This window comes from Parabacteroides sp. D25 (assembly GCF_000307475.1).
Lineage (GTDB): Bacteria > Bacteroidota > Bacteroidia > Bacteroidales > Tannerellaceae > Parabacteroides > Parabacteroides distasonis.
The window spans coordinates 81,058-138,728 of sequence record NZ_JH976504.1 but is presented as its reverse complement, the minus strand read 5'-3'; the positions used below and the strand labels follow the sequence as shown (position 1 = coordinate 138,728).

Below are 57,671 nucleotides of genomic sequence, written 5' to 3'. Positions count from 1 at the left end.
GCAAAACTCATTGGTTGTCGTAGATCCGCAAACCAAGAGCTATCGATATACTCCGGAATACTACGTGATGAAACATGTCAGCCATTATGTCCAGCCCGGTGCATATAAATTAGAAACGGAAGGAGCCTATACGAATCTGCTGGCATTCCGTAACCCGGATAACAGTATCGCCTTGATTATCGCCAATGAGACCAGTGATGATCGTTCCCTTTCCATCCGCATAGGCGATCGAGTCTATACTCCGATCGTAAAAGCATATTCCATGAATACGCTGCTGGTCGATTGATAATCCTTTTGAGAGATGCAAAAAGACAAGTTGTCAGTTATCTCTTCGGATATTTGTCTATTTCGTCCGAAATATTGTCAGTCGAACTCGGGTGAATACGTTTGGCACACTATTCGCATAGACTTAGGCGTGAACACAAAGTTCATAAACTAAAAACGTAATATTATTAACATTTAAAATACCAAGAAAATGAACATTAGACCATTAGCAGACCGCGTGCTGATTAAGCCGGCCGTTGCGGAAGAGAAAACATTAGGTGGAATTATTATTCCTGACTCAGCAAAGGAAAAGCCTTTAAAGGGTGAGATTGTAGCCGTAGGTAACGGAACGAAAGACGAGGAGATGGTTGTAAAGGTTGGTGATAACGTATTGTATGGTAAGTATGCAGGTACGGAAATCGAACTAGACGGTGAGAAATACTTGATCATGCGCCAAGCAGACGTTTTAGCTATTATCTAATTCATTTTTATAAACAACAATATTAAAAAGAGATACAATCATGGCAAAAGAGATTAAATACGATATGGATGCCCGCGACCTTTTGAAGAAAGGTGTGGATGAGTTGGCTAATGCTGTTAAGGTAACATTAGGCCCGAAAGGTCGTAACGTAATTATCGAGAAGAAATTCGGAGCTCCTCACATCACGAAAGATGGTGTAACGGTTGCTAAAGAAGTTGAGTTGACTTGCCCGTTCGAGAACATGGGTGCTCAATTAGTTAAGGAAGTGGCTTCCAAGACAAACGATAACGCCGGTGACGGTACGACTACAGCTACGGTTTTGGCTCAGTCTATCATTGGTGTCGGTTTAAAGAACGTTACTGCCGGAGCGAACCCGATGGATTTGAAACGTGGTATCGACAAGGCTGTCGCTAAGGTTGTAGAGAGCATCGCTAACCAAGCTGAGGCTGTAGGTGATAAGTTCGAGAAGATCGAGCATGTAGCGAAGATCTCCGCAAATGGTGACGAGGCTATCGGTAAGTTGATCGCGGAGGCTATGCAACGTGTGAAGACTGAAGGTGTTATCACGGTTGAGGAAGCTAAAGGTACTGAAACTACAGTTGACGTAGTTGAGGGTATGCAGTTCGACCGCGGTTATATCTCTCCGTACTTCGTAACGGATACAGAGAAGATGGAGTGCCAGATGGAGAATCCGTATATCTTGATTTATGACAAGAAGATCTCCGTATTAAAAGACCTTCTTCCTATCCTTGAGCCGACCGTACAGAGCGGACGTCCTCTTTTGATCATCGCTGAGGATATCGACAGCGAGGCTTTGGCTACATTGGTAGTGAATCGTCTGCGTGGTTCCTTGAAGATCTGCGCTGTTAAGGCTCCGGGCTTCGGCGACCGTCGTAAGGCTATGTTGGAAGATATCGCTGTATTGACAGGCGGTACGGTTATCTCTGAGGAGAAAGGTTTGAAATTGGAAGGTGCTACAATGGATATGCTAGGTACCGCTGAGAAGATCACGGTAGACAAAGATACCACTACCATTGTAAATGGTGCTGGTGACAAGGAGGCTATCCAAGCTCGTATCGGCCAGATCAAGATCCAGATGGAGAATACGACATCTGATTATGATAAAGAGAAATTGCAAGAGCGTTTGGCTAAGATGGCCGGCGGTGTAGCTGTTCTTTACGTAGGTGCTCCTTCTGAGGTTGAGATGAAAGAGAAGAAAGACCGTGTGGATGACGCATTACACGCAACTCGTGCCGCTATCGAAGAAGGTACGGTGCCCGGTGGTGGTGTTGCCTATATCCGTGCTATCGATGCATTGGAAGGTATGAAGGGCGACAACGAGGACGAGACTACAGGTATCGAGATCGTTAAGCGCGCTATCGAGGAGCCGCTTCGCCAGATCGTAGCTAACGCTGGTAAGGAAGGTGCCGTTATCGTTCAGAAAGTGAAGGAAGGCAAGGGCGACTTCGGTTACAACGCTCGTAAGGACTGTTTCGAGAATTTGTGCGAGGCTGGTGTAATCGACCCAGCTAAGGTAACTCGCGTAGCATTGGAGAACGCTGCTTCTATCGCAGGTATGTTCTTGACTACTGAGTGCGTGATCGCTGAGAAAAAAGAAGAGACTCCTGCTATGCCTCCGATGAATCCGGGTATGGGCGGCGGAATGGGTGGTATGATGTAATCGACTCCCGTGATTAATGATATGGGCGGCCGTTCCGGAAGGGACGGTCGCTTTTTTTATTTTCATTTGCTTGCTAATTGGAAAAAACGATTACCTTTGTATGCGCAATACCGATAGGTTGCGCTTCAGAATGATTAAAAAAAGCCCAGGTGGCGGAATTGGTAGACGCGCTCGTTTCAGGTGCGAGTGGTTTTGCGATCGTGCAGGTTCGAGTCCTGTTCTGGGCACTTCCCAAAATAGAAAAAATGCAATCCTATACAGAAGACGAAATTGTAGTACAGCTCCGGGACCCGGCCCGACAACGTGAGGCCTTTGCCAAGGTCGTAAGCTTGTATGGCGAGAAGTTGTATTGGCATATACGAAAGATGGTACTGGATCATGAGGATGCGAACGACTTACTCCAAAATACATTTTTGAAAGCTTGGACGAACATCGAGCTTTTTCGCGGTGAGGCCAAATTATCTACATGGCTTTATAAGATCGCGATCAACGAGTGCATTACTTTCCTAAATAAACAGCGAAATATGAATAACGTATCTATCGACGATGCGGATACCTTTTTGCTGGAACGTTTGAAAGGGGATGAATACTTCGATGGTGACGAGATACAGGTAAGATTGCAAAACGCTATTCTTACCTTGCCGGAGAAACAACGCTTGGTTTTCAATATGAAGTATAACGAGGAGATGAAGTACGAGGAGATGTCCGAGATACTAGGTACCTCTGTCGGGGCTTTGAAGGCCTCGTATCATCATGCGGTGAAAAAAATCGAGGAGTTTTTAACAAAAGAGGTTTAAACCTTTTGCCCGAATCGCTGTCAAAGCAATATAAAAAGAGAAAAAGTATGAAAAAAGAAGAAAACAACCTAGATCGCTTGAAAGGAACTAATCCTTTCACTGTACCGGAAGGGTATATGGAAGGGCTTACGGAGCGGATCATGAGTCAGCTCCCCGAGAAGCAGGAGGAGAGGGCGAAACGGATTTCCTTGATGGATCGTGTTCGTCCGTGGTTGTACATGGCTGCGGTATTCGCTGGTCTTGGTTTGTTTTTCAAGGCTATCGTGGGAATAAACGGTTCCGATGGTAGTACTGCGTCTGATTCTTTACTGGTCCGGACGGAAGTCCCGACAACGGCTTTAGACGCTATTGAAGCGGAAGAAGATGAGGAGTATTTGGAGTATTTGGAAGCTCAGTACGCCAATTATCTCTTAGATGAGGAACTTTCCTATTCTGAATAAAGTTTAAAATAGTAATTTTATCGAAGATTTTTGTAATAATACTTGTATGAATAAAATATTTTTCATTACATTTGTAGCGATTTCGGTTCTACTCTCTTTCAATGCTACGGCACAAGAGAAGAAAGAGCAAAGACATTTTGATAGAGAGGCATTCGAAGCAAGGCGGAATGCTTTTATTACGGCTGAAGTTGGCCTTACACCTGAGGAAGCTGCACAATTTATTCCTTTATGCAATGAGTTGCGACAGAAAAAATTTGAGGTAGGTCGTGAATGTCGTAAGTTATCAAAAGAAATTCGACATAAGGAGAATCCGACAGATGCTGATTATAACAAAGTGATAGACGAATGTCTGGATGTTGAGATAAAAGAGGCACAGTTGGAAAAAGAGTATTTTGAGAGATTCAAGAAGATACTTTCTCCCGAAAAGGTCTATAAGTACCGAAATGCGGAATATAAGTTTGTCCGGAATTTCATGAAGAGTGGTCGGGACAATAAAAAGGAAGAAAAACAGAAAAAGTAAAATATTATCATTATTTGTTTTTTTTGTTTAGATTTAGTTTTGGCGTTTAAGTTAAGGGAGGGGTGGCGACGTGATGTCGGTTCCCCTTTTGTTTTGCCCTTATCCTTGCTTTATAAGCCTTTGGCCTTGGCTTCATTCCACAGTTGATCCATTTCCTCCAATGTCATATCTTTCAAGGAACGACCTTCTTGGATCGTGTGCTCCTCTAGATAATTAAAACGGCGGATAAACTTCTGGTTCGTGCGTTCCAATGCGTTGTCCGGATTTATTTTGTATAGGCGGGCAGCGTTGATCAAGCTAAAGAAGAGATCTCCGAACTCAGCTTCCATCTTATCTGCGTCCATCCTGTCTATCTCGGTTTTCAACTCATTAAATTCCTCCTGTACCTTATCCCATACTTGATCACGTTGTTCCCAGTCGAAACCTACGTTACGGGCCTTATCTTGGATACGATGCGCTTTTACTACGGATGGGAGGGAAGCGGGAACACCCTCCAGTACGGTTTTGTTACCCCCCTTTTCTTTCAACTTAAGCTGCTCCCAGCTTTGCTCTACCTTTTGAGCGGTATCGGCGGAGGTATCTCCGAATACGTGTGGATGGCGGTAAATCAGTTTCTGGCAAAGGCTGTCGCAGACATCCTTGATATCGAAAGCTTCTTTTTCCTCGCCGATCTTGGAGTAAAAGACGATGTGCAATAACAGGTCTCCTAATTCTTTTTTTATGTTTGTGTTATCCTCACGCATCAAGGCCTCGCATAGTTCATAGGTTTCCTCGATCGTATTCGTGCGGAGGCTCTCGTTTGTCTGTTTACGATCCCAAGGGCATTTTACCCGTAATTCATCCAGAATGTCGAGTAATTGCCCGAAGGCTTCCATCTTCTCTTCTCTAGTTGCCATATTATTTACTTATTCTATAATGATTGTAAAAGAAAGAGGGCAGGGTAGAACCCGGCCCTCTGTTTGTTTTATTGTTGTTCTTTCTTGAATTCTTTCAATCCGTTTTGAAGGAACTGGATGTATTTGGAAACATCCTCATTGAATGCGTATGAAGGTCCGAGCGGCTGTCCCTCGTCATTCAATAAGATGTAGAATGGCTGGGCATTAGAACCGAACTTGCTTCGTTGCAAATAACTCCATTTATCACCGATCGTCTTCAGCTTACGAGTCTTTCCGTTCTCTTGGATCTCGATGGGTTGCGGGAGTTTCGTCTTATCGTCTACCATGAGAGTGATTAGCACGTAATCATTTTCTAGCATTTGCTTCACCTTAGGATCCGTCCAAACGGAAGCCTCCATCTTACGGCAGTTTACGCAACCGAAACCGGAGAAGTCGATCATGACGGGTTTATTTACCTTCTTGGCATAAGCCATACCGGATTCATAATCGTCGAACGCGGCGTGTACCTCGTTTTTGTATAGATTGAAATCTTGTGTATACAACGGAGGAGCGAACGCGCTGATCGCCTTTAACGGAGCGCCCCAAAGTCCCGGAACCATGTAAATGGCGAAAGCGAAAGAGATAATCGCCATGAACAGACGAGGAACAGATACATATTTTACTTCGCTATCGTGGCTAAACTTGATCTTGCCTAATAGATAAACACCCAATAAGCTGAAGATCACGATCCAAAGCACGATAAAAGCCTCACGGTCTAGTAAACGCCAGCCATACGCTAAATCCGCTACGGAAAGGAACTTCAAAGCCAATGCCAACTCCAAGAAGCCCAATACGACCTTCACGGAATTCAACCATCCGCCGGATTTCGGCATACTTTGCAGCATATTCGGGAAGATGGCGAAGACACTGAACGGGATGGATAACGCCAAGGCGAAACCAAACATACCGATAGCCGGTCCTACCGCCGTACCCATAGAAGCAGCCTGTACCAACAAGGTTCCGATAATCGGGCCCGTACAAGAGAAAGATACCAATACCAACGTAAACGACATAAAGAAAATACTCAATACGCCGGTCGTCGAATCGGCCTTGCTATCCAATTTGCTAGTCCATGACGCAGGTAATACCAGCTCGAAGGCTCCGAAGAAGGAGACTGCGAATACTACCAACAGCAAGAAGAACAGGATATTAAAGATCGCGTTCGTTGATAAATCATTCAATGCGCTCGCTCCGAAGATACCGGTGATCAACAAGCCCATCACCAAATAGATTACGATAATAGATAACCCATAGGTGATAGCGTCGCGAATCGCTTTCTTACGATCTTTCGTACGTTTCAGGAAGAAGCTAACCGTCATAGGGATCATCGGCCAAACGCAAGGAGTCAATAAGGCGATCAAACCTCCCAAGAAACCCGCGAAGAAGATGAATAACCAAGAGGTATCCGCCGCCGATACCGTAGCGTCGCCGAACGATTTCAATTGGTCGATCACCGGAGACCAAAGATTCGGGCTATCGGTTAAGCTGTCGGACGCTTTAGGAGATGTCGTAGCCGGTGTCTTTTTAGCGGCAGGGTCCGGAGTGTTCAACTCGCTGGCCTCTTCCGCTACGACTTGCGTATCCGGCTGTATGGCCGTGGCGTCCTCTTTATCCACCTCTGTAGTCGAGCTATTAGCTGCCAGAGCTGGATCTACATGGATACTTTTCTTATCGAAAGAGAAAGGTATTTGATCTGGGGGAAGGCAAGTCTCGTCATTACAAGCCATAAATTCCACCTCGCCCTCTACCTTGAATTTAGCGGGATCGGTAACTTTTAGTTTTTGGATGAACGATACCGTACCCGGATACCAACGAAGATTCATGGCAAATTGCTCGTCGTAAACCGTGGTCGGCTTTACAGAAGGAACCGGTTGACCAATCAGTTCAGCTCCATTCAATGTCTCGAATGTGAAAGATGTAGAAACAGGACCTCCTTCCGGCAGGTTCATGTCATACAGGTGCCAACCTTTGTCCGCCGTGGCGGTAAAGACGATCTCTTTCTCGGGTGCGCCGCCCTTGTCGTCTAGTTTAATTTTCCACTTGACAGGCGTAAGTATTTGTGCCTGCGCTACCAGCGCTATTAGCGCCAGCATGATCGAACTGATGAGCTTCTTCATTTTTTGTCCTTTATTGATAGATTACTTTGCTGTCGATGTGAATTTCTCCGGGATCCGTGTCTCGAAGCGCATCTCCTCGCCTGTTACCGGGTGGATGAAACAGAGCCTGCGGGCATGGAGCATCAAGCGTCCGGCGGGATTTGTCTCCGCCCCGTATTTAGAGTCTCCGGCTATCGGATGGCCGATGGATTGCATCTGCGCACGGATTTGGTTCTTGCGTCCCGTCTCCAGATCGAGTTCCACGAGCGAATAACGATTGTTCGTTTGCAGGAGTCGGTAGCGTGTGATCGCTTCCTTCCCGTCACCATCTTGTGTCACGTACACTTGCATATGCTTGTTCTCCACGAGGTTGGATACGATCAAATCCGTGTCTTTCTCCGGCCGTCCCTCTATCACGGCCACGTAGGTCCGTTGCGTGATAGCCTCGCTCCAGTTGGACTGTAGTTGCTCTTTTACCTTCTGGTTCTTGGCGAACATCATGATACCCGATGTGTCTCGGTCCAGACGGTGCAAGACGAATATCTTGTTGCGAGGGTCGCATTCTTTCAAGTAATCGCTCAGGATACGGTAGGCCGTACGCTCTTTGATACGATCGGTAGATACGGATAGCAAACCTTCCCGCTTGTTGATCACGATGAGGTCATCATCTTCCCAAACAATTCTAAGTAACGGATTGTTGAATTCCACCTTCCCTCTTCCATAGTTGATCCCGACCGTATCGTTAGGGTTCAGCGGGGCATCGAACTGCCGGGTGACTTTCCCGTTTACCGAGATCTGTCCCCTGCTCAATAATCCTTTCACGGATGAACGGCTTTGCTCTTTTAATAACTCGAACAGGAAAGGTAGCAAAGTGTTACTTTCACCCACCGTTACCTGTCGTTCTTTAGAGGGTTTACGTCGATTATCCCCTCCTTTATACTCAGATCGCTTTCTCATATCTATTTTTTATAGTACGCGAAGATACAGGCATTTACGCGAAACTGCAATAGCGTGGAATAGAAAAACCGTTATAAATAGTTTGCTTGTTATAGGAATAAACCTTCAAATCCCCGGATGTAAAAGTAATTGCCATTCACTCTATTTTCAAAATAGCGGCGTGGTCTTTATAAATCACGTCGTGATCTGTATAAACCACGACTTGGTCTGTACAAACCATGTCGTGGTTTATAGAATAGTGGCGTATCCGAGAGAGAATGCCTATTGTCTCGGCCGACTATATTTCCCGATGCTCAGCGTTTTTTGTCTATATTTTTTGTACTTTCGCGGATCGAGAAATGTGTAAAGACTAATTAGTTATAAAAATATGGAAATCGCTAGTAAGTACAATCCCGCTGAAGTAGAGGGGAAGTGGTATCAGTATTGGTTGGATAACGGCTTCTTTAAGTCAAAGCCAGACGGTCGTGAGCCGTATACGATTGTAATCCCGCCCCCTAACGTCACCGGCGTATTGCACATGGGACATATGCTTAACAATACGATCCAAGATATCTTGGTTCGCCGTGCCCGTATGATGGGTAAGAACGCTTGTTGGGTACCGGGTACGGACCATGCTTCGATCGCTACGGAGGCGAAAGTGGTGAATCGTTTGGCCGGGCAAGGAATCAAGAAGACCGATCTGACTCGCGACGAGTTCTTGCGTCACGCTTGGGAATGGAAAGAAGAGCATGGCGGCATTATCTTGAAGCAACTTCGTAAATTGGGGGCTTCCTGCGATTGGGATCGTACGGCGTTCACGATGGACGAGAAACGTTCGGAAAGCGTCATCAAGGTTTTTGTCGATCTATATAAGAAGGGCTTGATCTACCGGGGCGTGCGTATGGTGAATTGGGACCCTAAGGCGTTGACGGCCCTGTCCGATGAGGAGGTTATCTATAAGGAAGAGCATAGTAAGTTGTACTATCTTCGCTATAAGATCGTAGGCGAGGAGGGATACGCCATTGTCGCCACTACCCGTCCGGAGACGATTATGGGAGATACGGCGATGTGTATCAACCCGAACGACCCGAAGAACCAACATCTGAGAGGAAAGAAAGTGATCGTTCCGCTGGTAGGCCGTGAGATTCCGGTGATCGAGGATGATTACGTGGATATAGAGTTCGGTACGGGCTGTTTGAAAGTGACCCCCGCGCACGATGTAAACGACTATATGTTGGGCGAGAAATATAATTTGCCTTCTATCGATATATTTAACGATAACGGTACGTTGAGCGAGGCTGCCGGCCTGTATGTGGGCATGGATCGTTTCGATGTCCGCAAGCAGATCGAGGAAGACTTGCGTAACGCCGGTCTTTTGGAGAAGGTAGAGGCTTACGAGAACAAGGTGGGTTTCTCGGAGCGTACGAACGTGCCTATCGAACCGAAATTGTCTATGCAATGGTTCTTGAAGATGGAACATCTAGCCCAGATCGCCTTGGAGCCGGTCATGAAGGACGATATCAAGTTCTATCCGCCGAAGTTCAAGAACACCTACCGCCATTGGATGGAGAATATCAAGGACTGGTGTATCAGCCGTCAGCTTTGGTGGGGACACCGTATCCCGGCTTACTTCTTGCCGGAAGGTGGTTACGTGGTAGCCGAGACGGAAGAGAAAGCTTTGGAACTGGCGAAAGAGAAATGTGGTAACCCGAATCTGACCATGTCTGATTTGCGTCAGGACGAGGACGTATTGGATACTTGGTTCTCCTCTTGGTTGTGGCCGATCTCCCTGTTCGACGGTATCAATAACCCGGATAACGAGGAAATCAATTATTACTATCCGACCAGTGATTTGGTAACCGGACCGGATATCATCTTCTTCTGGGTAGCCCGTATGATTATGGCCGGCTATGAGTACAGAGGGAAAATGCCGTTCAAGAGCGTCTACTTTACGGGTATCGTTCGCGATAAGCTGGGACGTAAGATGTCCAAATCTTTAGGAAACTCTCCCGATCCGTTGCAATTGATCGAGCAATACGGTGCGGACGGCGTGCGTATGGGCTTGATGCTCGCGGCTCCTGCCGGAAATGATATTCCTTTCGATGATGCTTTGTGTGAGCAAGGACGTAACTTCAATAATAAGATATGGAATGCTTTCCGCTTGGTGAAGGGCTGGACGGTAGACGATACGATCGCTCAGCCGGAGGCTTCCGCTATCGCCGTGAAATGGTTCAAGATGCAGCTGGATAAGACGATTGCCGAGGTAGACGACTCTTTCAGTAAATATCGTCTGAGCGAAGCGATGATGGCTGTCTATAAATTGTTCTGGGATGAGTTCTCCTCATGGTATCTGGAGATGGTAAAACCGGGGTATCAGCAGCCGATCGACAAGGCTACTTATGAGGCTACGTTAGGTTTCTTCGATGCCTTGCTTCGTTTGCTTCATCCTTTCATGCCGTTTATTACCGAGGAATTATGGCAAGCCCTTGAGCCTCGTAAGGAAGGTGAGAGCTTGATGGTTGCCCAAATGCCGGAAGTAGCTGTTGCGGATAGCGCTTATTTGGATGCTTTCGAGATCGTGAAAGAGATCGTTGGTGGTGTCCGTACCATTCGTTTGCAAAAGAATATACCGAATAAGGATGCGCTGGAATTGCAGATCGTGGGTGAGCACAATGAGGCGTTCAACGCCGTAATCGCTAAGATGTGCAATCTCTCTTCCATCTCCAAGGTAGAGGAGAAAGCGGCCGGTGCTGTATCGTTCTTGGTCCGTACGACTGAATATGCCGTACCTTTAGGCAATCTGATCAATGTGGAGGAAGAGTTGGCTAAGCTTCAAGAAGAATTGAAATACCAAAAAGGTTTCTTGGCTTCTGTCATGAAGAAATTAGGCAATGAGAACTTCGTGAGCAAAGCCCCGGCGAAAGTAATCGAGATGGAGAAGAAAAAGCAAGCCGATGCCGAATCGAAGATTAAGTCTATCGAGGAAAGTATCGCTGCCTTGACAAAATAAATAGAACGGCCGTTTCTTTGAAATAAGAGCCTATATCAATCTTTTTTTGGTTGATATAGGCTTTTTGTTGTATAAGTTGAAAATGTGATATTAAACTTGTTTATGTTGATGTCTTGGCATTTAAATTTTTATTAACTTGCCGGGCATTGAATAATGGATAGTCGTGCTAACTTTTCAAGGTATATATGAAGAGATTGTTTTTTATTGGTTGTTGGACGTTGATTCTAACTTTGCTTATTCCGGATAGGGCGAAAGGTGACACGTTTGTCGATAGCTTACGAAGAGAAATCAAGGTTTTGCCGGATAGTAGTAAACTAATACGCTTGAACGAATTACTTTATGCCAATACGCATAACAAAGTATATAAAGTATATGCGGATTTGCTATTAGAAGAGGCACAGAGGCAACGTAACGATTATTACAAAGGAAATGCCTTACTATTCTTGATGCGTTATTACTATATGCAAGATCCGGATAGCTTGCGAATATATTTGAAAATAGCGGAACCCCTTTTCATCGCGACAAACCGGATCGAGGAATTATGTAGGGCGAAAGGATGGAATATCTATTCTTTAGCGAATGAGGGGATGCAGGGATTGGTAATCCGGGAGGTGGATAGCTTGAGGAATCTTGCGACCTGTTTTAATTATCCGGATGGGGTGGATATGGCAAACCAAGCTTTAGCGAATTTCTATTTTAATATAGGATTGGATGAGGAGGGTATTCAATTAAGCCGGGAGATCTTATCTCGCATGGAAGAACGTAATGCCTCTAGGATGCGTTGGTATTACGTGTTACGGCTGTTGCTTACGAAGGATTTGCGATTGGAGTATTTGAATAAATTGGATTCTTGCATACAAGAGTGCGAGAAAGAGGGCATTACTCAATTGGATGCGGAACATACTGTCGCTTTTTTAAAAGATCGCTATCATTATTACTCGGCCCAGTATTACGTGGCGGAAAAAGAGCCTTCCTTGGTTTATCAGCACTTGAGGATGATGGAGGATATCGAAAAGAAGAATAATATGAATGCCGAGCAAATCCTGCCTCAATTCCTTTGGATGAATTATTACGCTTTAGCGGGGAAATATGAGAAGGCCATTGATTTGGCGAACAAATTGGAACTAATGCTCTTGGATAAGAAACGCTTTAGTGATTGGGTCTCAGTGGAGGATTTTAAGGCGGATCTCTATTATAAGCTTGGAAGAGGGATGGAAGCGGCTAGGGCTTACAGAGATTCTAAAGAAGTGCACGACTCGATTATGCGGGTAAAATATTACGAGGATTTAGCGAAGTTGAAAACCCAACGAGAGGTGGAAAAACTAGAGATACAAAGTAAGAAACTGGAGCTAGAGGCGGAAAAGTCGCGTGTCCGTATCTTGATGCTTCGAGGAGGATTTGTCTTGGTGTTGTTACTATGTGCGGGCTTGGGTATAGTCGCCTATGCCCGTCATCGTGCGGGGATACGATTAAAGATCGCAAAAGAGAAAGCGGAGGAGGCGGATCACCTGAAATCTGCGTTCTTGGCAAACATGAATCATGAGATCAGGACGCCATTGAACGCCATCGTCGGATTCTCGCAGGTGATCGCCGATGAGGAAGATGCGGAAACTCGTCATGAACTCTCCAATATTATACAAAGTAATAATGAATTGTTGCAACGCTTGATAGAAGACGTATTGGATATATCGAAAATCGAGTCGAATACGTTGACTTTCGTTTTGGCGAATCATGAAATGAAGGCTTTAATGAAAGATATCTATAGTATCATTTTATTACGTATGCCCGAAAATGTAGAACTTCGATTGGATGATTGCCAACCTTTTACGCTTTATACCGATCGGAGTAGATTAACGCAAGTCCTCACTAATTTATTGACGAATGCTATCAAGCACACGAAAAAAGGTTATATTTGCTTCGGGTATGACGTGACGGAGCAGGAAATCCGCTTTTATGTGACGGATACAGGCGAGGGAATCCCGGACGACCAATTGGAACGGGTTTTCGATCGTTTTGTCAAGTTGACGCAATGGACCAATGGAGTCGGCTTGGGATTGGCTATCTCCAAGGCTTTGGTCACAAAGCTCGGCGGTCGTATAGAAGTGACTTCCCAGCAAGGGGTAGGCTCTACCTTTAGCGTTATTTTCCCAAGATAAACAGTATACATTATATATAATATTGTAATAGACCATGAAACACTCAAGACGTACATTTTTTAAACAAGGATTGGCGGGTGCCCTTTTATTAGGTACCTCCACGATCGCCCGGGCCGCTTTGCCGGACCCTGTAAAGCCAAAAGCCCCGAAGGCCGTAAACCCGTTCCATCTGGGAATGGCGGGATATACTTTCGTTAATTTTGATTTAGATACGACGTTGAAGACGTTGGAACGATTAGATATCCATTATCTTTGCATCAAGGATTTCCATTTGCCGTTGAATAGTACGGATGAGCAGATTAGGGCTTTTCATGATAAATGCGCTGCCCATAAAGTGACGGGATATGCCGTAGGTCCTATTTATATGAAGAGTGAGGAAGAGATAGATCGTGCGTTTGATTATGCGAAGCGGGTAGGAGTGAAGTTAATCGTCGGTGTCCCGAATTACGAGCTTTTACCCTATGTGGATAAAAAAGTGAAGGAGTATGATTTTCATTACGCTATCCACTTGCACGGTCCTGATATTAAGACGTATCCCGATGCTACGGACGTTTGGGAGCATACGAAGGATTTAGACCCCCGTATCGGTATGTGTCTGGATGTCGGGCATGACTTGCGAAACGGCTGTGATCCTGTCGCCGACTTGAAGAAATACCATACCCGGGTATTCGATATGCACATCAAGGACGTGACGGATTCTTCGAAGGCGGGAGTCGGGATCGAGATCGGTCGTGGAAAGATCGACTTCCCTGCGCTGATCCGTATGATGCGGGAAGTTAATTACACGGGAATGTGTAGCTTGGAATACGAGAAAGACATGAAAGACCCCTTCTTGGGGATCGCGGAGTCTATCGGCTATTTCAAGGCTGTGAGTGATTTGACATAATGTGGGGGCGTAAATCGCCCCCTTTTAAATAGATGAAGATGAGAAGCATTCTTTTTATAGGCATAGCGGGTTTGTTGTCCGCTTGTAGCACGATTAATTATGTAGGTATCGAGACGTATAATCCTGCGGAGGTGACGTTTCCTGAGAATGTCGCCAAGGTACTTATCGTAAACAATGCCGTCCCCCAACCGGAGGATGCGGGTTACGAATACACCTTGCAGGGAGAAAAGCAGGATACTTGCAAAGCGAAAGCGGATAGTGCGCTGTTTGACGCTTGCCGTACTTTAGGGGAGGCTATCGTGGAGGCTTCTTATTTTAACGACGTATTGCTTTACCATGATGGGGTTCGAAAGGATAATCAGGCGTTTCTGGATACGAAACTTACCCAAGGGCAAGTAGCGTCGCTATGCGATGAGACCGGTGCCGATGCGGTTATCTCCATCGACCGCTTGCTGTTCGATATGAAGAAAAGCGTAGGTACCTTGGGCGAAGGGTATGTAATGGGAATGATCGACGTGCAGATGGCTGGCGTGATACGCAGTTACGTTCCCGATCGTGAGGCTCCACTGGCGACGGTACATATGAAAGATAGTATTTATTGGGCGGAAAGTGCGGATTATATGCCGATCTTGGATAAGGTATTGCCCTCTCCGGAGAATGCTTTGCGTGGGGCCGGTAAATATTTCGGGGCGAAGGTCTACGCTAATTTTGTTCCTCATTGGGAGAAGGAGACTCGTTGGTACTTTACCGGAATGGGTTCACGTTGGAAAGAGGCTTCCGCTTATGCGGCTAATGAGAAATGGGATATGGCGGAAGATCGTTGGTCCGGGCTTTACCGGGGTACGGAAAACTGGAAAAGCCGGGCGAAGGCGGCCTCTAATCTGGCCCTATGCCATGAGATGAGAGGAGCTTTAAAAGAAGCCTATGAGTGGGCTCATAAATCATACGATTTATTCAAGCGTAATAATGGTGATAATGATAAGAGTACCAAATTATTGGAACTCTATGTACAGGCGTTGGCCGAACGAATTCGTTCCGATAAGAAACTAAATGTGCAATTTGGTGAGGATTAACGGCGTTATTCGGTGAATTATTATTACTTTTGACGCATATTCGAATAAAGGAGAATTAATATATGAACGCAAATATGGCAAAGGTTCAATCCCTCATCGAGAACGCTTTTACGTCGGCTGTTGAAAAGCTGGCCAAGGATGAGTCCGGTAATTTTATAAGCGACTTATATGTGCAGGCTGATGCGGAAAGCGGGGAACTGCAAATTTATGATGATGAGGAGCATTTGATCGAAAAGATCGTTATCTTCGATTGGGTGAACTCGAACGAGGAGGAGAACGCATTCAATAAGCGGGTTGCCGCTTCGGTGAAGGCGGTTCTTACGATCTTGTCTACCAAGAATATTTTTGACGTCCCCCGATTCATGAAGCCTCTTTCTGTTAGCTTGACCGATGAGGATTTTGTTGTAATAGAGGAACTTCTCTTCATCGATGATGATATGCTTCGTCTGGACGATCCTCTATTAAAAGATTTAGATGCAGATTTAGATGATTTTTTAGCGAATCTTCTTGCAGATGTCAAATAAACCCTGTATCTTTGCGCCCGAAATAAAGAAACAAATGTTGCCGAAATAGCTCAGCTGGTAGAGCAACGCATTCGTAATGCGTAGGTCGCCGGTTCAAGTCCGGCTTTCGGCTCACAAAATTAGGCAGTTATCTTTTTAGGTAACTGCCTAATTTTGTTTGATAAGGCTGCGGTTCTAGCGAGGTTTGGGAGGTAAGGTTAAACTGGGTGTTAAACCGGAAATGCAATGAACGCAACAGCGTTATTATTTGCGTCAAATTTGCGTCACCAAATGCAACAAAACGCCAAAACAAAACGATTTTTATCAATAAAAAAAGCGGCTACTTGTTTTGTAACCGCTTAATTTATTATTGGTGGAGCATATCGGACTCGAACCGATCACCTACAGACTGCCAGTCTGTCGCTCTAGCCAGATGAGCTAATGCCCCGTCTTGTTAATTCATGTGCAAATATAAGGCTTTTCTTGATATATGCGCTATCTTTGTATAAGAAATTTCAAGAGAAAGGAAAGAAGATGATAATTTATAATACGACTTTTCATATCCATAAGGATATCGTGGATGAATGTCTGGAATATTTGAAGAATAGTTATATACCGAAAGCCTCCGAGAGCGGTATCCTTTATAGTCCTTATTTGAGACGGATCTTGGATTCGCGGAATGAGGAAGGTGAAAGTTTTTCCGTACAGTTTCATACGAGGGATATCGATTCGTTGAATGAGTGGGTGCGTAAGGAAGGCGGAGCCTTGCAGCAAGATTTGATAGGACGTTATAAAGAGAAAATCGCAGGATTCTCTACCCTGTTGGAAGATATAGAGCTACCTAAATGATCAAGGACCGTATTATATTAGGCATAGACCCCGGTACGATCGTGATGGGATACGGAATCTTGAAGATCGAGGGGAATAAACCGAAGCTGGAAGCTATGGGAATCCTGCAATTGAATAAATATGAGGATCATTATCTCCGTCTGCGTAAGATATTCGAACGGGTCTTGGCCTTGATCGATCAATACCATCCGGATGAGTTGGCTATCGAGGCGCCTTTCTTCGGGAAGAACGTACAGAGTATGTTGAAACTCGGAAGGGCGCAAGGGGTAGCGATGGCTGCGGCCTTGGAGCGGGATATCCCGATCTTCGAGTACGCCCCTCTAAAAATCAAGCTCTCGATCACGGGGAATGGAAATGCGGCGAAAGAACAAGTGGCCGGCATGCTACAACGCTATCTGAAGATACCGGATGAGTCCATGCTTCCGCAATTGGACGCTACGGATGGGTTGGCGGCGGCTGTTTGTCATTATTTCCAAACCAATAATCCGATCTCGGAAAAGAAGTATACGGGATGGAAGGATTTTATCGCTAAGAACCCCGGGAAAGTCCGCTGATATGAGCTTAAAAAACATAGTTATGAAATTCTCAAACCATAACTAAGGTTCAAAGAATTCATAACTATGTTTTTATTTAGCCTAAACTGACCTTATTCTTATACGATACCTTGTGCCATCATAGCTTTCGCTACTTTCATGAAGCCTGCGATATTCGCGCCTTTTACATAATTGATATATTCGCCATCTTTACCGTGAGCTACGCATTGTTCGTGGATTGCGCTCATGATCTGATGTAATTTAGCGTCTACCTCGGCGGCAGTCCATGAGATATGCATAGCGTTCTGAGTCATCTCTAATCCGGAAGTAGCTACACCTCCGGCGTTGACAGCCTTACCCGGAGCGAATAATTGCTTATGCTCGATGAACAAGTCTACAGCCTCAGCCGTACAACCCATGTTAGAAACCTCAGCTACGCACAAAGTCTTGTTCTCGATCAACTTACGAGCGTCAGCCTCGTTCAACTCATTTTGGGTAGCGCATGGCAACGCTATATCTACTTTTTGTTCCCAAGGTTTCTTGCCGGGATAGAAGGTAGAGCCCGGGAATTCGTCTGCGTAAGGAGCTACGATATCATTTCCGGAATTACGCAATTCCAACATATAGTCGATCTTCTCGCCGGAGATACCCGCCGGATCATAGATATATCCGTCAGGACCGGAGATAGTAACCACTTTAGCGCCCAACTCGGTTGCCTTTGTAGCGGCACCCCAAGCCACGTTGCCGAAACCAGAGATGGCGACCGTCTTGTCCTTGATATCGATTCCGTGAGTCTCCAACATCTGATGAACGAAGTAAAGAGCGCCGAAGCCGGTAGCTTCCGGACGAAGGATAGAACCTCCGAACTCCATGCCCTTACCCGTGAACGTACCTGTGTTCTCGCGAGCCAATTTCTTGTACATACCGTACATATAACCAACCTCACGGCCACCTACGCCTATATCGCCAGCCGGAACATCCCTGTCCGGACCAAGATTACGCCATAATTCAAGAATAAACGCTTGGCAGAAACGCATGATCTCGGCATCGCTCTTTCCTCTCGGAGCGAAATCGGAACCACCTTTGCCACCACCCATCGGAAGGGTTGTCAAAGCGTTTTTAAATGTTTGCTCGAATCCTAAGAATTTCAAGATAGACAAGTTAACGGACGGGTGGAAACGGATACCTCCCTTGTACGGGCCGATTGCGTTGTTGAACTGAACACGGTATCCCAAGTTAACTTGTATCTCACCTTTATCATCTACCCAAGGCACACGGAAAGTGAAAATACGTTCCGGCTCAACTAGGCGTTCAATGATTTTCGCTTTCTCAAATTCCGGATGTTGGTTGTACACTTCCTCAATTGATAAAAGCACTTCTTTTACTGCTTGCAAATACTCCTTTTCTCCCGGATGTTTTGCCTCTAGCGCTGATAAAATAACTTCAGTCTTCATAGCATTTATATTCTTTAAAAGGATAACATTCTGTTGGCAAATGTAGGTAATTCTTTGGAATGACCAAGAGTTTCGCTTACTTTTTATCAGTGAAAACCTAAAAATCTTCAGTTAGAGTCAGAATGCGTACTTTCATGTTTCAATAGTTATTATTTTTCCTTACATTTGACTCGAATAATTCTATCAGAATCTATTATGAGCGGTATACCGAACTTAAAAGACTTGGTGTTCAGAGACACCCCGTTTGCCAATCTAATGAATAAGCGTATATATAATGTATTGCTTATCGCTACGAAATATGATTCCTTCATGCTGGAAGATGACGGGCGTGTAGATGAGCAGATATTTAACGAATATACTTCCTTAAGCCTCCGTTACCCACCCCGGTTTACGCAGGTGACTACCGAGGAAGAGGCTTTGAATGAGTTGAAGAACCGGAACTTCGAATTGATCATTTGCATGCCGAATATGGATAACCGGGATATATTCGCTGCGGCGAGCGAGATAAAGGTGCATTATCCGAATATTCCGATCGTTGTATTGACTCCTTTCTCGAAAGAGGTGTCTAAGCGGATCGCCAACGAGGATCTGAGTGCTATCGATTATGTGTTCAGCTGGTTGGGTAACTCGGAGTTGTTACTGGCGATTATCAAGTTGATCGAGGATAAGATGAACGCTCCGGACGATACGGCCAGCGTGGGGGTACAGATCATCTTGTTGGTGGAGGATTCCATTCGTTTCTATTCGTCCGCTTTGCCTCATTTATATAAGTTTGTGCTGGAGCAGAGCCAGATGTTCGCGAAGGAGGCGTTGAACGATCACCAGCGTACGTTGCGTATGCGGGGCCGTCCGAAGATCAAATTGGCCCGGAATTACGAGGAGGCGGTACGTATCTTTGATCAGTATCGGGATAATATGTTGGGTATTATCTCGGACATGAGTTTTATGCACAATGGCGTGAAAGATCCGTATGCCGGTTATAAGTTCGGACAGTATGTACGGAAAACGGGTTTGATCATTCCTTTCGTGTTGGAGTCTTCGGAGGCCAGCAACCATATATATGCGAAGGAACTGAACGCCTCGTTTATCGATAAGAATTCCAAGAGTTATCCGCAGGATTTGAAAAAGAAGATCATGCAGCGTTTCGGTTTCGGCGATTTCGTGATCCTGAATCCGCATACGAAAGAGGAGATCATGCGCATCAAGGATTTGAAAGACCTTCAAAAGAAAGTCTTCCAGATTCCCGACGATTCGTTGGTTTACCATCTCTCCCGGAATCATTTCTCCCGTTTCTTTTATTCCCGTGCCATGTTTCCGCCCGCCGAGGTTTTGAAGCATGTGGACGTGAGTGACTATAAGGATATGGATGAGGCCCGGAAATTGATTTTCGACTTGATCGTGCAATATCGCCGGATGAAGAACACGGGTGTCGTGGCGGTTTATCAGAAGGATCGTTTTGATGAGTATAGTAATTTTGCCCGTATTGGTGACGGTTCGCTGGGAGGTAAGGGTAGAGGTCTTGCCTTTATCGGTGCGATGGTGAAGCGATACCCTAAGCTGGAGAGTGATAATTTTGCCGTGAATATCCCGAAGACGGTCGTGATCTGTACCGACATCTTCGACGAGTTCATGGAGACGAACGAGTTGTATCCGGTAGCGCTGGGCGATGCGGACGACGAGACGATCCTCCGGTATTTCTTGCGGGCCAGCTTGCCCTCCCGTTTAATCGAGGACTTGATGGCTTTCTTCGATGTGGTGAAAAGCCCGATCGCCGTGCGTTCCTCCAGCCTGCTGGAAGATTCGCATTATCAACCTTTCGCCGGGATCTATTCTACGTATATGGTACCTAAGATCGAGGAGAAATACGATATGCTCCGTACGGTGAGCGACGCTATCAAGGCGGTGTATGCCTCTGTCTTTTATAAGGACAGTAAGGCGTATATGACGGCTACCTCGAACTTGATCGATCAGGAGAAGATGGCTATCGTCTTGCAAGAAGTGGTGGGCTCCCGTTATAATGATCATTTCTATCCGACGATGTCGGGCGTGGCCCGTTCCTTGAATTTCTATCCGATCGGTAACGAGAAGGCGGAAGATGGGATCGCGAATATCGCCTTGGGATTGGGTAAGTATATCGTCGACGGCGGGCAAACCTTGCGTTTCTCTCCCCGACATCCCCATAGTATCTTGCAGATGAGTACGATGGATTTCGCTCTTAGGGAAACGCAGACTCGTTTCTATGCCTTGGATTTGAAGAATATGGCGGAGGCTTTCTCGGTGGATGATGCCTTTAACTTGGTGAAGCTGGGTTTGAAGGACGCTGACGCTGAAGGTTCCTTGAAATATATTGTCTCTACATACGATCCGTACGATCAGATTATCCGTGACGGTTATTATCCGGGCGGTCGTAAGATCCTTTCTTTCGTGAATATCCTACAGCATGACGTATTCCCGCTGGCGGATACGTTGGATCAGATCTTACGGATCGGGCAGCAGGAAATGGGTCGTCCGGTCGAGATTGAGTTCGCTGTCAACATGGACCCGTCGGATCATACAAGGGCGACTTTCTATCTGTTGCAAATCCGTCCGATCGTAGATAATAAAGAGATTATGGACGAGGATCTGAGCTTGGTGAAGAACGAGGAAACCATCCTTTCTTCTACCAGTGTTTTGGGGCATGGCATCGTTGGCGACGTACAGGATATTATCTATGTGAAGACGGGCGCTTTTAATTCATCCAATAATCAGTTGATCGCTTATGAGATCGAGAAGATGAACCGTTCGTTTACCGATCAGGAGAAAGGATACGTATTAGTCGGCCCCGGTCGATGGGGGAGCAGCGACTCTTGGTTGGGTATTCCGGTGAAATGGCCGCATATCAGTAACGCACGGGTGATTGTGGAATGCGGATTGGAGAACTATCGGGTAGACCCGAGTCAAGGTACCCATTTCTTCCAGAACCTGACTTCGTTCGGAGTGGGCTATTTTACGGTTAATCCATTTAAGGGAGATGGTTGGTTCGATGAGGCGTTCTTGAATGCGCAACCCGCCGTAGAGGAGACGGAATATCTTCGTCATGTACATTTTGATGCTCCGATTACGATTAAGATGGATGGGAAGAAAAGTCTTGGCGTGGTATTGAAACCATAAAAAGATAGCGTTTCAAGAGAAGATAGTTGTTTGTGGATTTGCGAGACGAGCCGGTAAGACGGGTCTCGCGAATCCATTTTTTATTTCAAGTGGAAAGTGGCAAGAACCGCTTTGTGGTCGGTAGGCCAGATTCCAAGGGGAGTCATGATCGGGTCGGAGGTCTCTTCCGTCTCTCTTTGCCCACGGAGGATGTCACCTTTCGGACCGATGATACATACATCTGTAAGCGTTAATCCCTCGAATGGAGCGTAATGGATGAAATCGATGCGATCTCTATCGTCCGCTTTCGGCGACCAAACCAATTTCTCTAAAGCGATATCCTTACAGTCCGCCGGGCAGGTAAGTCCCGGATGAGTTACAGGGTTCGGGAAGATCTCACGGTACGTATCTTTGAAGCCGTCTTTCTCCAGCATGACGGATACGTGCCAAGGAACAACCAATCCTTGGTGGTCTCTCATATCTTTGGTCGCCTCGGTCCAGTCCAGATGGGAAGGCTCGTTAAAGTCCCCTCCGAGGATAACGATCCGTCCGGCTTCCCGATCCTTTTTCGCCTCTTTTAGGAAGCAAGCGATAGCGTCGTCACGGACAGATTGCTCGTTCAACCATAGGAGTGTGTCCAGATTGGTGACAGGAGGTTCCTCGTCCCATGTATTTCCGTCGTATCCACGGGCATCGTAATAAGCGCAATTACGATAATCCAGATGGGCGGTGTAAAGAGCTACCTCGGCATCGCCGATGTGGGTAATGGCCTTGTACATACTACCCCTGTCATCGTTCAAGGGATAGACGGTCGTGCTATCCGTGATCGGGTAGCGGCTTAACAGACCGGAATCCTCGGTGTAGAAAGAATAGTACGTTTGTCCTCTTTGCTGCAACGCTTCCACGATCTGGTCGCAAAAACGGGTCTGATGATAATTACGTACCTCGCTTAACGTAACGAAATCGGCGTTACTTCTTACGATCTCGTCAGCGATAGCGTCAAAGCCTCCTTTTACGACAGCGCCTTCCTGCCAGATGTTGAATTGAAGAACCCTGAAAGTCTTCTCTTGCTGGCAAGAGCTGAGGCCCAGCGCGATCAACAAGAGTAAGTAGATAAAACTAGTTTTTTTCATGTGTGAAATATTTTGTTAGATGTTTTGTCGTAGCCATTCCTCGGCGGCGGCCAAGGTTTCCGGCTTGCCGATATCCAATAGTTTTAGGTTATCCGCCATATAAGCCCTGATATCGGTTTTGGCGCAAATAGCCAGATAGAAGTTAATGATAGAGAACTTTCCGGTCCATTCTTCCATCAGCTCCAATATCTTGGGCGAGAGTACGTGGATTCCGCTAAAGGCGTACTCGTTGTGTTGATCCGGGTCAAAATAGGGATAGTAAGATTTTACCTCGCCGGTCTCATGATTACGCCAACCACACAGTCTATTCTCCTTATTAAATAATAGATAACGTGAGGTATTGCGCTGGCTGACGAGTAAGGTAGCCAACGGGTTCGTTTGTACATGGGTATCGTATAGTTTCTTGAGATCCACGTTCGATAAGATATCGACATTATGTATCAAGAAAGGCTCGTTCCCGCATAAAAGAGAAGTGGCCTTCTTGATTCCTCCTCCCGTATCCAGCAGATAATCGCTCTCGTCCGAGATTTCGATCCGGACACCGAAGTTGTTGTTCGCCTCCAGAAAATCCACGATCTGGTTGCCTAAATGGTGGATATTGATCACGATCTGGTCGAAACCGGAGGATTTCAGTTTCAGTATGACGTGTTCTAGCATCGGTTTGCCCCCGATAGGTATAAGCGCTTTTGGCGTGTGATCGGTTAACGGCTTCAGTCTGGAACCAGTACCGGCCGCGAAAATCATAGCTTTCATAATGTAGGGTTAAAGAGTTGTTCTATATTTTGTTCTCTATGTACTAAATGTACTTTTACTCCGAACTTGGTGTTAAGATGTTCCGCCAGATGCTGTGCGGAATAGACCGAACGGTGCTGTCCTCCCGTACATCCGAAACAAATCATCAAATTGGTGAATCCACGATCCATATATCGTTTTACCGAGGCGTCTACGATATGGTAGACATGCTCGAGGAAGTTCGTGATCTCCCCGTCATCCTCCAAGAACTGGATCACTGGCTCATCCAAACCGGTGAAATGATTGTAACGCTCGTATTTACCGGGGTTGTTTATAGCACGGCAATCGAATACGAATCCACCTCCGTTCCCGCTAGGGTCGTTCGGGATTCCTTTTTTATAGGCGAAGCTCATGACCTTTACTTCCAGCATATGTTTCTGGATATCATCCGTGAATTGTTTCAACCCGGTAAGCTCACGAAGGACGGAGCATAAATAGGGATATTCCGGATAGTCATTCTTCAATAACTGCCGCAGGTTCTCGATCGCGAACGGGACGCTTTGGATGAAATGAGGCTTTTTCTCGAAATACCCCCGGAAACCATAAGCCCCCAATACCTGCAAGGTCCTAAACAGGACGAAATGGCGCAGCTGGCTATGGAAGTAAGCTTCGTCTACCGGGATATATTTACGTAGGGCCGTGATATAATCCGATAGTAATTCATTCCTCAGATCCTCCGGATATTTCGCTTTCGCCTGCCAAAGGAAGGAAGCCACGTCGTAATAAACCGGGCCTTTTCGTCCACCTTGAAAATCAATAAACCAAGGCTCTCCATCCTTTACCATAACATTGCGTGACTGGAAATCACGGTACAGGAACGTGGCGGAGGAACTGCGTAACAATACGTCGCTCATCTTCAAGAAATCATCTTCCAGACGATTTTCCTGAAACTCCATCCCGGTAGCCTTTAAGAAACAGTACTTGAAATAATTCAAGTCCCAAAGGATAGACCGTTGGTTGAACTCGGCTTGCGGATGGCAATACGAGAAATCGAAACCGTCGGACCCCAAGAACTGGATGTCGGGGAGTTTGGTGATCGTCTTGTGTAATAAACGGCGTTCCTCCTCGTCGAATACACTGCTTTTACGGCCTTTCTCGATGGCGTTGAAAAGAAGCGTATCTCCTAAATCTTCTTGGATATAAAATGAATGGTCGTCCGAGCTGGCATATACTTGCGGTACGGGTAAGCCCTTCTCCCGGAAATGTTTTGCCATATAGATAAAAGCCTCGTTCTCCTCAGTAGAAGTGCCACTAACTCCAATCAACGTCTCAGGACCTTTTATCCTGAAATACCGGCGGTTAGAGCCGGATGACGGTAACTCTGTTATTTCCTCTGCCGGTGATCCGGTATATGATTGGTATAGCTTCCTAAGTTCTTCTGTTATCATACTTATCGATTTACGGCACTAAGATACCGCTTTTTAATTGAAAATTAAGAATTGAAAATTGAAAATTGGGACTTCGTCGGAAATAAGAAAGGGGAATAGCCTCTCAAAGCCTATCCCCCTCGCTTATATGATCATCAATCTCTCCTCTCTAACTAATTTTCAATTCTCAATTTTCAATTACCTAGAGTATTCCTTGTGCCATCATAGCCTTAGCTACCTTCATGAAGCCGGCTACGTTGGCGCCTTTCACGTAGTTTACGTAACCATCCTCTTGCTTTCCGTATTTTACGCATTGCTCGTGGATGTTTTCCATGATGCTCTGAAGTTTCTGGTCTACTTCCTCGCTGCTCCAGCTTAACTTCTGTGCGTTCTGAGTCATCTCAAGACCGGAAACGGATACACCACCTGCGTTAGCGGCCTTACCCGGAGCGTAAAGGATCTTGGCCTCAAGGAATGCGTCGATAGCTTCTGGCGTAGAAGGCATGTTAGCGCCTTCGGATACGGCGAAGCAACCGTTGGCCAATAAAGTCTTGGCATCGTCGCCGTTCAACTCATTCTGGGTTGCGCTCGGCATAGCGATGTCGCATTTCTCTCCCCAAGGACGAGCGCCTTGTACATATTTGCATCCGTATTGCTCCGCGTATTCACGGATACGGCCACGATACAAGTTCTTCAACTCCATGATATAATCCAGTTTCTCACGGTCGATACCATCCGGATCATAGATATAACCGTCGGAATCAGACATCGTGACAACTTTCGCTCCAAGACTGATTAATTTCTCTACCGTATATTGAGCCACGTTTCCGGAACCTGATACACAAACTACCTTGTCCTTGATATCAATGTTGCGGGTTTTCAGCATCTGCAACAAGAAATATACGTTTCCGTAACCTGTAGCTTCCGGACGGATCAAGGAACCTCCGAACTCGATACCCTTACCCGTGAATGTACCCGTATTCTCACGAGCCAATTTCTTGTACATTCCATACATATAAGCGACCTCACGTCCGCCTACACCGATATCGCCGGCGGGAACATCCGTGTCCGGACCGATATGGCGCCATAACTCAAGGATGAAGGCTTGGCAGAAACGCATGATCTCAGCGTTTGACTTTCCTCTCGGGCTAAAGTCGGAACCTCCTTTACCACCACCCATCGGCAATGTAGTCAGTGAATTTTTAAACGTTTGCTCAAAAGCCAAGAACTTAAGGATCGATTGGTTTACGGAAGCGTGGAAACGGATACCGCCTTTGTACGGGCCGATAGCGTTGTTGTGCTGGATACGGTAACCCATGTTCGTCTGGATTTGTCCCTTATCGTCCATCCAAGTTACACGGAAAGAGAAAATGCGATCGGGGATACAAAGGCGCTCGATCAAGTTGCTTTTCTCAAATTCCGGATGCTCGTTGTAAGCTTCCTCGATAGTCCCTAAAACCTCTGATACTGCTTGATGATATTCCGGTTCGTTCGGAAATCTTCTTTTCAAGTTGTCTAAAACTTCACTTGCCTTCATGACTGAATTTTATATTTAGAATGTTATACCATTTTGTTATCCGTACGCCGTTTGTTTAACGACGTGGCAAAGGTAAGCTAATTTTTGACACTAGCAAATAATTGAAAGAGAAAATGCATAAAAAATATCATTTAGATATATTAAGTTTGAAAAAACGACGAAATGTTATTCGTCTCTATGCTTGAAATTCTTATAGATCGGAACGAACACAATGATAGCGGAGGCTACAAGGGCAAATATGACGTCGAAATTGATCGTTTCGCTGTATACAAGCAGCATGTAGCATAAGACACCCCATAGTAAGGTGATACATACGGCTTGACTATTTGTTATCTTTCTGCGTGCCATTGATTACATTTGTTTAGTTTGATGAAATAAGCGATCCGAAGTAAATCACCAAAGCCAAAAAGACAGCTATGATGACGAATAGGATCATGATTTGTTTCTCTAAGGGATATTTTCGTAGAAAAGGGATATGACGTGCGAATCCGGCGACTTGTTCTACCGGTTCCGCTTGCTCGTCTTCCCGGGGCAGGTCGTAACCGCCTTCCTCCATGATCTTCATGGCTCGGGGAACGTCGCTTTCCAGAATCTCCACCCGTGCGCCGCCTACGTCTACGTAACCGGCCATGATCTGGCTGCTTAACTCATTGCGGAGATAACATTCTATCCCTTCCGACCTCAACAGGGCCATCAGCGGTTGGGCATCCGCCGGATAGGTGAACCGGGCTATTTCTACGATCTTGTCCATAGTATTTGTTTTTCTGCAAATGTAAGTAGACAATCACGAATTAACCGTGTTTTTTATTGTAATTTACTTTTTTTATACGTGAAAATATGAAACAGTATGATTTAGCGGAGGGTATGCGGATGTATATAGCCCGATTGAGAGAGCAAGGACGTTATTCGTCCGCCAAGAGTTATCAAGATGCCTTGAATTCATTCCTGCGTTTTTGTGGGCAGGAGGTGATTCCTTATACCCGTATCGACCGGGAAATGCTTTTGAGGTATCAAGACTATTTGCGGGACCGGGAATGCTCGTGGAATACGGTGTCTACCTATATGCGTAGGATTCGCCGTGTGTATGGGTTGGCAATGGAGAATGGGGAGGCTCCTTTTTCCCGTTATTTGTTCAAGGGGATTTTCATGGGAGTGAAAAGCAAACAGAAGAAGGCGTTGCCTACGGAATCCTTGCGTTTGTTGATGACCGCTCCGTTGGATGATTCGGGGCTGCGGAAAACACAGCGGGCATTGTGTTTGATGTTCTTGTTTTGCGGTATGGCATTTGTCGATTTCGCTCATTTGAAAAAGAGTGATATCCGGAGTGGTGTCTTGAGGTATAACCGCCAGAAGACGGGTACGCCGATGTTGGTCGAGATACAGCCTGTGGCCAAGGAGTTGTTGGCTGCGTTAATGACCGACACGCTTCGGGACTCTCCTTATCTATTCACTTTCTTGAGTGGGACGAAAACGGGTGAAGAGGCCTTCCGGGAATATACCTCTGCCTTGGCTGATTTCAACAGTTCCTTGAAGGAACTGGCAAATGCCTGTGGTGTGACGGAAATGGTTACCTCGTACTCAATCCGTCACTCTTTCGCCACGACCTTGAAGGAACAGGGTGTACCGATCGAGATGATCAGCGAATTGCTGGGACACCAATCGATCAAGACCACGCAAATCTATTTGAAAAGCTTCTCGTTGGATAGGATGTCTGCGGTGAACAAGGCTTGCTTCGAGAGTATATATAATGAGGTATCAAAGGTGGGGTAGGCGATAGGCTACTTGGGAAGTAGCGTAATCTTCCACGCCGCAAATTTAATAAAAAACACCGAATAACAAACAATTTTTAGGCTTTGTGTAGGCTTTGTTTGTTTTCCGAATTTGTCTTTCCTCTATTTTTCGTTTCTATGCGTGGTGTACGGACACGACAATGGAGACGAAACGACCTCATATTCCCTACATCATCACGTCACCCAAAAATCGTACGAACTATCGTGTAGAGACGGGGCGTGCCCCGTCTCATCCCCTCAAATAGGTATTTTAAATTACTACCTGACGGTGGGAGACGGAGCACACTCCGTCTCTACAGCAGGGTAATAATGATTTTCTCACTTTTTACGCTACTTCCCAAGTAGCCACTCTTTCACGTCCCGATAGAAGAGATATTGACATGGTTTATATTGCTTTTAAATTTTCGGGAATAGAAAAGAATTTTTGATTTAAGTGTTAGATTATCAGTGTGTTAATATGATGCTCTGATATGGCATTGAATTACCTATGGGTCATGATCTTCCTCCTTTACCATTGCGTGATGTCCACGCCGTAAGATGGTATGTGTTATCTCTTCCCGCTTGTCATAAAGGCCCTGCTAAGGGTTTGAAGAAGGAGTTGGATCGCAGAGTGCGTTTGGGTGAGCCTACGTTCGATTTCTTCGCCCCCTCTTTCGTGGAGATGCGCCGCCGTGAAGGGCATTTGGTGGAGACTCACCGTCCGTTGCTCTACAATTATGTGTTTATCCGCTCTTCTGTATATGAGATCTTCCGTTTGAAACGAGATTTTCCCTTGTATAATTTCCTGCCTAGCGTGGATGGCCGTGGCTCATATCCTTTTGTTTCCGATCGTGAGATGGAAAACTTGCGTTGGGTGGCCCGTTCTTACTCGGATGAGCTTCCGGTGTATGTGCCGGAAGCGGGTTATTTGCGTAAAGGTGACCGGATACGCATCACGGATGGTCGTTTCAAAGGTGTTGAGGCAAGTGTAGTAATACAGCCCGGTGTTGGCGAGCGGGAGGTAATGGTATGCGTGGACAACTGGATGTGGGTTCCCCTGTTGCGTGTTCAGCCGGGCGAATATGAGGTGATCAGCTTGGCCGAGGAAGGCAAGCATGTATATACCCGTTTGGACAATTCCCGGATACAAAATGGTCTTCATGAGGCACTAGGGCGTCATTGGGGAAGTTGTGGCGTTACGGCTGCCGATCGTGAGCTGGCGGCCGAGACCTTGCGTACCTATGGGGAGTTGCAGTTGGATTCGGCCGTGATGCGTTGCAAGCTCTATTCCCTCTTGTTGCCTGCCTATACGATATTAGGGGACGAGGAGCGGCAAAAGTCGTTGATCGGAACGATCGTCTCGTTCTTATCCTTGATCCGTGCGGAGCAGTCGTTGGCATTATTACTACTTACGCTTTATGGCTGTACGGATAGCAGTATCTATTATTATCGTGCGCACGAGTTGATCGATCCGTGGAGCCGGGAATCCTCCCCGAAGAAGAGTAAATTATCTTTGATCCGTCGGTTGGCTGATTACGACCGGTGGCTGAAACATAATGAATAATTCAAAATTCATAATTTACAATTCATAATTCAAAAAGAAATGTCTTCCCTTCCCTCCGGTATTCGCTTGGTCGCATTGCTAAACGAACACCTGAACGAGATCATGGAGCGTGAGCGCATGAACCATACCTCGATCCACTTATATTGTACAGGACCTTATTGGGTGGCTTTCGAGCGTTCGGCCTACCAGCTGCATCGTGCGTTCCCGGATAGCGAGACCACACCGCTGCGCCTGTTCGCCTACCCGTTCCCAATCGTGATGGTCTCCGTTACGGATCGCTCGCTGCGTTCCTACGCCCGTAAACATATCTTGCGGTGGGACGAGACGGATTACGTGGTACTAACTGCTCCCGAATCCTCTTCGACCGACTACCGAAGATGGCATGCCGGTGAGGTGGAGGGCTTGCCCCAGCTGACATGAACCAAAAATTTTATTCATGATGAACCTTTTTTCTAAACTCTCAACGTGGTATTTCTCAAGGAAAGCGTTGCCGTATTGGAGCATTATCCTGTTGGATTGCTTGGTGATCCTGTTTTCAGGCTTGCTGGTATATGCCTTGAATAACGGGATCTTCGCCACGATGGGCATCTTTTGGCACCTGTCGCTCACGTGGGGTGTTTGCCTAGTGCCTTATCTGGTGGGCTTTAGGCTGTTCCGTACGTATTCGGGCATCATTCGTTACTCTTCCTTCGTGGATTTGCAACGGGTGGGCTTCGCCGTGCTGTTCGGTGTGGTTTGCGTGGTGACCTTCCAAGAGTTTACGGATTTTTCGCCTTACTTGGTGTATATCCGTAAACGAGACCTTGTGCTATCCTCCCTGCTGGCGATGAGCTTGATGTGGGCGATGCGTGTGTTCGTGAAGTATTTCTACGTGACGACCTTTCGCCAGTCGAAGGCTGAGCGTGCCTTTATCTTCGGCGTGAAGCAGGGCGGTATCAGTTTGGCGAAGAGCATCCAGAACCAAGATCCCGCACAGTACGTGCTGGCAGGCTTCGTCTCGGAGGCCGGGAACATGCAGAATCGTATATTGATGGGAGTGCGTGTGTACCCTTTCGATGAGGAGCTGATCGATGCGATGCGCCGGGAGCGGGCGACGATCCTTTTCGTCTCCCCCTTGAAGAGCGACTCCATCCGGGAACAGCCGGATATGGTGGCCCGTTTGGCGGAGGCGGGGATCAAGATCTACGTGACCCCGGCGGCGCAAGAATGGGATGGCAGGAGCGATTTGATGCATACACAACTCCGGAAGGTTGAGATCGAGGATCTGCTTCCCCGGGAAAAGATAGAGATAGACATGGAGGCGGTGGGCCGCTTGCTTCGTGGTCAACGCATCCTGATAACGGGAGCCGCCGGCAGCATTGGTGGCGAGATGGTGCGCCAGATCGCCTCATTCGCTCCGGATCGTTTGATCTTGGTAGATCAAGCGGAGACTCCCTTGCACGACATCCGCTTGATGATGGCGAGGGATTGGCGGGATATCAACGCCTATACCTTGGTGGCGGACATCGCTAACAAGTCTCGCATGGAGGAGATCTTCTCGGAGCATCGCCCCGCCTATGTATTCCATGCGGCGGCCTATAAGCACGTTCCGATGATGGAGGATAATCCTTGCGAGAGTGTGGGTAACAACGTGGACGGTACCCGTGTGATCGCCGACTTGGCCGTGAAGTATGGCACGAGGAAGTTCGTGATGATCTCCACGGACAAGGCGGTGAATCCTACGAATGTGATGGGTTGCTCGAAGCGCATCTGCGAGATTTACGTGCAGAGCCTCGACAAGGCGATCAAGGAGGGCCATGTGGAAGGCGTGACGCAGTTCGTTACGACCCGCTTCGGCAACGTGCTGGGTTCTAACGGCTCCGTGATCCCGTTGTTCCGTGAACAGATTGCCAAGGGCGGTCCCGTGACAGTGACGCATCCGGATATCATCCGTTTCTTCATGCTGATCCCGGAGGCCTGCCGGTTGGTATTGGAGGCGGGTACGATGGGTAATGGTGGGGAGATCTTCGTCTTCGACATGGGCAAGCCCGTGCGTATCATCGACTTGGCGAAACGTATGATTCAGCTTTCGGGCGCCAAGAACGTAGAGGTCCGGTTTACGGGTCTTCGTGCCGGCGAGAAGCTGTACGAGGAGGTACTGAACGACGAGGAGATCACGCTGCCTACCTTCCATCCGAAGATCAAGATCGCCAAGGTACGGGAGTACGATTATGATACGGTTTGCCAAGATATAGATGAACTCGTCGGCCTAGGCCGCTCGAGGGACGATATGGCCATCGTGGGCAAGATGAAGGCGATCGTCCCCGAGTTCAAAAGCCGGCACTCCAAGTACGAGGCGTTGGATAAATAGGGAACCGGATATTGATGTGTGGGATAGAAAATAACTAAGTTGTCAAAAATACTGACTTTTAAAAGGAGATATACTGACTAGCTCTGAGAAGATATACTGACTTGCCTTGAGGAGATATACTGATTAGGACAAGTCAGTATATCTTCTTCGAAAAGCGAACTTTTGTGTTGCTTTGAGTATTATGGTGCGATAAGCCAAAATAGAGGACTGAAAATTGATCATTTAGGGAAATAGCGTTATATTTGTCTTGACGAACCAATAAACAGAGACGAAGATGGAAGGGCGACGATTATATCCGATAGGAATACAGACATTCTCTAAATTGAGAGAGGGGAATTATGTGTATGTAGATAAGACGGAATTGGTCTATCGAATGACACATGGTGCGTCTGGTTATATATTCTTGAGCCGTCCCCGTCGTTTCGGAAAGTCGTTGCTTACTTCTACGCTCCATAGTTATTTCGAGGGGCGAAAGGATTTGTTTGAGGGTTTGGCTATCAAGTGTCTGGAGAAGGAGTGGACAAGCTATCCGGTGCTTCATTTCGACATGAGCACGGCAAAGCATATGGACAAGGAGCGGCTTCTGAGTGAGCTGGAGAGGAAATTGTATGGTTACGAGCAGATATACGGACGTGATGAGAGCGCTATTTATACGAACCAACGTCTGGAAAGTCTCATCAAACGTGCCTACGCCCAGACCGGTCAAAAGGTGGTTGTTTTGATTGACGAGTACGACGCTCCCTTACTGGACGTGGTGCATGAGGAGAAGGAGCTGCCGAAGCTTTGCGACGTGATGCGTAACTTCTATAGTCCGCTGAAAGCCTGCGATCCTTATTTGCGTTTCGTATTCTTGACAGGTATCACGAAGTTCTCTCAATTGAGCATCTTCAGCGAGTTGAACAATATCAAGAATATCAGCATGCTCCCGGAGTACGCCTCGCTCTGTGGCATCACGGAGGAGGAAATGCGTGAGCAGATGGGCGAGGATATCGGTCGTTTGGCCGACAACCTCGGCGTTTCTCCGGAGGGTGCCTTGGGTGCCTTGAAATCGAATTATGACGGTTACCATTTCACGTGGCCCTCGCCCGATATATACAACCCGTTCAGCTTGTTGAACGCCTTGGCCGACAGTAAACTAAATTCCTATTGGTTCGGTAGCGGTACGCCCACCTATTTGATCGAGATGCTGAACAAGTATCACGTGAAACCCCAGCAAATAGGCGCACGCAAGGTTTTGGCAGAGTCGTTTGACGCACCCACGGAACGGATGGTCGATATTACGCCATTGCTCTATCAGAGCGGTTACATCACGATAAAGGATTATTCCTCGCTCACGAATTTGTACACGCTCGACATCCCAAACAAGGAGGTACGTATGGGATTGATGAAGAGTTTATTGCCCAATTATTTGCATCAATACACAGCGGATGGACTTACTACAGTAGCCCTTCTTTTCGAGGCGATCGCTGGAGAGCGGATGGACGATGCCCTGCGTCTGTTGCAGACCTTCCTGTCCACCATCCCCCAATGTGACAATACGGATTACGAGGGCCATTACCAGTCCTTGCTTTACACGATCTTCAGCCTGCTAGGAATGTATGTGGACGTGGAAGTCCGTACCCCGAAAGGCCGTGTGGATATGGTGATGCGCACACCGACAACACTCTATGTCGTGGAATTGAAGTTAAACAAGACCGCGGATATAGCCCTTGAGCAAATCAATTTGCGCAATTACCCGGAGCGCTTCGCTCTTTGTGGGTTGCCGATCGTAAAGGTTGGGATTAATTTTGATAGTGAGCGGCATACGTTGGGGGATTGGGTTATCGAGGGTTCTATGTCTTGTTGAGAGTTACAGGTTACTCTAGTCTGATAAAGATGTTTTATCTTCGTGCGGAAGATGTATCATCTTGTTAATGTAAGGTGTATCATCTTATCGTTGTAAGATGTATTATCTTTCAGAGGTATCAGGCTTACGGAAACGAAGAGACTCCTAATCGAATTGCGTACCTTGTTGGACAGTGGACAGTCAAAGAATTCAGAATTTAGAAGTCAGTATTATACAGAAGCCCTTAATTATCTGAATTGATTTAGGAAAGAGATATTTACTTTCTTGGATGATGGGGAACTACCGATAGATAGCAACCTTGTTGTGCGAACCATTCGGAAGCTTACTACTCAACGAAACAATTCACTTCATTACGGTAGTGATGCCGGTGCTGAAATGGCTGCTACTTATCACAGTGTGATTGGAAAGGTTAAATTACATGGCAGCTCAGCTAGGGATTTCATTGGATTGAGGATGTGTCAAAACTAAAATGACCTCTCCGAAAAATTACAGATTGTCCTTACAAGACCTAAAAGAGGCGTATCAAGCTCTGTTTTGAGTAATGGTACGACTCTTCTTTTTGTCTTTAAGGATGTTCAAGTTTCAAATCAAAAGCTCATCTGGGCTAAAATTGAGTTTTGACATATCCTCTAAAATTTTAATACAACCCGGTTTAGGGCACAGTAAAATGCCCTTAGAAAAGAGATAGAGAAAAATAGAATTTTTATCTTGTGAAAAGAAAGAATAATCTCTGCTTTGAGGTAAGTAGAGGAATCTATTTTGTTATTGCAAGAGTGGGAAAAAGATTTCAGAACGTTTTACACAACATGCTGAATAGTTACGACACAAGAACTGTTGTGTTTAAAAACAAATAATTTATAAATTAATCCGATATTTCGGTACCTTCTCAAACTCCAGTGAACACTGGGGCTAAGGGGTATGGCTATAGGGGGTAGATGCTTGCGCTAAATCGCTATTACCAGTACTAGTAAAGGCGGTTTACCTGATAAGGGAACAGAGACTTCCCCGGTAAGGGAACAGTAGATTCCCAACCGGAAGGAGTTATCTGTTCCATGCCTTGGGACAGTGCTCTCCCACTGCTTGGGACAAAAGATACGCTTGTCGAAGATATGGCAAAGACAGATTCGCGAACATCCAAGAGCATAAAAAACAGTTCGGTAGCGTTGGTGTTTTATTTCATCAACTTGATCCTCCAGTTCTTTTCCCGAAAGCTCTTCTTGGATTACTTGGGGGCGGAGGTGCTGGGGCTGAATACCACGGCTACTAATTTGCTGCAATTCTTGAACCTCGCAGAGCTGGGGGTGGGATCGGCTATCTCTTGTACCCTTTATAAACCGCTTGCCGAGAAAGATGCGAACGCAATTAATGAGATCGTATCCTTGCAAGGATGGCTCTATCGGCGTATCGCATGGATCGTAATAGCCGGGAGTGTAGTCCTGATGGCCTTTTTCCCTTGGATCTTCGCCAAGATGCCATTGCCGTTATGGTATGCGTATGCCTCTTTCGGGGCGTTGTTGGTTAGCGCACTATTGAGCTATTTTGTTAATTATAAGCAGATTGTGCTATCTGCGGATCAGCAGGAGTATAAGATACAGTATAGTTACAAAGCCTCAATGTTGGCGAAACTGCTTTGCCAAATATTGGCGATCCGGTATTTATCTAATGGGTATGTTTGGTGGCTGGTATTGGAAGTGGTGTTCGCTGTGGTGGCTTCGGTGGCTTTGAATCGGGTGATCGCCCGGACTTATCCTTGTTTAAAGACTGATTTGTATGTAGGTAAAGAGTTGGCTAGGAAATATCCGGATGTGCTCACGAAGGTCAAGCAGTTGTTTTTTCATAAGATTGCGGGATTTGCGTTGACGCAGAGTAGTCCCATTATTATATATGCCTATACGACATTAACGATAGTTGCTTTGTACGGCAATTATATGTTGATTGTAATGGGTGTTCAAACTTTGATGACGGCTCTGTTTAACAGTGTGAATGCCGGGGTTGGAAATTTGATAGCTGAAGGGGATAAGCGAAAGATCATGAGTGTATTTGCGGAACTGTTTTCTATAAGATTCTTGTTCTCGTGTATCATGTGCTTCGGGGTTCTTTTGGTTACTCCATCATTTGTCTCCTTTTGGATAGGCAAGGAATATGTTATGGATTCCTTGAGCTTGTTGTTGATGACGGCTATTCTGTTTATAAATTTAAGCCGAACAACGGTCGATACTTATATTAATGCTTATGGCTTATTTAGCGATATTTGGGCTCCGGTGATAGAAGCGTCTGTTAATGTTGGTCTATCTATCATCTTGGGGTATTCCTTTGGATTGCATGGTGTGTTATCCGGGGTTCTGATCAGCTTATTTCTAGTCGTTTTTTGTTGGAAACCTTACTATTTATTTCGCAAGGGCTTGGATGAGCCATTGAGAATATACGTGTTTATGTATGCGAAGCATTTGGTGGTAACATTGCTTTGTGGAGTGATTGTTTTCCTTGGAATGAGATATTCAATGGAGAAAGAAAATACGACATTTTTTGCTGGATTATTAACCACTCTTGTATTCTCTGTTTTAGATACTTTAGCCTTGCTTTTTGTTGCTCAGGGAATGAGAAACCTGATGATGCGATTTGTCCGGATGTGTCATTTAACAATTATAGATGGTTGATATAATCCTCATTGTTAGATGAAAGTTCTACGTGAGGTGCTGAATATTGTATTATGGATGTATTTAAAGGAAGATGAAATATATTCTACTTGTTTTTATTAGAATTTGAATATATGAAAAAAATAAAGGGGTTAATTGTTTTGTTTTTTATCTTAATATTTCTTCAGTTTATTCTGTGGGTACAATCTCCAAGTGAGGTGATAGTGTCTTTTTTGAAATATTATTCATGCTCTATATATCTTTTTTGTATAGTCTTGTTGCTTGTCGTTAAGGATGTTGATTCTCTTTTATATACGTTTTATGTTTTAGCGTTTGGCGTTTTTATTATGTCTCGTGTATTTTTAGATGCGCTAGGATTTGAAGATGCTTATTTTTATGTCTCGACGTGGGCTAATGATTGGTCTTATTTCTCATTGTCAATTCAATTTGAGATGTTGAATTCAATTATATTTTATCTTCTTTTTTCATTTGTTGGTTTTTTGTCTTCTTGTCTCTTTGTTGATAGATATAATTATAAAACGTGCGTGAAAAATGATTCGTTGATATTTGAAATACGTCGATTGGGTTTCTTCTTGTTTATATCATTTTGTGTACCATATTTGCTGTATTTATATCAAGCTGTAAAATTTGTTGTTGAAAATGGTTATTTGGCGGTGTATTTAAATGAATCATCAACAACTGTTGATAATCCTATTTTGAGAATTAGTGATGATCTTTGTGTGGCTGGAATATACTTGTATTTAAGTACATTTCCCATAGGGAAAAAATATATATTAGTGAGTTGTTTTTACATTTTTACATTGTTGATACTGTTAGGTACTGGTGGTCGATCTGCAACATTTACGCAAGTATTGGCATTTCTTGTCTATTTAGGTATTAGAGGTATTAGAGTGAATTGGAGATGGATGTTACGTTTTGTGTTGATCGGATTTTCTTTAATATATGTAGCTCAACTCGTTAATGATTTTAGGGATAGTGGTTTTAAAGATTTAGATCAAAAAAAGGATGATGTTGTTTTCACGCAATTGATTCAATCTTTTTTTTGGCAACAAGGCACTTCTATTCAAACGATAGGCCGTACGATACAATATGTGGATGAAGTTGCTAATGGATGGCTTTATTTTGTTGGGCCAATAACAAATAGTTTTAGAGAAAATAGGTTGATGGAGTATTTGGGATTAGGAATACCTAATGGACAAACTTTAGGTACGGTACGGGAAGGGTATTCTTGGGCAGACTGGTTGTCGTATAAAGTATCTCCTAGATATTATTTAAACGGACATGGTATGGGAAGTAGTGCGATTGCGGAATCTTATCTTTTAGGGAATATGTTCGGAGTTATGATCGTTGGTTATATGTGTACATTTATAATTATGCGATTTGCCGGTAGATGTAAGAAAAAATATTCATATATGTATATATTGTTTTATGTGCTTCCTGTATTTTTTATGTCTCCAAGAGCGGAGCCTTTAAGTGTTATAACAGCTTTATATAGACCTTTTTGTGTTTTGTTTTGTGTTCAATTGATTTATTGGTTTAAAAGAAAATATAAGCTTAATTGTTTGTTTATTCCTTTCTGATTTTCACATTGTTTCTAGGAGGAATTTTTTTCTGGTGTTATGTTTTATCTGTTCGTAAATGATGAAAAGAAAGTATTCAATAATTGTTCCGGTTTATAATGTTGAGAAATATATCAATGAGTGCTTGAGCTCGTTGATAAATCAAACATATAAAAATATCGAGATTGTAGTGATAAATGATGGCTCTAGTGATAACTCTTTATCTTTAATTGAAGAGTATAGTAGGATTGATGATAGAATTCGTGTTATAGATCAAAAAAATATGGGCTTAGGATATACTCGTAATGTTGGTATTGATAATGCAGTAGGAGATTATATTCTGTTTGTTGATTCGGATGATTATATATCTTTGAATACTTGTGAAGAAATAGAGGCGGTTTTATCGTATAATAATGAGGTTGATATAATTGTATTAGGAAGATATCGCTTTGCTGATGAGGTTTATATGCAAGACCCTATAAGTAAGGGGAAAACTTGTTTTGAAACAGGTGAATCTTATTTGCTACATTGTGTGAAAAATGAGTGTTTTACAGCTTCTTCTTGTAATAAGGTCTTTAATAGATCATTTTTGGAGAAAAATGAATTAAGATTTGATACAGGTGTTTTATATGAGGATCTATTATTTGTGTTTAAGGCTTTGATTTGTTCGTCTTCTTTGATCGTGATGGATTCTCCTTACTATTATTATAGATGGAATAGAAAAGATAGTATAATTAATACGATAAAAGAGAAGGATAAAGATGTACTGTATACTGTGAATATGATGGAAAAATTCTTGGTGCAAAAAAATAAAATTTATTTGAAAGAAAATGCTTTGTATAAAGAACTTATTTTTACTTGGGTTGGTAATGCTTTGTTATTTAAATATCCTCAAAAAAAGCCTTTTTCAATTAGAGCTAATCGTATTGTTAAAGAGGTTTTAAATGATATGAATTTTAAGAAATATGTTCAATATTTTTTGGTTAATAGGAGTGTAAAAAAGAAGTGGAAATTAGTCGCTTTTTGCGCCTTATATGCTTATCCAATATTTGTTATTGGTATTTATTTATATTTTAATATATATAAACGTAGATCATGAGAAATATAGCTGTGGTTTTGGCCGGTGGCTTCGGTCAACGTTTAGGTGATGCGACGCCTAAACAGTTCTTGAAGTTGGCAGGGAAAAAAGTGATTGAACATACGATAGATGTTTTCCAAAATCATCCGTTAATAGATGAGATCGTTGTGGTTTCTAATCCTAATTATGTGCAGGAGGTAGAGAATATCTTGGTGAAGAATGAATATTCCAAGATGAAGAAAATCCTCAAGGGAGGAAAGGAACGTTACCATTCAAGTTTAGCGGCGATTAATGCTTATGAGGAAGAGGTGAATATGATCTTCCATGATGCGGTTCGCCCATTGGTCAATGATCGTATTATTACTGATTGCATCAATGCGTTGAAAACGTATAATGCGGTGGATGTTGCGATCAAGACGACTGATACAATCATTCAAGTGGATGTGGAAGACCATATTACAGGAATACCAGCTCGTGAGTATTTGCGTAATGGGCAGACTCCGCAAGCTTTTAAACGTTCTACGATAAAGCGGGCTTATGAATTAGCATTGAAAGATCTTGATTTTCAAACGACAGATGATTGTGGAGTTGTTTACAGATATCTTCCGGAAGAATTCGTGTATGTAGTCAAGGGTGAACAGTTTAATATGAAATTGACTTACAAAGAAGATCTGTTTTTATTGGATAAGTTGTTTCAGCTAAAATCAATCGCTCAACAGAATGAAACGGTAACTCCTAAGACTATAGCCGCTTTGCCTTCATCGGTTATTGTTGTTTTTGGCGGAAGCTATGGGATTGGGCTTGATATTATCCATATTTGTCGCCAGTACGGGGCGCATATCTATTCTTTCAGCCGTTCAGAGAATGGAGTGGATGTCTCCGATTCGGCTCTAGTGGCTGATGCTTTGAGAACTGTCATGGATAAGGAAGGGCGTATAGATGCGGTTGTCAATACGGCTGGAGTCTTGAATCGGGAGCCATTGGCTACAATGACATATGAGGAGATTTGTAAAAGTATTCATGTGAATTATCTTGGAGCTGTTATTGTAGCAAGGGAATCTTATCCATATTTAAAAATGAGTAAAGGGGCGCTGCTGCTGTTTACTTCCAGTTCTTATACGAGGGGGCGTCAATTATATAGCTTGTATTCATCTTCTAAAGCCGCTATCGTGAATTTTGTACAAGCGTTGAGTGAAGAGTGGCAGGATAGTGGTATTCGTATCAATTGTATTAATCCGGAACGGACTAAGACCCCTATGCGGGAGAGAAATTTTGGCATAGAACCGGAGGATACCTTGTTGAAATCAAGTGTTGTTGCGTCTGTGTCGGTGAATACTATATTTTCTTCCCTGACCGGAGAAGTGGTGGATGTTAAAAAAAGACCGTAAAGATGAAATCTGATAGTGAATTGATGAATGAGTTAGCTCATAAAACGAATTATTTACATGAGATGACATCTTCGGAGTCTTCTGCCATGAAGCGAGCTTTGTTGGATATATACAGGGATGTAGCGAAATTATGTGAAAAAGAAGGCTTGACATTAATGCTTAGTGGTGGAAGTTGTTTGGGGGCTATCCGACATAAGGGTTTTATTCCTTGGGATGATGATTTAGACGTAATGATGAGGCGTGATGATTATGAAAAATTGATTCGATTGTGTAAGGAGGGGAGATTGGGGAATAAATATGAGTTTGACTATCCTAATAGAGACACTGATGCAAAAACTGTGTTCTTGAAGATATATAGAAAGAACTCCTTTAATATAGAGCTTTTTAATGAGAATTCACCCTTCCCCAAAGGATTATATATTGATGTGTTTGCTTTAGATTCAGTGCCTAAGTATAAAATCGCACAAGCTATAAAAGGTTTTATCGCCAATGTAATCCAGTTTGTATCCATCATGGTTTTATATGCGCAATATCCAAGCGAGTCTTTGTCAGAATTTGTATCTCTAGATTCATCGTTAAAGAGAAGATTCCAAATTAAGAAAATGCTGGGATCTATCTTTGGTATTATTCCACATGCGAAATGGGTTTATTGGTTTGATCGTTTTGTGGCTTCTTCAAAGAGAGGGAATCCTCTAGGTATTCCTACTGGTAGAAAATATTATAACGGAGAAATATTTGATGCTTCTGTATATTTTCCTCCAAAAGAGGCTTTATTTGAAGGAGAAATCGTTTATATACCTGCTGACTATGATCGGTATTTGACCAATCTTTATCATGATTATATGCAATTGCCTCCAGTGGAAAAAAGAGAGAGGCATTTTATTGTAAAGTTTCAATTGCCTAATGATTAAATTGTGAGCAAATTATTTGTGTCATGGATTCTCGTAAACGTATTCTTGTAATTAGTTCTAAACGTCCATTTCCAGTTCAAGACGGAGCTTCTATTCGTACATCTCAAATGATTCGGATGTTGTCACAAATATTTGAAGTTGATTTGGTATATACTTGTAATCCTTATAAAACATTTGCGGATCTAACCGAATTGCGTTGTTTTTGTCGACAAATAAGTGAATTCTTAGAGCCCAAGTGGAAATGTGTATTACGCGCATTATTGGGCTTTTTTAAATCTAGACCATTACAATGTAGTTATTTTTATTCTCCGAGGATGATGAGTTATATACAGGAACATTTATCTTTGTATGATTATGTTTTTTGTAATAATATTAGAACCGTTCCGTACGTTGATGGAAGTAAGTGTAATAAGATAATTGATTATGTTGATGCTATTTCAATGAACTATATTGGAGCTTCTTTAAAAGCGAATTGGATATGGAGGCTGGTTTATAAATTCGAGGCAAATCGATTAATTAGTTATGAGAATAAAGTTTTAAAATCTTTTAATAAATTTATTATTATATCCGATGTCGATCGTCAGTTTATTTTGAGGCATGCAGATCTAGAAATTTCAAATAAACATATTGAGGTAATCGGTAATAGTGTTGATTTTGACGATCAACTTATTATTCCTAATGATTCTCGAAATATTGTTTTTGTAGGATCTATGTTTTATGAACCAAATATAGTTGCTGTAACGACTTTTGTTCGATATGTGCTACCTCTTATTTTGCTTTTGGATTCATCCGTTCGTTTTTATATTGTAGGCTCTCGACCATCTGCCTCTGTTTGTCGACTTGCATCTGAGCATGTTATTATTACGGGGTTTGTCGATGATCCTAAGTTTTATTTGAAGAAAGCTTCTGTTGTGGTTGTTCCGATGTATTCTGGAGCTGGAGTACAAAATAAAATTATTGAAGCGATGTCAATCGGTTGCTGTGTTGTGACAACTGAAATTGGAGCAGAAGGACTGGAGGGGATTGTTGATGGAGAACATATCTTTATCCGAACTGATTTTCAAAAAATGGCTGATACTATTATAAAATTAATGGATGATCGTTCTCTAAGAGAAAAAATAGGTAAGCAAGCGAAAAAATATATTGCAGATAATCTAATATTTGATCATATTTATGATAAATTCAAAAAAGTTTTTTACGATTTTGATTGAATGATTAATAATAATTATAAACTTGTATGAGGTTATGAGTATAAAAAAAATTCCTTTTTCTCCTCCTGATATAACTGAAAGTGAAGTTTATTTAGTATCAGAGGCTCTTCGTTCCGGTTGGATCACTACGGGGCCTAAGACAAAAGAATTTGAGAGATTAATTGCCATGTGCTGCCAAACGGATCAAGCTGTATGCTTGAATTCGGCTACGGCTTGTATGGAGTTGATATTGCGTGTTTTGGGCGTTGGGCCAGGAGACGAGGTGATTACTTCCGCTTATACGTATACCGCTACCGCAAGTGTAACTTGTCATGTGGGGGCAAAGGTTGTCATGGTAGATACCGCTCCTGATTCGTTTGAGATGGATTATGATAAGTTGGCAGATGCGATCACGGAGAAGACAAAGGTGGTTCTGCCTGTTGATCTTGCCGGTGTGGTTTGTGATTATGATAAGATATTCGCTGCCGTAGAGAGCAAGAAACATTTGTTTTCGCCAGTGAATGATATCCAGAAGGCATACGGTCGGGTTATCGTACTTGCGGATGCCGCCCATGCTTTTGGTGCCAAATGGCATGGAAAGATGTGTGGTGAGATCGCTGATTTTACTTCGTTTTCCTTCCATGCCGTGAAAAATCTTACGACAGCAGAGGGAGGTGCGTTGACTTGGAGAAATCATGATGGGGTTGACAACGAGTCTCTTTATAAACAGTTTCAATTGCTTTCCCTTCATGGGCAGAACAAGGACGCACTAGCTAAGACGAGGTTGGGAGCATGGGAGTATGATATTGTCGCTCCGTATTATAAGTGTAATATGACGGATGTAATGGCGGGTATTGGTCTTGCGCAGTTGAAGCGTTATCCGGAAATGCTGTATCGTCGTCGTCAGATTATTGAGAGGTATAATGAAGGACTGAGGGGGTGCGATGTGCAGGTCTTGGATCATTTTGGTGATGACCATTCTTCGAGTGGGCATTTGTATCTAGTACGTTTGCTTGGTGAGGATGTGGAATATCGAAATGCTGTGATAGAGCGGATGGCTGAACGTGGAATCGCTTGTAACGTACATTATAAGCCTTTACCAATGATGACGGCCTATAAAAATTTAGGTTTTGATATCGTAGATTATCCGAATGCTTACAACCAATACCATAACGAGATTACTCTTCCTTTGCATACCAGTCTTACGAATGAGGACGTAGAGTATGTGATTTCTAATTTTGTTGATATTATTACCCAATAAAATAATCAATCGATTTGAAACGTTTTTTTGATGTTGTAGCCAGCGGGATAGGTCTTATCTTGCTAAGTCCTTTGTTTGTTATTCTGGCAATTTGGATTAAGTGTGATTCTACCGGACCTGTTTTTTATAGGCAAATTCGTGTAGGACGTAACAATCGAGATTTTCAGTTGCTTAAATTTCGAAGTATGCGTGTAGGTTCTGATAAGAAGGGACTTATTACCGTAGGAGGGCGTGATCCACGGATTACACGGTCTGGTTATTATATCCGTAAGTATAAATTGGATGAGTTTCCTCAATTGATCAATGTACTTAAAGGGGATATGAGTTTGGTAGGTCCTCGGCCCGAGGTGCGTAAGTATGTCGATATGTATACGACTGAACAAAGGCGTGTGTTGGCTGTCAGGCCGGGTATTACAGATTACGCATCTATAGTGTATATGGATGAAAATAGGTTACTTGGACAGTCTTCAAATCCCGACAAAACTTATGTTGAGGATATTATGCCGGCGAAAATTGAACTCAATATGAGATATATTAACCATCCTACATTGTTTGAGTACTTTAAGCTGATATTTCTTACGATTTTTAAAATAGCTAGATAAAAAAGATCGATTTTGTTTTTATGTGAAATGTTATCGGGAGAGTTGGTGTAATAGCCGGCTCTCCCGATTTCGTTATATTGTGGCTCCATAGGTTTATGTTGAAAAGAATTGAATGCTTGCGTTTTATTCTTTGATAAAAATTCCGTATGTTTGCGGTCTAGAATAAACAATAGGTTTAACTAAAAATAATTAGCTATGGGAAAGTTCGTGAATCCGTTTACGGATATTGGTTTTAAGATTATTTTCGGTCAGCCAGCTAGCAAGCCGTTCTTGATCACGTTATTGAACGAGTTGTTGGCTGGTGAGCATCGGATTGAGGATCTGATGTTTCTCGACAAGGAGGATCATGCAGAGCATGTACGTGACAAGGGGATCATTTACGACCTCTATTGCCGTACCTCCACGGGAGAATATATCATCGTGGAGATGCAGAACCGCAAGCATCTGAATTTCGTGGACCGAACATTATATTATATGTGTCGTGCGGTGAGCCGTCAGATTGAGGCCCCGCTAGCGGTGGAAGTACACTCACCGGATGACGGGGAGGAAGGGCTGGAGGTGCGGGAACCTTCGATGTCGTATGGCGCAATCTATAAGCTACATACGGTGTATGGTGTTTTTTTCATGAATTTCAAGGAGCCGGATTTACCGGATCGTTTCCGTGTGGATTCTGGAATTCTGGATCTAGAAAGTCATGAGACGCTGAACCCTCATTTCCGGCAGATCTATTTGCAGTTCCCTTATTTTACGAAGGAACTGGATGAGTGCGAAACTTTATTAGAAAGACTTTTTTATGCGTTAAAGAATATGGAACATTGGATTCGAATGCCGGATGCCTTGAAAGAACAGGTGTTCGCTCATCTATCTCGTTTGGCCGCCGTGGCGAATCTCTCTCCGGAGAATCGTCTCGCCTATGACCGTGCCGTGGATCGCTACAATGTCAACCGTCTTGCGGAAGAGACTTTCTTGCAGGAAGTAGAGGAAGCAAAAGAGAAAGCGATAGCGGAAGCAAAGGCGAATGGGATGAAGGAAGGCCTGGAGGAAGGCTTGAGGGAAGGTCTGGAGAAAGGTCGCCTATCAGAGAAATATGCTATCGCCAAGAATTTAAAAGAGTCGGGGGTATCTAAATCTTTGATTGCCCAGAGCACCGGTTTACCGGAAGAGAAGATCGAAGGATTATAGTTTTTGAAGTAAGTTACCGAATATAGGAAAGTCGGAATAAAGTAATCGGGAGAGTTGGTGTAAGAACCGGCTCTCCCGTTTTTTATTTCTATTGAACGCTTGCGCTTAAAAGGCGATCGCCACCTCCGCACCGATCTGGAAAGGCTTACCTAGTTGGATAAACGGATTCCCGAATGACTCGAAATAAAATGCAGAGTAATGGGTGTTCGTTATATTACGGCTCCATAGGTTTACGTTGACGATACCTTTGCGTACGCCTACCTTTGCGTTCACCGTTCCGTAGAATTTCTGGTAGATGTCGTTTCGCTCGGTCCAGAAGATCTTTCCGACACTGCTGAATTGGGCGGAGGCGGAGAATTGGTCTATCCATGCGTTACGGAACAGGCGGGTGTATTGCAGTCCTACGTTGAAGGTATGACGTGGGGTATATGGGATGAAGTTGTTCTTGAAATCCTCTTTCCCATTGTTGTAATCCCGGAACGTAGCATGGGTGAAACCGTAATTAACGTCGGCGGTTAGCCCATCGATGATACGGGCACGCAAGGAGGCCTCTATACCGTAGCTTTTGGCTTTCCCGGCGTTGGTGAGGATACGGCCGTTGCCGCTGTTCACGAATTTGGTCAACTGCACGTCTTGAATGTCCATATAGAAACCTGTCAATTCTGCGCTTAGGCGTTGGAATAGTAACTCGCTACGGATACCGATCTCGTAGTTCCAGCTTTTCTCTGGTTTGTAGGAGGCTACTTCCTCGATGGGGGTGGGTTCTTTGACCTCGATCGGCATCATGTCCTTGAAAGCGTTCATCATATCGTATTGCATCTGGCTTTGCATCACGTCTGCCGACATTTGTACGTTGTAGCCCCCGGTCTTATAACCTTTCGCTACCGATACATAGGTGAACGTGTTTGGCGAGCATTCGTACTTTAAAGATATTTTCGGAAGTACTTGCCAGAAGTCTTGGGAGACACTGGCGTCCATCACGGTGGTTGGGATCGGGAAAAGTTTCTCGATGTCGATAACCGGTCCGTTTTCTACGAAGCCGAACCCCATTCTCATCTTAGCCTCAGAATTGTAATCCATCTTTTGCTTCTCGTAATCCAAGCGGATACCGGCGGTAATTGACAGGCCTTCCGTGAACAGATTGTTATAAGTGGATTGGTGATACAAAGCAAGGCCATAAGAAGGGGTGTCGAAAGAACCCGGAATATAAAGATGATCGTCCAGTATTTTTAGATAGGGCATCTTAGGGTGATCTTTCTTCAATTGATCGAATACGGGCTGGAGAACGGTCTTAATTCCGTCTTCCTTGAAATCGACCGGACCGTCCGTATGTAGATCATCGTAGAAACCGTAGAGTCCGAAGGACCATTGGTAATTATTCCTCGTGTTGCTCTTGATCGCCAATTCCTCGCTGAAAGCGTTTTGCTTTTGCTTTTGGTTGAGGGTAAAGATCGAGAGAGGGGAGAAGTCTTGATCCATCTTCATGTCATCCTTGAAATATTGATGACCGGTGATGCTGCTCAGTATCACGTGCTCATTCCGGTATTCGAGGGACAGGTTATTGGCGATGACCGTCCGTTTATAAGAGCTGGGATCGTTGATATTGATAGGATTTACATACTTGTGATCGGTATTTCCGGTTCCGATGAACATGCCATATGGAAACGCTCCTTGATCCGTATAATCTACGGAAAGGGAGTAGGAGGCACGGAAGTTCGGATTGAAGCGACCTTCCAACTTGAAGCGACCGCCAACGTTGTCTTCCTTATCGATCTTTTTCCCATCGTAGGCATTGGTGTAGAAGCCGTCGCTATGGTCATAGTAAGCGGCGGCGGTAAATCCGATGGTCTCGCTCAACTTAGCATAATGGGAGGCCTTGACTTTATATTGCCCGTAGCTTCCGGCCGATAGGGAGAGTTTCTTTCCTTGGTAATCGAACGGGGAGATGGTATAGATATTTACGATGCCCCCCATGGCGTTACGACCATACAAGGTTCCTTGCGGCCCTCGTAATACCTCGATGCGCTGGATATCGGTCAGCTCGAAATCGAAGGTGCTTTTATCCAGATAAGGCACGTTGTCTACATATAAGCCTACGGATTGTCCGCTACTTCTGGCTCCGATACCGCGGATATAGATGGCCGAGGTTAGTTTTGCCCCATAATCCGGCATGTATAGGTTCGGGACGAAAGAACTTATATCCTTTAATGCGTCGATCTGCCTGCCGGAGATCATTTGCGGGGAAAGGATCGATACGGAACCGGGTAACGTGCGGAGGTTATTTGTCTCCTTCGTGGATGAGGTCACGATTACCTCACCCATGTTATAGGTTTTTATCGTGTCGTTCTCGTTAGCCTTGATATTCTCGGCGTATACATTTTGCAGCCCCAACGCACCTAGGGCGATGATACCTAAGTAGTGTCTCTTCATCGAATTTCTTTTGTTAGTATATTTTTTCAATCGCGAAGAAACGGTAAAGAAACAGGATGGTCAATCACTAGATGTAGTGATTTTGAAAGCTGGTTTGTTGGCTTCGCTATAGTTCGATATCGTCACCTGAGATGATCCCGTTCATGATGGCGTAGAAGGTGAGGCCGGAAACGGTCTTGATGCCCAGCTTGGCGGTGATGTTCTTACGATGGGTGAGGACGGTGTTCAAGCTGATGTTCAGCTTATCGGCGATCTCTTTATTCGTGATGCCTTTTACGATCAGTTGAAGTACGTCTACCTCACGGCTGGATAGGTCCTTGTTGTTTTCGGTAGTGGTGTTGCCGGAGCTGTCGCTCGTAAATAATTGTTGCAATTGCTCGATAATGGTCTCTTGGGAGGAACGTAACGTGATACGGTTCATAGACGAGAGCGCCCCGTGTTCTTCGGTGCTGTCGATGAGGATGGCGGTCTTGTTCCTTCTCGGGAGGAAGAAATCTGCGTTGAGCACAAGGATATCTGAATCGGTGAAATAGTAATCGTAGGTGTCGCTTCCTGTGGAGGAAAGCATCTCGAAATTTGGAAAATAGCAAACCTCTACCGGGGGGAAGTAGTCGGTCAGCAAGCTTTGCAGCCCAATACTTCTTAGGGTATCAGACAGTATGATCGCTATTTGTTTGTTTCGATGCATTTCAGATCGTTAGATACATAATTTTTCCATGGCCGAGACCATGGGGGTAAGGATTCGATACCGGATCCGGTTGTGTTGTTTGATATCTTTCTCCAGACTACAGATGGAGAAGAGGACGGCATAACATAAATTCTCGTCGTAATCTCCCGAAAGATGCTTGACCATGATACTTTTTAAGTCGGCTAAAAGGGCCTCGATGGTATCTTCCGTACGTTGCTCGGAGGTGATTTGCAATCCATCGATCGTTCCCGCCGGTTCTTTTCCCAGCTTTTTACTTAACGACATGCAGTAGGGGAACCATATCTTATCATCTTTCTCAATGCGGGCGATGAGTTCTTCCTTGAACGAGGAGAAGAAGCGTCCTATCAATCCAAGAGTAGGATTACCGGGCGTACTCATCGAGATAAAGGAACCTAGATGGCGTTCTATATTGGGAAGCTGATAACGTAAATAGTATTGGTTCGTCTTTGTCAGGTAATCAATGATTTGCGATGTATGGAAGGTTTGTAACTTCTTCTCCGGAAAATACTCCTCGTTGAGGAAGGTATTGATCACTGTCAGTAAAAAGTCCATATCCAGCGAATGTTCTTCACAGAGCGTCTTCACCGATTTGTCGCCAAGCCCGAGACGAATCCCAAACCGGTTGATTACGGGAATGAGTGAGGGGTGTTCTTCCACCACCTCACTCAATTGCATATTTGGATATACTAAAGGCATCTTATCAAGCTTGTTCCCATTGTTCACGTAATAACTTGACGGCGGCGGGGACTACCACGTTACGGTCTCCCTGACATCCGCACTCGAAACTTACGTAGTTGTTATAACCAATCATTTTCAGTCCCTTGAAGCCATTGATATAGTTATCGGCATCTCCATCCTCACCCGGCATGCTGCGACGTTTGCGGCTGGCCACGTGTACGTGTTGGAGATACTCTCCACCGGAGATAAAGGCTCCCATATCAGAGGTCTCTTCCCATGTCATATGCCAGAAGTCGCCCATGCAACGTACACCCGGATTATTGATATCCCGGCATAAAGAGGCGGCGTCGGCTACTTGACGTAGATAAAAACACTCTTTTCGGTTCAAAGGTTCAAAGATGACGCTAGTCCCATGCTGGGCGGCGAAAGTTCCCATCTCGTTGAATTGCTCGCAAAGGAAATCCCGTGTCTCCATCGTATGAGGCAAGGCGGGGACTTGACCATTAAAGGCAGGAACGATAATCACGCCCGTAGAACCTAATTCACCGGCTGCGGCGATGATCTCTTTCATCGTGTCCATGCATTCCTTGCGGATGGCTGGATCGGTAGAAAGAATAAAGCCTTTGAAGCCGGCGCAAATGGCACTCACTTTGATATTACGTCCGTTTAAGGCCTGCTTGATCTCGTTTACCCGGCCGGCTAATCCTCCGCCACCCGGCTCAAAACCTACAACGCCCAACTTCTCCATAAAATCAAGTTTCTCGTTCAAACTTTCACCCGGGGCGATTCCCTCTTGGAAAGAAAGCTTTAATTCAAGGTCCTTGCCGGGCTTGTCGCTCCCTTTTTCTCCTTTGGCAGTGTTTGCCGACTTGGAAGAGCAGGAGGCCAAGGCCGTACTTCCTACCGCTAAAGCAGCGCCGGATAAGGAGGTTCTTAAAAAGTTTCTTCTATTTAATGTCATAAACAGTCTGGATTATTTCTTGTCGATTGGTTTACCCGGAACAGGAACGACGAAGCCGCTCATATCCATCTTTCCTAAGTTCAAATCTTTCGGAGTGTAATCCAATGCTGAGGCAGTCATGGCATCCCAAGTGGTCTCGGCACCCGTGTAAGCGGACTCACGACCCATGATTGCGGCCATATTGGAGATAGCAGTCTCAGAAGCTTGCTCGATTTGTTTACCACCACGGATGCAGTTGATCCAGTTTACATGCTCTAATGTATACGGGTCAGTTTGCTTGAAGTTCGCTTTTTCGGCCTCACTATCATATTTCCAGATAACGTTTCCTGCCAAATCCTTGATCTCCATCGTGTCACTGCTCCATGATCCCTTGGTTCCTTGGATGAATTCGCTTACATTATTTGCACAACCATCTATCTGGCGGCACATACTATGCATATGGATACCATTTTCCATTGTGAAATCAACGCTGAAGTTATCATATTGGTCGCCAGTGATACGACGGTGGCGAGAACCGAAACCTACAGCCTTGACTGGTTTCAATCCGCTGAACCAAGTGAATACATCTATATTATGTACGTGTTGCTCTACGATATGGTCGCCGGAAAGCCATTTCCAGTTTACCCAGTCTTTGATCATATATTCGCAATCGTTCCATCCCGGTTGACGATCCCGATACCAAAGCATATTCTGATTCCAGTAAACCGTACCGCCCGTGATCTCACCGATCAATCCTTCCATGATCTTCTTGTAAGACTCGACATAACTGCGTTGGTGATGGCGTTGAGTACCGGTTACGACACATAAGTTCTTTGCCGCAGCTTGTTTTGCGGTAGCCATAATGGTACGGTAACCAACCGGATCAACACAGATAGGTTTCTCTAAGAAGGAATGTTTGCCCTTTTCTGTGGCGTATTGGAAATGAACTGGACGGAATACGGGAGGAGTGGCGACGATCACTACATCTACACCGCTATCAATCACTTGTTTGTATGCATCCAAGCCGACGAAACGTTTATCAGCCGGTACATCAATTCCTTTCTCATCTTTTAATTTCTTTGCCAAATCATCGACACGTTCTTGGAACGTATCGCCTAAAGCCACGATCGTAACGCCGTTCGCAGCGTTCAAGAAGTTAAAAGCGGCTCCGGAACCACGTCCGCCACAACCGATTACACCAGCTTTTAGTTCTTTTCCATCAGTCGCCAGATCTGGTAGTTCGGGCACGTAATAAGTACCGGGTTCTTTCAAAGGCTTTATTGCGTTCGCACTTTCACCTCCACCACAAGAAGTTAATACACCAACTGTACTACCTGTTCCAATTGCTCCAAGCGCACCCGCTAGGGCTGAACTTTTCAGAAATGATCTTCTGCTAATGCTGTTCTCTTTTTTCATGATATTATTTTTTAGACACTATTTATTAGGTTCACATACAACACGGAAACCGATTCCTCTGATATCGGAGTACCACCAGATACTCTTCGGTTGTTGCGGATCGGTTTTTAACCAAGCTTCATGTTTGGTATAATCACGGGAAGCGCAGCGAAGATCTGCCGCATCGGAGGTGTAATTACCGCCTCTCACTACCCACTCAGTACCTTCGGTAACCAATGGATCTGTGGCGCTACTTCCGCTTTTAGCGTAAGCTTCAGGATCATACTTGTCGGCACAATATTCCATTACATTACCCAACATATTCTTTAAACCAAAGGGATTGGCTTTTACTAAATCCGGTTCTTGCGTCTTGTTTTTGCTGTTCTTGCTATAAATCACATAAGAACCTATACTATCAGTCTTTGCGTCGAAAAATTTACGCCAGAAGCCTTGATCGGAGAAATCTTTTGGATTGCCCGTAAAGAAATAAGGCGTTTCCGTGCCGCCACGTGCCGCATATTCCCATTCCGCCTCGGTCGGTAAACGATAAGTCTTTCCTGTTTTCTTGGATAACCATTGGCAGAAAGTCTCGGCCGCATAATGAGTCATTGTAATAGCCGGGCGATCTCCACCACCCCAGCCTTGATCCGGAAAACCGAACGGAGGTGTAGGACCGGAGATGGCATCGACATTCGGATTACTGTTATTTGCGTATACGGTCTCTGGAGGGGTACGGCCCTCACTCATCGTATTCCCATAGAAAGCCCAGTATTGATCCCAAGTCACCTCGACCTCAGCCATGAAAAACGGACTGACAGTTACGTTGTGTACAGGCGACTCATCTGCTTTATGAAATGCCTCTTTTTCCTCACTACCCATTTTGAATGAACCTCCGGGGATAGCAATCATCTTGAATGAGACCATTGTTCCGGGAATTTGTTCTACATAGTCGGTGAAAGAGGTAACTGTAGTTGGTTCCTTAAAAAACAAACTGGTATCCGAAGATGCCCCGGATGTATTTTGTCCTGGTATACCAACCATCTTGGAGTGATTGTAGTTCGGATTGTAATGTCCTGCATCCAAATGGCAACTAATACATTGTAGATCTAGCTTTTTCTCATTCTCATCATAATATAAATGTGCCGTTACACCATCATCGGTAATTCCTTCGGGGAATAAGTTCTGATGGCACTCCTTACAAGATTCATTGGGGATATATTTAACGGCGTGTTCCAACTCGGACTTAGTTTCCCAATTGAAATCCGCGCTGTCTTTAGTCAAGTATGACCAAACATCTTTCATACCCAATTTAGCCTTTGCGCTATAATGTTTCCAAGTATTTGTTTGGGGTGGGAGGTGACAAGCTACGCAATGTGTCTTAACGCCACTTCCATTATTTACATGCTTGGAAAGTTTCCAACTGTTTTCTACGTGAGGATGCACGTGGCACATCATACAAGATTCATCTGTCGAGAAATATACAGATGTTTTATAAAGGGCGATCATAATCCCAGCTCCCAAAAATAATCCGAGGCACAGGATAAACGCCTTACTTTTGAAAAAATACTTTTTCCTCTCAGACGAGTATCGATTTGAAAATTTGTTAGTTGTCATCTGTTTCTATGGTATACGATTTACACTAAGTCTCAATTAGATTTAAAATCGGCAATAAAAGTAGTATATTCCTTTATATATTGAAAGAAAAAATAGTCTCTTTAACGAAAAATGTTGTCTTATTTACGCTTTTTTATCGCAATGGGAAGAGAAGGAGAATAATAAAAAAGCGGCAACACATATTCATAGTGTTGCCGCTCATGCACGGAAGGAGAGGCTCGAACTCCCGACACCTGGTTTTGGAGACCAGTGCTCTACCGACTGAGCTACTTCCGTATTGCGGGTGCAAAAGTAGTTTAATAATTTGAATATGCAAGTAAAATATGAGAAAAAATAGTCTGCTTTTTAAAAAGGCATTTAGATTATATTTAGTATGTTTGCCAAATCAAAGAAAAAGGAGTGGGAGTTTTTGTGCGAGATATCAAAGGGTTGCTTGAATCTGTGTCGGTAGATAACAGGGGAGCTTTCGAACGTTTTTATAATTTATATTATGATCAGGTTTTTCGCTTCGCTTATTATTGTTTAGGCGAGAAGGAGGCATGCCGTGAAGTTGTGACAGATGTTTTTTTCTCGGTCTGGCAATCCCGGAAACGATTAAAGGATATTGATAATATAGATACCTATTTATATATTTCCGTACGTAACGAGTCTTTTCGTTTTCAAGCAAGGAATAAAGACTTGAATAGGGTTTCTTTAAATGAGTTGTTGCCATTAATGGAAGAGGAAGATGAGGGTTCTCCGGAGGAGCATTTGGAGTTAAAAGAGATGAGAGAGATGCTTGATAAAGCGATTGACGAACTTCCTGAGAAATGCCGTCTTGTGTTTTTGATGTCTCGTGAGGAGGGATTGAAAACGAAGGAGATCGCGGAAATATTATCGGTTCAAGAGAGTACGGTTCGTGTACAGATGAAGATCGCTATAGAAAAATTGGTAGCCCGGTTGAAGCCGAGCTTTCCAAATATTTCATTCTCTTTATTGCTGATGTTTATTTTTAATGTGATTTATAGATCTGCTTAAGCTTTCTATATGGGGATATTCCCTGTTAGAAGGAAAGATGATAGTTCTTTTATATCAGTAACGATTTTGTTTGCTCCGGCATTCGCTAGTTCTTCTTCATCCCCGTAGCCGTAAAGGACTCCTATTGAATCTATGTTATTCGCTTTGGCCCCTTCTATATCATATTTACGATCACCGATCATGACTACGTCAGACCGTGTTTTATATCGGTGCTGTCTAATACATATTGTATTACATCCGCTTTTTCGGAACGGCTTCCGTCGAATGTGCTTCCTCCAACAAATGTAAAATAAGATTCTAAGTGGAAATATTCTAGAATTTGTTGAGCGAAGGGCTGCGGTTTTGAGGTGGCTAAGTAGATTTTCATTTCGTTTTCGGTAAGCAAACGGAGTAATTCATCAGTACCTTGATACAGGGTATTCTCGAAAATACCTTGTTTTGAAAAATATTCCCGGTATTTAGCAATGGCTACATCTGCTTGCTCATCTGTAAACTGATAGAAGTCCTTAAAGGATGTTTTTAATGGTGGCCCGATGAAAGGGCATAAAGATCGTAAATCTTCTACTTCTATATTGAAATAGGAGAGGGCGTACTTTACAGAACTGGTAATACCAATCATAGGATCGGTTAATGTACCGTCCAGATCGAACAATATATGTTGATACCTTTTGTTATTCATTAGATATTAATAGGATTGAAAAAAGAAAGGCAAGATCTCTTTCAAGATTCTTGCCTTTTTGATGAGTCGGGATGAGAAGACTCGAACTTCCGACCTCCACGTCCCGAACGTGGCGCGCTAGCCAACTGTGCTACATCCCGTTTTTTTGTATCGTTGTCTCGATTACGGGTGCAAAGGTACACATTGTTTTTGAACCTGCAAGAGAAAAGTGGATTTTTTTGCAGGAAAAATAGATAATTTACTGTCCTGTGAATTTTTCTTTCAAAACATTTGCTGGATTAAAAATAATACCTACCTTTGCACCCGTAATCGAAACAACGATATACAAAACGACATGATGGTGCCATAGCTCAGTTGGTAGAGCAAAGGACTGAAAATCCTTGTGTCCCCGGTTCGATTCCTGGTGGCACCACCAAAAAGCTTTTCAATTTTAGAAAACCCTTGAATTAGAGATAGTTCAAGGGTTCTTTTTTTACCCTCGCTACGCATTTCATTACATATTTGTGAAGTTGGATTTTGCCAGTTCAGTGGCTTTTTTTAAGGCTTTTGAAAAAGCCATAAATATGTATCATACTTCATTGTTTTTCAACTGTTTGACAATTTCAATCTCCGGTGTGAAAAAGTAATTTTGCACACATGACCGGATGGAGTTGAAAATGTGAAATAAATTTAAAAATTCGGTATTTCCCATCGGGATAAAAAAAGGAATCGAACCCGGGATACAAAAGGCAATTCGAACCTGATAAAAATGGGATTTTTATGGCTATTCCACAAGTCCCTCAAAAAAGCCACCGAATTTAACATTTCGTTTCACGTCCTCATGCCATCCGGTTTTGACGAAACAATTGGATGTAACACCTCTAAAAAAACAAAAGTGATGAAACAAGGAACAATGAACATTCTTTTTTTCGTGCTCAAAACGAAATTGTTGAAAAACGGTGAGGCCCCCGTACTGATGCGGATAACCATCAACGGGAGCTACGACGATGCCCGTATCCAAAGAAGCGTGCCTCTGAACTTATGGAATGCGGCCAAAGGATGCAGCAAGGGCAGGGACAGGGCATCCATCGCATTGAATACCTATATTGCGGAGTTACACGCACGTGCCCTCGAGAAACACAAGGAACTGGTATTGGAACAGGCCCTGATTACCCCGAAACTGATCCTGAAACGTGTTTTCGGGAAAGACACCGAAATGCGTACATTGCTCGGTACCATGCAGGATGGCATCAAGGAAATGGAAACACTGACAGGCATAGACTACTCTCCCGTTACGATCAACCGGTACAAGAACGTGGTGAAGAAATTGCAGCGGCTTATCCCCTCTTATTACGGCAAGGAGGATATCACCTTCCATGAGCTGACACCGGAGTTCATCCGCGCGTTTGACATTTACCTGAAAACGGAGGGGGGACTGTGCCGTAACACGATAGTCCGCTACATGAAATGTTTCAAGAAATTCACCAACATGGCATTGGCAAAGGAATGGATGCGTAAGAATCCCTTTTACGGTTACAAGATGGAACAGGACGAGACCGATCCGGTATTCCTGACCTACGACGAGTTGCAGGCCGTCATGAAAAAGAAATTCACCATCCCACGGCTCGAGCTGGTCAGGGACATATTTGTCTTCGCGTGCTTCACCGGTCTGGCGTTCTCCGATGTCGCCACTCTGAGTGGTGAAAACCTGGTACAGGACAATCTCGGTGACTGGTGGATAAGGAAGGGAAGGGTCAAGTTGGAACACCGCAGAAAAGCGTCTTCCATCAGCAACATCCCGCTGCTGCCCGTTCCACTGGCCATATTGGAGAAATACAGGGAACATCCGATCTGCGTAAAGAAAGGATGCTGCCTGCCTGTCATGTGCAACCAGAAAATGAACAGCTACCTCAAGGAAATCGCCGATTTCTGCGGCATAAAGAAAAATCTGACCACGCATGTGGCCAGGCACACTTTCGGGACCACCGTCACGCTCGCCAACAATGTACCCTTGCAGGACGTGTCCGTCATGCTCGGACATGCCTCCACACGCATGACGCAGCATTATGCGCGGGTCATGAACAGCAGCCTGAAAGAGGCGATGAACAATGTGAAGGAACGTCTGGAATGGTAAACCTAATTTCCGCAAGCGAATGAAATCAGAGATTGCCATGCATTTTTTAGTGAGTTTATTATCTTTACATTGTGTTTTAGTGAAACGAAGGTGCCAAAGGTCCACTCTTTTGCATAACTTCCCCTTACCCCATGAAGCGACTTGAGGCAATACGCATTACCCACCAT

The 57,671-nt window shown here is 44.3% G+C and carries 46 protein-coding genes, 6 tRNA genes and 2 pseudogenes (1 of these 54 running past the window's edge); 34 read left to right on the top strand and 20 right to left on the bottom strand.

The features are described from left to right. From HMPREF0999_RS13315 to HMPREF0999_RS13285, 7 genes are all read left to right on the top strand, one after another. Nucleotides 1–286, top strand: the end of a protein-coding gene (locus HMPREF0999_RS13315) for a glycoside hydrolase family 30 protein (RefSeq protein WP_009276139.1). Its footprint begins 1,145 nt before the window's first position; the window shows 286 of its 1,431 coding nt (coding positions 1,146–1,431); its start codon lies off the left edge, out of view; the stop codon is at nucleotides 284–286. A 189-nt stretch (nucleotides 287–475) separates the two neighbouring features. Continuing rightward, nucleotides 476–745, top strand: a complete 270-nt coding sequence (locus tag HMPREF0999_RS13310) for a co-chaperone GroES (RefSeq protein WP_009276138.1) — start codon at nucleotides 476–478, stop codon at nucleotides 743–745. Between the two features lie 40 nt (nucleotides 746–785). After that, the gene (gene groL, locus HMPREF0999_RS13305) at nucleotides 786–2,426 is read left to right on the top strand and encodes a chaperonin GroEL (protein WP_005858786.1); all 1,641 of its coding nucleotides are present in this window, start codon (nucleotides 786–788) and stop codon (nucleotides 2,424–2,426) included. A gap of 143 nt (nucleotides 2,427–2,569) precedes the next feature. Next, nucleotides 2,570–2,653 (top strand) — tRNA-Leu (locus HMPREF0999_RS13300). An 18-nt stretch (nucleotides 2,654–2,671) separates the two neighbouring features. Beyond that, nucleotides 2,672–3,223, top strand: a complete 552-nt coding sequence (locus tag HMPREF0999_RS13295; protein WP_008772592.1) for an RNA polymerase sigma factor — start codon at nucleotides 2,672–2,674, stop codon at nucleotides 3,221–3,223. Between the two features lie 47 nt (nucleotides 3,224–3,270). Further along, entirely contained in the window at nucleotides 3,271–3,663 is a 393-nt protein-coding gene (locus HMPREF0999_RS13290; RefSeq protein ID WP_005858784.1) for a hypothetical protein, read from the top strand. A gap of 46 nt (nucleotides 3,664–3,709) precedes the next feature. After that, nucleotides 3,710–4,183: a hypothetical protein gene (locus tag HMPREF0999_RS13285; RefSeq protein ID WP_005858783.1), complete on the top strand. Its 474-nt coding sequence runs from the start codon at nucleotides 3,710–3,712 to the stop codon at nucleotides 4,181–4,183. Between the two features lie 110 nt (nucleotides 4,184–4,293). Here the strand turns inward: HMPREF0999_RS13285 and mazG are convergent, their stop codons facing one another. The 3 genes from mazG to HMPREF0999_RS13270 all read right to left on the bottom strand — a co-directional run bounded on the left by mazG (nucleotide 4,294) and on the right by HMPREF0999_RS13270 (nucleotide 8,171). Further along, nucleotides 4,294–5,079, bottom strand: coding sequence for a nucleoside triphosphate pyrophosphohydrolase (gene mazG, locus HMPREF0999_RS13280; RefSeq protein ID WP_005858781.1), 786 nt, complete (start codon nucleotides 5,077–5,079; stop codon nucleotides 4,294–4,296). Between the two features lie 68 nt (nucleotides 5,080–5,147). Further along, complete coding sequence (locus HMPREF0999_RS13275; protein WP_009276137.1) at nucleotides 5,148–7,235, bottom strand: protein-disulfide reductase DsbD family protein; 2,088 nt, start codon at nucleotides 7,233–7,235, stop codon at nucleotides 5,148–5,150. Nucleotides 7,236–7,256: 21 nt separating this feature from the next. After that, nucleotides 7,257–8,171 carry an RluA family pseudouridine synthase gene (locus HMPREF0999_RS13270; RefSeq protein WP_005858777.1) on the bottom strand — a complete coding sequence of 305 codons (915 nt, stop codon included), beginning with the start codon at nucleotides 8,169–8,171 and terminating at the stop codon, nucleotides 7,257–7,259. Between the two features lie 367 nt (nucleotides 8,172–8,538). On the opposite strand from HMPREF0999_RS13270, the gene HMPREF0999_RS13265 reads away from it, so the two are divergent. From HMPREF0999_RS13265 to HMPREF0999_RS13240, 6 genes are all read left to right on the top strand, one after another. Then, nucleotides 8,539–11,160 (top strand): valine--tRNA ligase, encoded by a 2,622-nt coding sequence (locus HMPREF0999_RS13265; protein ID WP_008779370.1) that lies wholly within the window; start codon nucleotides 8,539–8,541, stop codon nucleotides 11,158–11,160. Between the two features lie 185 nt (nucleotides 11,161–11,345). Further along, nucleotides 11,346–13,316 (top strand): sensor histidine kinase, encoded by a 1,971-nt coding sequence (locus HMPREF0999_RS13260; protein WP_009276136.1) that lies wholly within the window; start codon nucleotides 11,346–11,348, stop codon nucleotides 13,314–13,316. 34 nt (nucleotides 13,317–13,350) lie between these two features. Continuing rightward, nucleotides 13,351–14,202: a sugar phosphate isomerase/epimerase family protein gene (locus tag HMPREF0999_RS13255; protein ID WP_005858771.1), complete on the top strand. Its 852-nt coding sequence runs from the start codon at nucleotides 13,351–13,353 to the stop codon at nucleotides 14,200–14,202. A 38-nt stretch (nucleotides 14,203–14,240) separates the two neighbouring features. Continuing rightward, on the top strand, nucleotides 14,241–15,275 hold the full coding sequence (locus tag HMPREF0999_RS13250; protein WP_008779372.1) for a DUF6340 family protein: 1,035 nt from the start codon (nucleotides 14,241–14,243) through the stop codon (nucleotides 15,273–15,275). Nucleotides 15,276–15,337: 62 nt separating this feature from the next. Further along, nucleotides 15,338–15,799: a hypothetical protein gene (locus HMPREF0999_RS13245; protein WP_005858768.1), complete on the top strand. Its 462-nt coding sequence runs from the start codon at nucleotides 15,338–15,340 to the stop codon at nucleotides 15,797–15,799. 39 nt (nucleotides 15,800–15,838) lie between these two features. After that, nucleotides 15,839–15,911: transfer RNA gene (locus tag HMPREF0999_RS13240), tRNA-Thr, on the top strand. A gap of 238 nt (nucleotides 15,912–16,149) precedes the next feature. Here HMPREF0999_RS13240 and HMPREF0999_RS13235 read toward each other — a convergent pair. Then, a tRNA-Ala gene (locus tag HMPREF0999_RS13235) sits at nucleotides 16,150–16,226 on the bottom strand. Between the two features lie 86 nt (nucleotides 16,227–16,312). Here HMPREF0999_RS13235 and HMPREF0999_RS13230 point away from each other — a divergent pair. Both HMPREF0999_RS13230 and ruvC read left to right on the top strand, forming a co-directional pair. Next, entirely contained in the window at nucleotides 16,313–16,627 is a 315-nt protein-coding gene (locus HMPREF0999_RS13230; RefSeq protein WP_005858766.1) for a DUF4286 family protein, read from the top strand. Then, complete coding sequence (ruvC, locus tag HMPREF0999_RS13225) at nucleotides 16,624–17,181, top strand: crossover junction endodeoxyribonuclease RuvC (RefSeq protein WP_005858764.1); 558 nt, start codon at nucleotides 16,624–16,626, stop codon at nucleotides 17,179–17,181. The genes HMPREF0999_RS13230 and ruvC overlap by 4 nt, the downstream gene beginning before the upstream one ends. 98 nt (nucleotides 17,182–17,279) lie before the next feature. Here the strand turns inward: ruvC and gdhA are convergent, their stop codons facing one another. Further along, nucleotides 17,280–18,614 (bottom strand): NADP-specific glutamate dehydrogenase, encoded by a 1,335-nt coding sequence (gdhA, locus tag HMPREF0999_RS13220; protein WP_005868539.1) that lies wholly within the window; start codon nucleotides 18,612–18,614, stop codon nucleotides 17,280–17,282. A 195-nt stretch (nucleotides 18,615–18,809) separates the two neighbouring features. Here gdhA and HMPREF0999_RS13215 point away from each other — a divergent pair, with 195 nt between their 5' ends. Further along, nucleotides 18,810–21,764, top strand: a complete 2,955-nt coding sequence (locus HMPREF0999_RS13215) for a PEP/pyruvate-binding domain-containing protein (protein WP_009276135.1) — start codon at nucleotides 18,810–18,812, stop codon at nucleotides 21,762–21,764. 80 nt (nucleotides 21,765–21,844) lie between these two features. Here the strand turns inward: HMPREF0999_RS13215 and HMPREF0999_RS13210 are convergent, their stop codons facing one another. The 6 genes from HMPREF0999_RS13210 to HMPREF0999_RS13185 form a co-directional block, all read right to left on the bottom strand. Then, complete coding sequence (locus tag HMPREF0999_RS13210) at nucleotides 21,845–22,876, bottom strand: endonuclease/exonuclease/phosphatase family protein (protein WP_009276134.1); 1,032 nt, start codon at nucleotides 22,874–22,876, stop codon at nucleotides 21,845–21,847. Between the two features lie 15 nt (nucleotides 22,877–22,891). Next, entirely contained in the window at nucleotides 22,892–23,629 is a 738-nt protein-coding gene (locus HMPREF0999_RS13205) for a nucleotidyltransferase family protein (RefSeq protein WP_005858756.1), read from the bottom strand. Continuing rightward, complete coding sequence (locus HMPREF0999_RS13200) at nucleotides 23,626–25,056, bottom strand: phosphotransferase (RefSeq protein WP_005858754.1); 1,431 nt, start codon at nucleotides 25,054–25,056, stop codon at nucleotides 23,626–23,628. The genes HMPREF0999_RS13205 and HMPREF0999_RS13200 overlap by 4 nt, the downstream gene beginning before the upstream one ends. Nucleotides 25,057–25,237: 181 nt before the next feature. Then, nucleotides 25,238–26,572: an NADP-specific glutamate dehydrogenase gene (locus HMPREF0999_RS13195; protein ID WP_009017039.1), complete on the bottom strand. Its 1,335-nt coding sequence runs from the start codon at nucleotides 26,570–26,572 to the stop codon at nucleotides 25,238–25,240. 165 nt (nucleotides 26,573–26,737) lie between these two features. Continuing rightward, nucleotides 26,738–26,920: a hypothetical protein gene (locus HMPREF0999_RS13190; protein WP_005858749.1), complete on the bottom strand. Its 183-nt coding sequence runs from the start codon at nucleotides 26,918–26,920 to the stop codon at nucleotides 26,738–26,740. 13 nt (nucleotides 26,921–26,933) lie between these two features. After that, on the bottom strand, nucleotides 26,934–27,323 hold the full coding sequence (locus HMPREF0999_RS13185; RefSeq protein ID WP_005858748.1) for a DUF2007 domain-containing protein: 390 nt from the start codon (nucleotides 27,321–27,323) through the stop codon (nucleotides 26,934–26,936). Between the two features lie 86 nt (nucleotides 27,324–27,409). Here HMPREF0999_RS13185 and HMPREF0999_RS13180 point away from each other — a divergent pair, with 86 nt between their 5' ends. The 15 genes and pseudogenes from HMPREF0999_RS13180 to HMPREF0999_RS13115 all read left to right on the top strand — a co-directional run bounded on the left by HMPREF0999_RS13180 (nucleotide 27,410) and on the right by HMPREF0999_RS13115 (nucleotide 45,929). Continuing rightward, nucleotides 27,410–28,342 (top strand): tyrosine-type recombinase/integrase, encoded by a 933-nt coding sequence (locus HMPREF0999_RS13180; protein ID WP_009276133.1) that lies wholly within the window; start codon nucleotides 27,410–27,412, stop codon nucleotides 28,340–28,342. A 507-nt stretch (nucleotides 28,343–28,849) separates the two neighbouring features. Continuing rightward, nucleotides 28,850–29,905, top strand: a complete 1,056-nt coding sequence (locus HMPREF0999_RS13175; RefSeq protein ID WP_009276132.1) for a transcription termination/antitermination protein NusG — start codon at nucleotides 28,850–28,852, stop codon at nucleotides 29,903–29,905. Between the two features lie 39 nt (nucleotides 29,906–29,944). After that, nucleotides 29,945–30,325: a hypothetical protein gene (locus HMPREF0999_RS13170; RefSeq protein ID WP_009276131.1), complete on the top strand. Its 381-nt coding sequence runs from the start codon at nucleotides 29,945–29,947 to the stop codon at nucleotides 30,323–30,325. A 16-nt stretch (nucleotides 30,326–30,341) separates the two neighbouring features. Further along, nucleotides 30,342–32,255: a polysaccharide biosynthesis protein gene (locus tag HMPREF0999_RS13165; RefSeq protein WP_010182003.1), complete on the top strand. Its 1,914-nt coding sequence runs from the start codon at nucleotides 30,342–30,344 to the stop codon at nucleotides 32,253–32,255. A gap of 274 nt (nucleotides 32,256–32,529) precedes the next feature. Further along, entirely contained in the window at nucleotides 32,530–34,101 is a 1,572-nt protein-coding gene (locus HMPREF0999_RS13160) for an ATP-binding protein (protein ID WP_009276129.1), read from the top strand. A gap of 132 nt (nucleotides 34,102–34,233) precedes the next feature. Beyond that, nucleotides 34,234–34,548: pseudogene (locus HMPREF0999_RS22000) on the top strand (IS66 family transposase); the annotation flags it as partial. A 662-nt stretch (nucleotides 34,549–35,210) separates the two neighbouring features. Continuing rightward, nucleotides 35,211–36,758 carry a lipopolysaccharide biosynthesis protein gene (locus HMPREF0999_RS13155; RefSeq protein WP_009276128.1) on the top strand — a complete coding sequence of 516 codons (1,548 nt, stop codon included), beginning with the start codon at nucleotides 35,211–35,213 and terminating at the stop codon, nucleotides 36,756–36,758. A gap of 113 nt (nucleotides 36,759–36,871) precedes the next feature. Then, nucleotides 36,872–38,338, top strand: coding sequence for an O-antigen polysaccharide polymerase Wzy family protein (locus tag HMPREF0999_RS13150; RefSeq protein WP_009276127.1), 1,467 nt, complete (start codon nucleotides 36,872–36,874; stop codon nucleotides 38,336–38,338). Between the two features lie 58 nt (nucleotides 38,339–38,396). Next, nucleotides 38,397–39,416: a glycosyltransferase family 2 protein gene (locus tag HMPREF0999_RS13145; protein ID WP_121955938.1), complete on the top strand. Its 1,020-nt coding sequence runs from the start codon at nucleotides 38,397–38,399 to the stop codon at nucleotides 39,414–39,416. Next, a complete protein-coding gene (locus tag HMPREF0999_RS13140; protein WP_009276125.1) occupies nucleotides 39,413–40,783 on the top strand; it encodes a bifunctional cytidylyltransferase/SDR family oxidoreductase in 1,371 nt (456 codons plus the stop codon). Before HMPREF0999_RS13145 ends, HMPREF0999_RS13140 begins: the two co-directional genes overlap by 4 nt. Nucleotides 40,784–40,785: 2 nt before the next feature. Beyond that, nucleotides 40,786–41,694, top strand: coding sequence for a phosphorylcholine transferase LicD (locus tag HMPREF0999_RS13135; RefSeq protein WP_009276124.1), 909 nt, complete (start codon nucleotides 40,786–40,788; stop codon nucleotides 41,692–41,694). Between the two features lie 23 nt (nucleotides 41,695–41,717). Continuing rightward, entirely contained in the window at nucleotides 41,718–42,905 is a 1,188-nt protein-coding gene (locus HMPREF0999_RS13130; RefSeq protein WP_009276123.1) for a glycosyltransferase, read from the top strand. Nucleotides 42,906–42,945: 40 nt separating this feature from the next. Next, the gene (locus HMPREF0999_RS13125; RefSeq protein ID WP_029257136.1) at nucleotides 42,946–44,145 is read left to right on the top strand and encodes a DegT/DnrJ/EryC1/StrS family aminotransferase; all 1,200 of its coding nucleotides are present in this window, start codon (nucleotides 42,946–42,948) and stop codon (nucleotides 44,143–44,145) included. A gap of 14 nt (nucleotides 44,146–44,159) precedes the next feature. Then, nucleotides 44,160–44,747, top strand: coding sequence for a sugar transferase (locus tag HMPREF0999_RS13120; RefSeq protein ID WP_005858723.1), 588 nt, complete (start codon nucleotides 44,160–44,162; stop codon nucleotides 44,745–44,747). 195 nt (nucleotides 44,748–44,942) lie between these two features. Further along, nucleotides 44,943–45,929 carry a PD-(D/E)XK nuclease family transposase gene (locus HMPREF0999_RS13115; RefSeq protein ID WP_009276121.1) on the top strand — a complete coding sequence of 329 codons (987 nt, stop codon included), beginning with the start codon at nucleotides 44,943–44,945 and terminating at the stop codon, nucleotides 45,927–45,929. 105 nt (nucleotides 45,930–46,034) lie between these two features. Here HMPREF0999_RS13115 and HMPREF0999_RS13110 read toward each other — a convergent pair whose 3' ends face one another. From HMPREF0999_RS13110 to HMPREF0999_RS13080, 7 genes are all read right to left on the bottom strand, one after another. Further along, nucleotides 46,035–48,359, bottom strand: coding sequence for a TonB-dependent receptor (locus HMPREF0999_RS13110; protein ID WP_008779402.1), 2,325 nt, complete (start codon nucleotides 48,357–48,359; stop codon nucleotides 46,035–46,037). 106 nt (nucleotides 48,360–48,465) lie between these two features. Beyond that, nucleotides 48,466–49,047: a response regulator transcription factor gene (locus HMPREF0999_RS13105; RefSeq protein ID WP_008779403.1), complete on the bottom strand. Its 582-nt coding sequence runs from the start codon at nucleotides 49,045–49,047 to the stop codon at nucleotides 48,466–48,468. Nucleotides 49,048–49,056: 9 nt separating this feature from the next. Further along, nucleotides 49,057–49,743, bottom strand: a complete 687-nt coding sequence (locus HMPREF0999_RS13100) for a LuxR family transcriptional regulator (protein WP_008779404.1) — start codon at nucleotides 49,741–49,743, stop codon at nucleotides 49,057–49,059. 25 nt (nucleotides 49,744–49,768) lie between these two features. Further along, the gene (locus tag HMPREF0999_RS13095) at nucleotides 49,769–50,707 is read right to left on the bottom strand and encodes a sugar phosphate isomerase/epimerase family protein (protein ID WP_009276120.1); all 939 of its coding nucleotides are present in this window, start codon (nucleotides 50,705–50,707) and stop codon (nucleotides 49,769–49,771) included. Nucleotides 50,708–50,719: 12 nt separating this feature from the next. After that, nucleotides 50,720–52,102, bottom strand: a complete 1,383-nt coding sequence (locus HMPREF0999_RS13090; protein WP_005858713.1) for a Gfo/Idh/MocA family oxidoreductase — start codon at nucleotides 52,100–52,102, stop codon at nucleotides 50,720–50,722. 18 nt (nucleotides 52,103–52,120) lie between these two features. Then, complete coding sequence (locus tag HMPREF0999_RS13085; RefSeq protein ID WP_005858711.1) at nucleotides 52,121–53,695, bottom strand: SUMF1/EgtB/PvdO family nonheme iron enzyme; 1,575 nt, start codon at nucleotides 53,693–53,695, stop codon at nucleotides 52,121–52,123. 203 nt (nucleotides 53,696–53,898) lie between these two features. Further along, nucleotides 53,899–53,971, bottom strand: a tRNA-Trp gene (locus HMPREF0999_RS13080). Nucleotides 53,972–54,106: 135 nt separating this feature from the next. On the opposite strand from HMPREF0999_RS13080, the gene HMPREF0999_RS13075 reads away from it, so the two are divergent. Next, complete coding sequence (locus tag HMPREF0999_RS13075) at nucleotides 54,107–54,712, top strand: RNA polymerase sigma-70 factor (RefSeq protein WP_005858709.1); 606 nt, start codon at nucleotides 54,107–54,109, stop codon at nucleotides 54,710–54,712. A gap of 5 nt (nucleotides 54,713–54,717) precedes the next feature. On the opposite strand, the pseudogene HMPREF0999_RS13070 reads toward HMPREF0999_RS13075, so the two are convergent. Beyond that, a pseudogene (locus HMPREF0999_RS13070) lies at nucleotides 54,718–55,391 on the bottom strand (HAD family hydrolase). Between the two features lie 66 nt (nucleotides 55,392–55,457). Next, a tRNA-Pro gene (locus HMPREF0999_RS13065) sits at nucleotides 55,458–55,531 on the bottom strand. A 199-nt stretch (nucleotides 55,532–55,730) separates the two neighbouring features. Here HMPREF0999_RS13065 and HMPREF0999_RS13060 point away from each other — a divergent pair. Both HMPREF0999_RS13060 and HMPREF0999_RS13055 read left to right on the top strand, forming a co-directional pair. Continuing rightward, nucleotides 55,731–55,806, top strand: a tRNA-Phe gene (locus HMPREF0999_RS13060). 462 nt (nucleotides 55,807–56,268) lie between these two features. After that, entirely contained in the window at nucleotides 56,269–57,504 is a 1,236-nt protein-coding gene (locus tag HMPREF0999_RS13055; RefSeq protein ID WP_005864602.1) for a site-specific integrase, read from the top strand. Nucleotides 57,505–57,671: the final 167 nt, after the last annotated feature.

What these genes read in the sequence shown, in the direction of transcription:
- HMPREF0999_RS13310 (WP_009276138.1), top strand. Translation starts at nt 476, where the DNA reads ATGAACATTAGACCATTAGCAGACCGCGTGCTGATTAAGCCGGCCGTT.
- groL (WP_005858786.1), top strand. Translation starts at nt 786, where the DNA reads ATGGCAAAAGAGATTAAATACGATATGGATGCCCGCGACCTTTTGAAG.
- HMPREF0999_RS13295 (WP_008772592.1), top strand. Translation starts at nt 2,672, where the DNA reads ATGCAATCCTATACAGAAGACGAAATTGTAGTACAGCTCCGGGACCCG.
- HMPREF0999_RS13290 (WP_005858784.1), top strand. Translation starts at nt 3,271, where the DNA reads ATGAAAAAAGAAGAAAACAACCTAGATCGCTTGAAAGGAACTAATCCT.
- HMPREF0999_RS13285 (WP_005858783.1), top strand. Translation starts at nt 3,710, where the DNA reads ATGAATAAAATATTTTTCATTACATTTGTAGCGATTTCGGTTCTACTC.
- mazG (WP_005858781.1), bottom strand. Translation starts at nt 5,079, where the DNA reads ATGGCAACTAGAGAAGAGAAGATGGAAGCCTTCGGGCAATTACTCGAC.
- HMPREF0999_RS13275 (WP_009276137.1), bottom strand. Translation starts at nt 7,235, where the DNA reads ATGAAGAAGCTCATCAGTTCGATCATGCTGGCGCTAATAGCGCTGGTA.
- HMPREF0999_RS13270 (WP_005858777.1), bottom strand. Translation starts at nt 8,171, where the DNA reads ATGAGAAAGCGATCTGAGTATAAAGGAGGGGATAATCGACGTAAACCC.
- HMPREF0999_RS13265 (WP_008779370.1), top strand. Translation starts at nt 8,539, where the DNA reads ATGGAAATCGCTAGTAAGTACAATCCCGCTGAAGTAGAGGGGAAGTGG.
- HMPREF0999_RS13260 (WP_009276136.1), top strand. Translation starts at nt 11,346, where the DNA reads ATGAAGAGATTGTTTTTTATTGGTTGTTGGACGTTGATTCTAACTTTG.
- HMPREF0999_RS13255 (WP_005858771.1), top strand. Translation starts at nt 13,351, where the DNA reads ATGAAACACTCAAGACGTACATTTTTTAAACAAGGATTGGCGGGTGCC.
- HMPREF0999_RS13250 (WP_008779372.1), top strand. Translation starts at nt 14,241, where the DNA reads ATGAGAAGCATTCTTTTTATAGGCATAGCGGGTTTGTTGTCCGCTTGT.
- HMPREF0999_RS13245 (WP_005858768.1), top strand. Translation starts at nt 15,338, where the DNA reads ATGAACGCAAATATGGCAAAGGTTCAATCCCTCATCGAGAACGCTTTT.
- HMPREF0999_RS13230 (WP_005858766.1), top strand. Translation starts at nt 16,313, where the DNA reads ATGATAATTTATAATACGACTTTTCATATCCATAAGGATATCGTGGAT.
- ruvC (WP_005858764.1), top strand. Translation starts at nt 16,624, where the DNA reads ATGATCAAGGACCGTATTATATTAGGCATAGACCCCGGTACGATCGTG.
- gdhA (WP_005868539.1), bottom strand. Translation starts at nt 18,614, where the DNA reads ATGAAGACTGAAGTTATTTTATCAGCGCTAGAGGCAAAACATCCGGGA.
- HMPREF0999_RS13215 (WP_009276135.1), top strand. Translation starts at nt 18,810, where the DNA reads ATGAGCGGTATACCGAACTTAAAAGACTTGGTGTTCAGAGACACCCCG.
- HMPREF0999_RS13210 (WP_009276134.1), bottom strand. Translation starts at nt 22,876, where the DNA reads ATGAAAAAAACTAGTTTTATCTACTTACTCTTGTTGATCGCGCTGGGC.
- HMPREF0999_RS13205 (WP_005858756.1), bottom strand. Translation starts at nt 23,629, where the DNA reads ATGAAAGCTATGATTTTCGCGGCCGGTACTGGTTCCAGACTGAAGCCG.
- HMPREF0999_RS13200 (WP_005858754.1), bottom strand. Translation starts at nt 25,056, where the DNA reads ATGATAACAGAAGAACTTAGGAAGCTATACCAATCATATACCGGATCA.
- HMPREF0999_RS13195 (WP_009017039.1), bottom strand. Translation starts at nt 26,572, where the DNA reads ATGAAGGCAAGTGAAGTTTTAGACAACTTGAAAAGAAGATTTCCGAAC.
- HMPREF0999_RS13190 (WP_005858749.1), bottom strand. Translation starts at nt 26,920, where the DNA reads ATGGCACGCAGAAAGATAACAAATAGTCAAGCCGTATGTATCACCTTA.
- HMPREF0999_RS13185 (WP_005858748.1), bottom strand. Translation starts at nt 27,323, where the DNA reads ATGGACAAGATCGTAGAAATAGCCCGGTTCACCTATCCGGCGGATGCC.
- HMPREF0999_RS13180 (WP_009276133.1), top strand. Translation starts at nt 27,410, where the DNA reads ATGAAACAGTATGATTTAGCGGAGGGTATGCGGATGTATATAGCCCGA.
- HMPREF0999_RS13175 (WP_009276132.1), top strand. Translation starts at nt 28,850, where the DNA reads ATGGGTCATGATCTTCCTCCTTTACCATTGCGTGATGTCCACGCCGTA.
- HMPREF0999_RS13170 (WP_009276131.1), top strand. Translation starts at nt 29,945, where the DNA reads ATGTCTTCCCTTCCCTCCGGTATTCGCTTGGTCGCATTGCTAAACGAA.
- HMPREF0999_RS13165 (WP_010182003.1), top strand. Translation starts at nt 30,342, where the DNA reads ATGATGAACCTTTTTTCTAAACTCTCAACGTGGTATTTCTCAAGGAAA.
- HMPREF0999_RS13160 (WP_009276129.1), top strand. Translation starts at nt 32,530, where the DNA reads ATGGAAGGGCGACGATTATATCCGATAGGAATACAGACATTCTCTAAA.
- HMPREF0999_RS13155 (WP_009276128.1), top strand. Translation starts at nt 35,211, where the DNA reads ATGGCAAAGACAGATTCGCGAACATCCAAGAGCATAAAAAACAGTTCG.
- HMPREF0999_RS13150 (WP_009276127.1), top strand. Translation starts at nt 36,872, where the DNA reads ATGAAAAAAATAAAGGGGTTAATTGTTTTGTTTTTTATCTTAATATTT.
- HMPREF0999_RS13145 (WP_121955938.1), top strand. Translation starts at nt 38,397, where the DNA reads ATGATGAAAAGAAAGTATTCAATAATTGTTCCGGTTTATAATGTTGAG.
- HMPREF0999_RS13140 (WP_009276125.1), top strand. Translation starts at nt 39,413, where the DNA reads ATGAGAAATATAGCTGTGGTTTTGGCCGGTGGCTTCGGTCAACGTTTA.
- HMPREF0999_RS13135 (WP_009276124.1), top strand. Translation starts at nt 40,786, where the DNA reads ATGAAATCTGATAGTGAATTGATGAATGAGTTAGCTCATAAAACGAAT.
- HMPREF0999_RS13130 (WP_009276123.1), top strand. Translation starts at nt 41,718, where the DNA reads ATGGATTCTCGTAAACGTATTCTTGTAATTAGTTCTAAACGTCCATTT.
- HMPREF0999_RS13115 (WP_009276121.1), top strand. Translation starts at nt 44,943, where the DNA reads ATGGGAAAGTTCGTGAATCCGTTTACGGATATTGGTTTTAAGATTATT.
- HMPREF0999_RS13110 (WP_008779402.1), bottom strand. Translation starts at nt 48,359, where the DNA reads ATGAAGAGACACTACTTAGGTATCATCGCCCTAGGTGCGTTGGGGCTG.
- HMPREF0999_RS13105 (WP_008779403.1), bottom strand. Translation starts at nt 49,047, where the DNA reads ATGCATCGAAACAAACAAATAGCGATCATACTGTCTGATACCCTAAGA.
- HMPREF0999_RS13100 (WP_008779404.1), bottom strand. Translation starts at nt 49,743, where the DNA reads ATGCAATTGAGTGAGGTGGTGGAAGAACACCCCTCACTCATTCCCGTA.
- HMPREF0999_RS13095 (WP_009276120.1), bottom strand. Translation starts at nt 50,707, where the DNA reads ATGACATTAAATAGAAGAAACTTTTTAAGAACCTCCTTATCCGGCGCT.
- HMPREF0999_RS13090 (WP_005858713.1), bottom strand. Translation starts at nt 52,102, where the DNA reads ATGAAAAAAGAGAACAGCATTAGCAGAAGATCATTTCTGAAAAGTTCA.
- HMPREF0999_RS13085 (WP_005858711.1), bottom strand. Translation starts at nt 53,695, where the DNA reads ATGACAACTAACAAATTTTCAAATCGATACTCGTCTGAGAGGAAAAAG.
- HMPREF0999_RS13055 (WP_005864602.1), top strand. Translation starts at nt 56,269, where the DNA reads ATGAAACAAGGAACAATGAACATTCTTTTTTTCGTGCTCAAAACGAAA.